Consider the following 56,422-nt stretch of genomic DNA (forward strand, 5'->3'; position numbering starts at 1 on the left):
TCTACGCCGGCGGCGCCGCCGCCAACATGACCGCAAGATTACCGGATTGTCATGTTCCGGTCAGACCGCGGTAGGGTGGCCCTGGCTACGCTTGGCAGGCAATCTACACGGACTGATGTGACATGCGACGCCATCCAAGCTCCGGCAGCCTGCTGCTGCCTCATTCGTTACCTGAAGCGCCCGACTTGCGCCGCCGCCGCTTCGTGCAGGGACTGGCCGCCGGCGGCGTGGTGGCCGGCCTTGCCGGGGGCCTTGGCTTCAGCGGCAGCGCCTGGGCGCAGCATGCGGGGCACGGCGGCGCGCGCGCCGGCCAGCCTGCACCGGCGGGGGGCGGTTCGGCGCCGGTGCTGCGCGGCACCGAGTTCGACCTGGAGATCGGCGAAGCGCTGGTCAACTACACCGGCACGCCCACCGTCGCCACCACCATCAACGGCATGCTGCCCGGCCCCACGCTGCGCTGGCGCGAGGGCGACACCGTCACCATCCGCGTGACCAACCGCCTGCGCGAGGCCACCTCGATCCACTGGCACGGCATCATCCTGCCGTTCCAGATGGACGGCGTGCCCGGTATCAGCTTTCCCGGCATTGCCCCCGGCGAGACCTTCACCTACCGCTTCAAGGTGGCGCAGACCGGCAGCTACTGGTATCACTCGCACTCCGGCTTCCAGGAGATGACCGGCGTGTACGGCGGCATCGTCATCGATCCGGCGTCGGGGCACGAGCGTGCGCATGCCGACCGCGACCATACCGTGCTGCTGTCGGACTGGACCGACGAAGACCCGATGCGGGTGCTGAACAAGCTCAAGATCCAGGGCGACTACTACAACTACAACCAACCCACGGTGGTCGACTTCTTCCGCGACGTGTCGCGCGACGGGCTGAAGCAGGCGCTGGACAAGCGCCGCATGTGGAACCAGATGCGGATGAGCCCGACCGACCTGGCGGACCTGTCCAGCGCCACGCTGACCCACCTCGCCAACGGCGTCACGCCGGCGGGCAACTGGACCGCACTGTTCCGACGCGGCGAGACCGTGCGCCTGCGCTTTATCAACGGCTCGGGCAATACCTTCTACGACGTGCGCATTCCCGGGCTCAAGCTGCGCGTGGTGCAGGTCGACGGCCAGGACATCGAGCCCGTCACCGTCGACGAATTCCGCTTCGGTCCGGGCGAGACCTGCGACGCCATCGTGACGCCGCGCGACGATGCCTACACGCTGTTCGCGCAGTCGATGGACCGCACCGGCTATGCGCGCGGCACGCTGGCGGTGCGCGAAGGCCTGTCGGCGCCGGTACCCGCGCTGGACCGGGCCGAATGGCTGACCATGACCGACATGATGGGCGCGATGACGGGCCACGGCGGGCAGGGAGGACATGGGGGCCATGGCGGCGATGCCGGACATGGTGCCATGCCGATGGCAGGCATGGACCACGCCGGCATGGACCACAGCCAGCACGCGATGGCGCCCGCCGATCCGCTGCGGGTGCCCAGCAAGACCGCACGGCATGCGCGCACCGAGTACGGCGCCAGCACCGACATGCGCGTCGACATGGCCCGCACCAACCTGGATGACCCCGGCATCGGCCTGCGCAACAACGGCAGGCGCGTGCTGACGCTGGACGACCAGCACACCATCGGCGGGGCCATGGATGCGCGCGGGCCGGGGCGCGAGGTCGAACTGCACCTGACCGGCAATATGGAGCGCTATACCTGGTCGTTCGACGGCGTCGAGTTCGGCAAGTCGACGCCGATCTACTTCAAGCACGGCGAACGGCTGCGCGTGATCCTGCACAACGACACCATGATGACCCACCCGATGCACCTGCACGGCATGTGGAGCGAACTGGAGGCGCCCGACGGCAGCTTCCAGGCGCGGCGCCACACCATCCCGGTGCAGCCGGCGCAACGCATCAGCTTCCTGGTCACCGCGGACGCCCTGGGACGCTGGGCCTGGCATTGCCACCTGATGCTGCATATGGATGCGGGCATGTTTCGCGAAGTGGTGGTGGCGTGATGATGCAACGTAAATATTCGATCCTGATGCACGGACCCAGGCAGACCCTGCTGGCGGCGGCACTGGCGCTGGGCGCCATGGGCGCCGCCTTTGCGCAAGACCCGCATGCCGGCCACGCGCACGGCCAGGCCCCACAGGCTGCGCCGGCGGCGCCCGCCACGATGCAAGGCATGGACCACGGCCAGATGCAGGGCATGGACCACAGCCAGATGCAGGGCATGGACCACAGCCAGATGCAAGGCATGGACCAGCAGGAGATCCAGACCATGGATGGCGCCAATGCGCCGCCGCAGGATGCGGCCCCACCCATGGACCATGGCGACATGAAGATGCAGGGCGGCAGCGCGCCGCCCGACGCGCGCGATCCGCATGCGTATTCCGGCGGCTACCAGCTGGGCGTCGGCCAGTACGCGCTGGGCGACAAGCGCCAGCTGGTGATGGCCGACGAACACCTGTTCGCCTCGGTGCTGGTCGACCGCCTCGAATGGGCCCATGCCAACGGCAACAATGCCGCCGCCTACGAGGCGCAGGCGTGGTTCGGCAACAGCTTCGACAAGCTGGTGATCAAGGCCGAGGGCGAGGCCGCCGGCGGCAAGCTGCACGAAGCCCGCACCGAACTGCTGTGGGGCCACGCGGTGGCCAGCTACTGGGACACCCAGCTGGGCCTGCGCAACGACACCGGCAGCGGGCGTCCGGGGCGCAACTGGCTGGCATTCGGCGTGCAGGGGCTGGCACCGTACTGGTTCGAGGTCGATGCCACCGCCTATGTCGGCACCAGCGGCCGCACCGCGCTGCGGCTGTCGGCGGAATATGAACTGCTGCTGACGCAGCGCCTGATCCTGCAGCCGCGCATCGAAGCCAACCTCTATGGCAAGAACGATCCGGAAGTGGGCATCGGCAGCGGCTTGTCCAACGGCACCGTCGGGCTGCGGCTGCGCTATGAATTCAGCCGGCAGTTCGCGCCGTATATCGGCGTGGAGCGCTACCAGACCTTCGGCAATACCGCGGACATGGTCCGCACCGCGGGCGGCAAGGCCGGAGAAACCCGCTTCGTCGCCGGCGTCCGCGTCTGGTTCTGACGCAATCGCCAACACCACGACCCCTTTCACATTCCCGAGCGGAGACCACCATGCATGCCCATCGCCCCCTGATCCACGCTCTGCTTGCGGCCACGGCCGCGCTGGCCAGCAGCCTTGCCTTCGCGCACCCGAAACTGGTGTCGTCGGCGCCCGCCGACAAGGCCGAGGTGCCGGCGCCGCAGAAGATCGAACTGCGCTTCTCCGAGACTCTGGTCACCCAGTTTTCCGGCGCCAACCTGGTGATGACCGGCATGCCGGGCATGGCCGACCATGCGCCGATGAAGATGGCCGTCAAGGTGTCAGGCAGCGACGACCCCAAGACCATGGTGATCACGCCCACGCAACCGCTGCCGCCCGGCAGCTACCGGGTGGACTGGCGCGCGGTCTCGTCCGACACCCATCCCGTCAATGGCAACCTCGCTTTCACGGTGAAGTAATTGGCGCAGCCGGAGTGGCTGGCCGCCGGCTTGCGCCTGGCGCTTTATCTCGACCTGGCCCTGGTGTTTGGGCTGCCGTTGTTCTGCCTCTATGCACTGCACCGGGACGAGCGCGCCGGCCGCTTCGCGCGGCGTTGCCGGGCTCTGGCGCTGGCTTGTGCCGGCGCTGGCATCGTGCTGTCGCTGGGTGCCCTGGCCGAGATGGCGCGCACCATGACCGGCGCGACCGACTATGCGGCGTTGCAGAGCCATGTCTTCGCGATGATCGTGACCGGGACGGACTTCGGCGTGGCCTGGACTGTGCGCGTGGCGGCCCTGCTGTTGTTCCTGCTGGCCGGCATCAACAAGCGCCGCCTCGGTGCACCTTTTGCCGTGCTGGCCACGTACGGCGGCGCGGCACTGGCCACGCTGGCCTGGAGCGGGCATGGCGCGATGCACGACGGGCCGGTGCGCTACCTGCACCTGGCCTCAGACGTGACGCACCTGCTGGCCGCAGGCGCATGGGTCGCGGCGCTGGCGGGGTTCCTGCTGCTGGCGGGGTCCGGCCCGGTGGCGCCCGGCGCGGCGCTCGCGCTGCTGAGCCGCGCGGTCGATGGCTTCGCGCGCATCGGCACCCGCATCGTTGCCTTGCTGGTGCTTACCGGCGCGCTCAACTACTGGCTCATCGTCGGGCCGGTCATGCCGGCATTGGCGCCGATGTCCTATGGCGGGCTGCTGGCCGCCAAGCTCGCGCTGTTTGCCGCCATGCTCGGGCTGGCGGCGGCGAACCGGTTTGCGCTGGCCCCGCGCCTGGCCGCCGCCGAGCGCGCGGGCGACCCGGGTCCCGCGCGGCAGGCGATACTGGCGCTGCGGCGCAGCCTGCTGCTGGAGGCCGGCGCTGCCGTGCTGGTGCTGGCACTGGTGGCGGTGCTGGGCATGCTGTCGCCGGCGTGACAGCGGGGCGGTGGGGGCGCCGACGCTCGCGCGGGGCCTCGGCCGCTGCGCCAGGTGAATGAAGGCGATGTCACGCGGGGCGCAGCCGCGCCTCGATCCGCAGCAAGCGCATGCGACCGTGCCGCAGCGCCGGCCGCTGCCTCAGCGCTGCGCGCGACAAGTATCGGCGCGCTGCACCAGCCGGCGCAGGCTGGGGCTCATGGGCTTGAGCGCGGCGCGCTCGGCCGTGAGCGCGAGCGCCAGGTTGCCGCTGCCCTTGCGCAGCGCCGCTTCAATCAGGGTCAGGCCGATCACGTCGCGCTGGGCGTGGCTGCCGCCGAAGCGGTGGGCAAGCAGGCGCACCGGCATCAGCAGTTCGATGGCCGTGGCGTAATCGCCCTGCGCGAAGGCGACCAGCGCATCGGCCACCGGCAACCCCACCTCGCGCGACATCATCGCGTTGGTGCCGTTGCCCAGCGCGGCACGCTCCAGCGCGGCGCGCACCTGGTCGGCCGCCGCGGGGCGCTGCGCGCCCAGGCTGGCCATGACTGCGTGCACGTCGTTGAAGGCGTAATAGCCCGCCGCGCCGCGGCCGAGCCAGTCGTCGGCCACCGCCTGCCAGCGCCGGCCCACGTCGACGCCGCGCAGGTGCAGCCGCCACAGCAGCGCGGAAGCGTCGACCAGGTCGAGCGCGATGGCGGGCGCGGGCCGGCTGATGGCGTTGTCATACAGCGCCAGCACCTCGTCGGTCCTGCCGTCTTCCAGCAGGAACAGCGCCAGGTGCCACCAGTTGTGCACGGCCAGCATGTTGTCTTCGGCCCAGTCCCGGCGCCGGCCTTCCAGCCAGGCAATGCCGTCGGCCAGCCGGCCCTGCATCTCCATCACATGCGCCACCGCGTGTACCGCCCAGGGGTCGCGCGGCTCGCATTCCAGCGCGCGCCGTCCGGCTGCCTCGGCGCGCTCGTAAAGCTGGGTCTCTTCCAGGCCGAAGGCATGCATGCCAAGCAGGTAGCCGTAGCCGGGCATGCCGGCATCCCAGTGCGGCAGCGCCTGCGCCACGCGGTCGCGCAGCATGGTCGACTGGCCGAGCAGGAAGTCGCCCAGGTGCGCGGTCTGGAGCGCCAGCAGGTCGCGTGGATAATCGATCACGATGTCGCCATAGCACCGCACGGCACGCTCGAAATCCCCGTCGAGCCAGGCGCGCGCCGCGGCGATGTGGCGGCGCTCGCGCTCGTTGGCGCGGGCGTGCAGGGCTTCGCCCGCTTCAACGCTCTGCCGCAGCATGGGCTCGGCGGTGCCATCGCCCGCGGTCAGCGCCAGCGCGGCGCGCAGGGCGTGGCCCATGGCGAAGCCGGGGTCATCGGCCAGCGCGGCGTCGATCACCGCGAGCGGGTCGCCGTAGTAGCCGTTCAGCAGGCGCAAGGCCGTCTCGTACTGCGCCACCGAGCGCGCGTTCTGGGTCGAGACCGCGAGGTCCCGGGAATCCGTCAGTGCCATGGCCGTCTCCATGCGCCCGCACGGCAGCGGGCTGTCACGAACCATCGTAGACGGCAAAACGCCCGGTGTAACGGGCGCGGCGCGGTGCGGCGCACCATGCCCGTGGCGCGTCCGCCGTTGCCGCGCGGCGCTGCCGGGTGCGCGATATGCCGCCGCCGCCATACCGGTGCCGTGCGTCGGTTAAACTGCCGCATCCCCAATCAGACCTCGAGACCAGGCCTTCCATGAAAACACTCGCGCTTTTCCTTGGCACCCTGACCCTTGCCGGTGCAGCCTGCGCTGCCGGGCCGGCCGCCTCGGCCCCTGCCGCCTCTGCCGCCGCTGCGGCGGCGCCGCAGACGCTGGCATCGGGCATGACCATCCAGCACCTGGTGAAGGGCAACGGCGCCTCGCCCAAGGCCACCGACACGGTACAGGTGCACTATCGCGGCACACTGGCGGACGGCACGGAATTCGACAGCTCGTACAAGCGCGGCCAGCCGATCTCGTTTCCGCTCAATCGTGTGATCCCGTGCTGGACCGAGGGCGTGCAGGCCATGCAGGTGGGAGGCAAGGCGCGCCTGACCTGCCCGCCCGGCACCGCCTACGGCGCGCGCGGCGTGCCGGGCACGATCCCGCCGAATGCCACGCTGACCTTCGAGGTGGTGCTGCTGGGCATTGGCGGCTGAGTGCCTCAGCGCGGCGCCTGCGGCTGCGCGGGCGCCGGCGTGCCGGCGGGTGTGGCGGGTGAGGTAGGTGCCGGCGGCGCGCCGGCGTCCTCGTCATCGCCATAGTCCGGCAACGCGGCGTTCTGGCCGAGCAGGTAGCGCCGCCGCTGCAGGTACGCGTCGCGCACGAACGCGTACCGGTCCAGCGCCGCCAGCTTGAGCAGGTCGGTCGCGCCCAGCAGGTTGGTGCGCACGTCGACCACGTTCATGCCGTACAGCGAGTTGCGCACCGCCGGCTCGGCATAGGTGGTGGGATCGAACCAGAAATTCACATACAGGCCAGCGCCGTCGCGAAACGAGCTGGGGCCGAACAGCGGCAGCACCAGGTAGGGCCCTGACGGCACGCCCCACGTGCCCAGCGTCAGCCCAAAGTCCTGCGAGTGCTTGGGCAGGCCGGCGGGCGTGGCAAGGTCGATCAGTCCGCCCAGTCCCAGCACGGAATTCATCGCCACCCGCATGAAGCTCTCGGCGGCCGCCACGCCCTTGCCCTGCAGCAGGTTGTTGGCAAAGTTGCCGATGTCCGCAAGGTTCGAATAGAAGTTGCTGACCGCCGTGCGCACCGGCGCCGGCGTTACCGCCTGGTAGCCCTTGGCCACCGGCACGGCGACATACTGGTCCAGCTTGTCGTTGACGGTGAAGATGGCGCGGTTCATCGGTTCCAGCGGATCGTCCGGACTGGCTTGCGGGCCGGTGGCGCACCCGGAGAGCATGGCGGTGGCGAGGGTAATCGTGGCGAGCGTCGTAAAGCGAAGCGGAACAGGCATCAAATCAGGCAGGATCGGTCGCGCGTGAAGAACGGTTCAGGGCCGGGCCGGCCGGTCCGGGCCGTGATGGCCGCCTTCGCGCGGGCGGCCCATCAGGATCGGCTGGAAGAACACGGCCCCCACCAGCGTGCAGGCCAGCGCTAGCGCCAGCAGCTTGCCCATGCTGGCGGTGCCGGGATGGTGCGACAGCCACAGGCTGCCGAAGGCGACCGCGGTGGTCGCCGCGCTGTACAGCACGGCGTGCGTCAGGCTGGATTGCAGCAACTGGGTCTTGCCGTGCCGCCACGCGATCACGTAGTAGATCTTGAAGGCGACGCCGACGCCGAGCAGCAGCGGCAGCGCGATCACGTTGGCAAAGTTCAGCGCAATGCCGGACACCACGCACAATTCCAGCGTGACAATGGCCGACACCAGCAGCGGGATCAGCGTGCGCAGCACGTCGCCGAAGCGGCGCAGCGTAATCCACAGCAGGATGGTGATCGACAGCACCGCCCAGGCGCCCGCCTGCGCAAACGCGGTCATGATGGTGTCGGCCGAGCCGCGGATGGCGATCGGTCCGCCGGTGGCGTCAGGCGCCACGCGCTGCACCGCGGCGATGAAGCGCGCCAGCGCGGCTTCGCGCTCTGCGCTGGCGGCCGGCGGCAGCCTGGGGCTGACATTGACCAGGGCGCGCCCGTCGGGCGCCACCCAGTCGCGCACCAGCTCGGGCGGCAGCGTCTGCGGGCTGACCGCTTGCGGGCTCAGCGCCAGCTTCAGCCTGGCCAGGGCCAATTGCAGCGGCACGGCGAGGGCGCGCTCGGCGCGGTCGCGCATGGGCGCATCCGCGCTGGCCAGCTGTTTCAGCGTGGCGGACAGGTGCGCGGCTTCGGCGGCGCCCGGCCCGGGGTGTTCGTCGGCGGCGATGGCCAGTTGCCGCGCGGCGTTGCGCAGCGCATTGACGCGCGCGCTGTCGGTGGCGGGCGTCGCGGTGGGCTGCGCCAGCGCCGGCATCAGCGCGGCCGAGGCCTGGCCGATGGCCTGCAGCTTGGGCGGCTGGTCGTCGGGAATAAAGCTTTGCAGCGTGACCGCGCGCGCGACCTCAGGCAGTGCCGCAAGCTGGCCGGCAAGCGCGTGCGCGGCCGGCAGCGACGGGGCCAGCACGGTGACATCGTCGGTGCCGGCCTGGGGGGCATCCTTGAGCGCCACCAGCGTGGCCATCGATTCGGACCGCGGATCCTTCAGGTGCAGCGGGTCGAAGTCGAAGCGCAGGTGCGGCAGCAGCGGCGCGCCGGCCAGGATCGCGAGCACTGCGACCAGCAGCACCGGCTTGCGGTAGCGGTCGAAAAAGCGGTCCGCGGGCGCCAGCCAGGCAAAGCCGGGTGACGCGGATTCGCCACCGGGCTTGAGCACGGCAATCAGCGCCGGCAGCAGCGTAAAGGTGGTGGCGAACGCCACCATCATGCCGACGCCGGCGATTAGGCCCAGTTCGGCCACGCCGCGGTAGTCGGTGGGCAGGAAGCAGAAGAACGCCGCCGCGGTGGCCGCGGCGGCCAGCGCCAGCGGCGCGCCGACAGCGCGGGCGGCCAGCCCCAGCGCATCGACGATATGGTCGCGGTCATGGCGCTCGGCGCGGTAGCGCACGCCGAACTGGATGCCGAAGTCCACGCCCAGCCCGACGAACAGCACCGCAAATGCCACCGAGATCATGTTCAGCGCGCCAACCATGGCCAGGCCCAGCGCGGCGGTCATCAGCAGCCCGGCGAACAGGCTCGCCAGCACCGCCACGATCAGCCGTGCCGAACGCAGCGCCAGCCACAGGATCAGCACCACCGCCAGCACGGTCAGCACGCCGTTGAGCACCGCGCCTTCGCTGACCGAGGCGAATTCATCGTCGGCCAGCGCCTGCGGGCCGGTCAGGCGCACCGTGGCCTGGTAGCGCTGCGCCAGCCGCAGTTCGGCCGCGGCCTGGCGGATCGCGTGCGAAGCCGCGGCGCCGGCTTTCAGGTCGCTGTAGTCGAGCACGGGGCTGAGCGCGACATAGCGGTAGACCAGGCCGTCCGGGCCGGGCCTGAGGCTGTCGTCGAGCAGCCCCGCCCACGACAGCGCGGCGGGTTTGCCGGCCAGCACCTGGTCCAGCGTGCGGGCGCTGCGGTCCAGCAGCCCGGCCATGTCGCCCAGCTTGACCTGCCCCATCTGCAGCGGCAGCGCCAGCGTGGTGGCGAGCACATCGGACAGGCCGCGCAGCGTCGGGTCGTGCGCGAGGGCATTGAGCAGCGGGCGCGCCTGCGTCAGCTGCTGCGTCAGCTGGCGGACTTCATCGGTGCCGGCAAAAAGCAGGCCGTTGCGCGCGAAAAAAGCGCCGCCCCCGGGCTGGCTGACCGCCGTGAAGCGCGCCGGCTGCTGGCGCAAGGCGCCGGCCAGCGCATCGGCGGCGGCATCGGCCAGTTCCGCCGCCGGCGCCTGCACCACGGCCAGGATCAACTGGCCGCGCTGGGGGAAGGCCTTGCCGATGGCCTCGTCGCGCACCGCCCACGGGGCGTCGGAGTCCAGCAGGCGGCCGATGTCGGTGTTGATGGCAAAGTTGCGGGCCACGTGGATGCCGCTGGCGGCCGTCAGCAATGCCGCCAGCACGATGACGCGCCACGGCCAGGCGGTGGCAAGCCGGACGATGCGTGTCAGCAGCGAGGTCAGCATGGACGGATCCGGAAGGAGCACGAACCGCGAGTATATCGGCTGGCGCCGTGCCGCATGCGCCATGCCGCGCTGGGGGCGGCCGTGATGCTTGCGGTTCCGCTATACACTGTCAGCCAGGTGCCGGCCGTTGGCGCGGCGCCGCCGCCTTAGCCTCGTCTGTTTTTCCCCCACTCTTGCATCCATGACGATTCACCGTTTGCTTTCCGTGGCGCCGCTTGCAGCGATGGCCATGGCATCTGTCGTACACGCCCAGGCCGTGCAGCCCGGCGACCTGCGCGCCAGCCCCGAGCGGCTGGTGCAGGCCGCGGTGGAGGGCGTGATCGGCACCATCCAGTCCCAGCCCGAGACCCGCGCCGGCGACCTCGGCAAGATCACCGCTGTGGTACAGAAGCAGTTTCTCCCCTACACCGATTTCCGGCGCACCACGCGGCTGGCGCTGGGCAGCGCCTGGCGCACGGCCACGGCGGAGCAGCAGCAACAGCTGTACGAGCAGTTCCAGACCCTGCTGGTGCGCAGCTATGCGGTATCGCTGGCGCAACTGCGCGAGCAGAACGTCAGGTTCCGCTACCAGCCGGCCAGCGCCGCCAGCGGCGCCACCGACGTGGTGGTGCAGACGCGCGTGATCAACAATGCCGACGAGATGCAGATCGACTACCGGCTGCAGCGCACCGCCGCGGGCTGGAAGATCTATGACATCAACATGATGGGCGCGTGGCTGATCGAGGTGTACCGCAAGCAGTTTGCCGACATCATCGCGCGCAGTGGCGTCGACGGCCTGGTGAAGTACCTGACCACGCACAACGCGCGCCAGGCCTCGGACATCTGAGCGCGCCTGTGCGGTGGAGGGCGCGCGCTAGTGCGCGGCGTGCCCGCTATCGTCACGGTTGCCGTCAGCGCCGCGATTGCCGCCGCGCCGCCAGCGGCGCAGCTCGACCCACTGCCATGACAGCAGCGCCGGCACCCCGAACAGGACCTCGCGCGCGCGCTTGACCAGGGCCAGCGCCAGCGCGACCTGCGCGTCCATCCCCAGCACCTGGCCCAGCAGCATCACCACGGCTTCCTGCACGCCCAGCCCGGCCGGCACGAAAAACGCCACGTTGCGCGCGGCCTGCGTCAGCGACTCGATTGCCAGCGCCTGCCAGAACGGCACCGGATGGCCCAGCAGCCACAGCGCCAGCCAGATCTCGAGCGTGCCGCTGAGCAGTCCGGCGAGTTGCCAGCCCAAGGCCTTGGCCAGTTCGCGGTGGCGCCGGTTGAGGGCGCGGATCTGCGCGTCCAGGCGCGCGCCGTCGATGATCGCGACGATGCGGTGGTCGGCGCCGAACAGCCGGCGCGCCGCGCCTTCCAGTTTCTCGAACAACGCAGCGTGGCGCAGCGACAGCGCGAACAGCACCGGCACCGGCAGCGACAGCAGCAGGCCGGCCAGGATGATCCACGCGCCGGCGCGTTGCTGCAGCGCGGCCACCAGCATCAGCACGCCGGTGGCCGCGAACAGGTACTGCGAGAACATCGTCACCATGACTTCGACCACCACGCTGGCGGTGACCGCGGTGGTGTCGTGGATGCGCAGCCGCGTCAGGCGGATGCCGACCAGTTCGCCACCCACGCCCGCGGTGGGCAGCAGGCGGCCCACCGCCTCGCGCACGGCGGCGACCCACCACAGGAAGTCGAGTCCGGCGCGTTCATCGGGATCGGCGGAAGTCAGCAGCACGCGCCAGCCCTGCGCGTCGAGCAGCAGCGGCAGCGCGTGCAGCGGCACCAGCAGCAACAGCGGCCAGCCGCCCCGGGCCATGACCGCGGCGATATCGCCGGCACCCTGGTGGACCACCAGCGCGGTCAGCGCGAGCAGCCCCAGCAGTCCGGTCAGGTAAGCCAGGCGTTTCATCGGCAAGGCGTCAGGAAAGCGCGCTGCCGCCGAGCACATCGGCAAAGCCGCCGCGCCGCCCGGCCGCGCGCTCCAGTGCCGCGCGCACGCGCGGCGACAGCAGCGCGGCCAGCTCGTCGGCATGGCGGTAGCCGCGCATCGACGGGGCGATGGCCGCGCCGGAGACCACCGCCGGGTGCAGGTAGATCTCGCCGACCCCCGCTGGCAGTTGCGCCAGCGCCTGCAGCAGCGCCGCCTCATCCATCTGGCCGCTGCGCGCGATGCCGACCACGTAGTCATTGTGCGCGATGCCGGCACGCTCCAGCCGGCGGCGCAGCAGCACCAGCCACGGGCGCAGCAGCCATGGCGCGCCCGCCTCGCGCGGCAACCGGATCGCGCGCAGGCCGTAGTCGCGCCCGATCGACAGGATCAGCGACAGCACCGTCGGATGCAGGTGGAAATGCTTGTGGGTATTGACGTGGTCCAGCGGCAGGCCGGTGGCGGCGAAGGCCTCGAACTGCGCGCGGATTTCCGCCGCGAGCTGGCGGCGCACCGCGGGCAGGAAGAAGAAGCGGCAGCCGTCCAGCGCCATGGCCGAGCCAAAGCGGCCGTGCGCATCGACCAGGTCGGGGATGCGCGCGCGCGGCAGCGTGGCCGGGCCATCGGCCAGCACCACGTGCAGCCCCACGCGCAACGCTGGCAGCCGGCGCGCGCGGGCGACCGCATCCGCCGCCGCGGGTGCGCCCACCATCAGGCTGGCGGCGTTGAGTACGCCGTCGCGGTGGGCCAGTTCCACCGCCTCGTTGACGGCCGGGTGCAGCCCGAAGTCGTCGGCGGTGACGATCAGCGCGCGTTGCGCCGCAAGGGGAAGCGCCCGGGCCAGGATCAGGCCTCGTGCGAGCGCAGGAAGCGGAAGAATTCCACCCCTTCGCGCAGGCGCCGCTTCATCATGTCCCAGCTGCCGAGCATCTCGCGCACGATTTCCCAGATCTTGCCGGGGCGGAAGTAGAAGCGCTTATAGAAGGTCTCGACGCCGTGGTAGATGTCTTCCTTCGACAAGTGTGGGTAGCTGATTGCCGCCAGCTGCACGCCCTGGTCGTTGACCAGGTTGATGACCTTGTTTTCCTCGAGCCAGCCGTTCTCCACCGCCTGGCGGTACAGCGTGGTGCCGGGGTAGGGCGCCGCCAGCGAAACCTGGATGGTATGCGGGTTGATTTCCTTGGCGTACTCGATGGTCTTCTCGATGGTCTCGCGCGTCTCGCCCGGCAGTCCGAGGATGAAGGTGCCGTGGATCTGGATGCCCAGCTTGCGGCAGTCTTCGGTGAAGCGGCGCGCGATGTCGGTGCGCAGGCCCTTCTTGATGTTCAGCAGGATCTGGTCGTCGCCGGATTCATAGCCCACCAGCAGCAGGCGCAGGCCGTTTTCCTTCATGATCTTGAGCGTGCTGTAAGGCACGTTGGCCTTGGCATTGCACGACCACGTCACGCCCAGCTGGCCCAGCCCGCGCGCGATCTCTTCCACGCGCGGCTTGAAGTCGGTGAAGGTGTCGTCGTCGAACATGATCTCCTTGACCTCGGGCATGTTCTCCTTGATCCATTTCACCTCGGCGATCACGCTCTCGGCCGAGCGCGTGCGGTAGCGGTGCCCGCCCACGGTCTGCGGCCACAGGCAGAAGGTGCAGCGCGAACGGCAGCCGCGGCCGGTGTAGATCGATACGTAGGGGTGCTTCAGGTAGCCGATGAAGTAGTTCTCGATCTTGAGGTCGCGCTGGTAGACCGGCGCCACGAACGGCAGCTCGTCCATGTTCTCGATCATCGGGCGCTGGCCGTTGTGTTCGAGCGATCCGTCCGGCAGCCGCCACGACAGCCCCAGGATGTCCTTGAGCGGCTTGCCGGCGGCCACGTCCTGGCAGGTGTAGTCGAATTCCTCGCGGCACACGAAATCGATGGCGTCACTCGCGCCCAGCGTGCCGCCCGGATCGACCGCGGGCTTGGCGCCGACCATGCCGATCATCACGCCGGGGTGGCGCTGCTTCAGTGCCTCGGCGAACTTGGCATCGGTGGGGAAGGATGGCGTGCTGGTGTGGATGATCACCAGTTCATAGTCCGCGGCAATCTCCAGCGTCTGCGCCACGCTCAGGCCGTCGGCCGGCGCATCGAGCACGCGGCTGCCGGGCACCAGCGCGGCCGGCTGTGCCAGCCAGGTGGGATACCAGAACGACTTGATCTCGCGCTTGGCCTGGTAGCGCGAGCCGGCGCCGCCGTCGAAGCCGTCGAAGGACGGGGCCTGCAGGAACAGGGTTTTTTTCATAGCGGCCTCTGGGTATGGATGCCGGTGAAGGGTGGGGTGTCGGGGGAGGACTTCGTGGCGGCGCTGGCCCTCTCCCCCAACCCCTCTCCCGCGCGCGGGAGAGGGGAGCGAACCATCGCGGATTCCGAGCCCGCTTGTTTTCTCCCCTCTCCCGCTTGCGGGAGAGGGGCGGGGGAGAGGGCGGGTGCTTGGCCGGAGTGCAGGGCATCACATACCGTAAGCGTTTGCTCCCGCCACTGCACGCGCCTGCCAACCAGCGCAAACACCCACCCCGCCAGCAACAACCCATCGCGCAGCGGCGCTCGCAGTGCCGCGGCGATGCTGCCGGCCAGCAGGCTGCGCGCCACCACGCCGAAGGCCGCCACGGCGAACACCAGCGGCAGCGGCGCCAGCCACGCCCCCAGCGCCAGCATCGGCCAGGTGAACGTGATGAAGGTAAAGGCAAAGCCAGCCGGATTCAGCGAGCGCACCGTGCGCAGCCAGCGCAATTCATGCCGCCACAGGTCGGTGAAGCGGTTTTCGGCGATATCGGTCGTCACCACCACATCGGACAACACCGTTCGCAATCCCTGCCGCCGCGTCAGTTCGCCCAGCCAGAAGTCGTCCGCCAGCCGGTCGCGCAAGGTTTCGAATCCGCCGATGGCCGCCAGCGCATCGCGGCGCAGCGCGATGGTCGCGCCAAAGGCAAAGCGCCGCGAGCCGCCCGCATGCGCGATGCGCACCGCGGGCGCGAACCAGTCGTCGATGAACTGCGCGCCGAGGCGTGACCAGAACCCGCCGATGGCGTGGCCGCGGTACAGGCAGGTGACCACGCCGACGCCGGCTTCGGCCAGCGGCGCGGTTACGCGCGCCAGGTAGTCCGGCGCCACCGCGACGTCGCTGTCGGCGAGGACCAGCGCATCGTGCCTGGCCGCGCCCGACAGGTTGATCAGGTTGCTGACCTTCGGGTTGCTGCCATGCACCTGCGGATCGATCACCAGCGCCATGTCGCAGGCCGGGAAGTCGCGGCGCAGCCGCTCGACAACGGCGATGGCGGGATCGTCCGCGGCGCGCACGCCAAACACCAGCTGGAATGATGGGTGCCGCTGCCGGCAGAACGTGCTCAGGTTGGCGTAAAGCCGGGGTTCGGCGCCGCACAGCGGCTTGAGCACGCTGACCGGCGCGGTGGCCATGCCGCCGCTTGCCGCGGGCGCGCGGCGCGACAGCCAGGCCGCGGCCAGCGCATAGCCCGCCGACACGCAGGTCAGTGCTACGCCGGGCAGGGTGGCGACCATTTCCGCGGCCATCGCAATGGGTTCAGTGCGTGACCGCGCTGGCTTGCGCCTTGGCCGGCCCTGGCTTGTTGGCGGGCGGTTTGGCGCGCTGGATTTCCTCGAGCTTGATCTCGACGTGGCGCGAGAACACGTATTCGGCCGGCCGCTGCCGGTCCAGCGCAATGTCGGGCGCCATCGGGCCGCTGGTGCGCACGCCGCGCAGGCTGACGCCGAGCGCCTTGAGCGGATGGGCGAAGGTGTCGGCCACGGCGGTGGCTTCGTAGCCGCTGTGCACCATGCAGTCGGCGCATTTCTCGTAGTTGCCGGTGCCGTAGGCGTCCCAGTCGGTTTCGTCCATGAGCTCGCGGAAGGTGGCGGCATAGCCTTCGCCCACCAGGTAGCACGGGCGCTGCCAGCCGAATACCGTGCGCGCGGGGTTGCCCCACGGGGTGCAGTGGTAGGTCTGGTTGCCGGCCAGGAAGTCCAGGAACAGCGTCGACTGGCTGAACGCCCAGTTCTTGCCCGCGCGGCCGCGGCTGAGGATGTCGCGGAACAGCTGGCGGGTCTTGCCGCGGTTCAGGAAGTGCTGCTGGTCCGGCGCGCGCTCATAGGCATAGCCCGGCGACACGGTGATGCCATCGACGCCCAGCGCCTTGACCGAGTCGAAGAACTTCGCCACGCGCTCGGGCTGCGCATCGTTGAACAGCGTGCAATTGATATTGACGCGGAAGCCGCGTGCCTTGGCCGCGCGGATCGCCTCGACGCAGCGGTCGTACACGCCTTCCTGGCACACCGAGCGGTCATGCATCTCGCGGTCGCCGTCCAGGTGCACCGACCAGATGAAATACGGGCTGGGCTGGTACTGGTCCAGCTTCTTTTCCATCAGCAGCGCATTGGTGCACAGGTAGACAAACTTGCGCCGGGCGATGATGCCTTGCACGATCTGCGGCATGTCCTTGTGCAGCAGTGGCTCGCCGCCGGCTATGGACACCACCGGGGCGCCGCATTCATCGACCGCCTCCAGGCACTGCTGCACCGACAGGCGCTGGTTCAGGATGGGATCGGGGTAGTCGATCTTGCCGCAGCCCGAGCACGCCAGGTTGCAGCGGAACAGCGGTTCGAGCATCAGCGCAAGCGGATAGCGCTTTTGCCGCGACAGGTGCTTGCCGACGATATAGGCGCCCACGCGGGCAACCTGCAGGAGCGGAATGGCCACGACAGCTTCCTCTGGTTGGTTCAGCCTGCAATGTTTTCGTTGGCGGGGGCCGGCGCGGCGTCCGTGCCGGGCTGGCGCGGTGCCGCAGGTGGCTTCACGTCGGCCAGCTCGGCTGGCAGCCGGAATTCGGCATGCTCCTCGCGCCCGGCCATGGTGCTGACCTCGACCGGGCCCAGCCGGCGCAGCGCCGCGATCACGTCTTCGACCATGGCCTCGGGGGCCGAGGCGCCCGCGGTGATGCCGACCACGTTGGCGCCGCGCACCCACGCCGGGTCCAGCTCGCTGCCTTCGGCGATCAGGTAGCTGGGCACGCCGCTTTCGGTGCCGATCTCGCGCAGGCGGTTGGAGTTGGAACTGTTGGTCGCGCCGATCACCAGGATCACCTCGGCCAGCTTGCACAGGTCGCGCACCGCGCTCTGGCGGTTCTGCGTGGCGTAGCAGATATCGCGCGTATCGGGGCCGACCAGGTTACTGAAGCGCCGTCCGAGCGCGGCGATGATATTGCGGGTGTCGTCCACGCTCAGCGTGGTCTGGGTGACGTAGGCGACCGGGGTGTCGTCGGGCAGGTCGAGCTTGCCGACGTCGGCCTCGTTCTGCACCAGAATCACCTTGCCGGGGATCTGGCCCATGGTGCCTTCGACCTCGGGGTGGCCGGCATGGCCGATCAGGATCACCGTGCGGCCGCTGGCGGCGTACTGGCGGCCCTGGGTGTGGACCTTGATCACCAGCGGGCAGGTGGCGTCAATGGCATGCAGCTGGCGCTGGCTGGCCTCGGCGACGACCTCGCGCGAAACTCCGTGCGCGCTGAAGATGGTCACGGCGCCGGCCGGCACTTGGTCGAGTTCCTCGACGAAACGCGCACCCTTGTCCTTCAGTCCCTCGACGACGTGCTTGTTATGCACGATCTCATGCCGCACGAACACCGGCGCTCCGTGCTTCACGAGGGCGCGGTCGACAATCTCGATCGCGCGCACCACGCCGGCACAGAAGCCCCGGGGCTGAGCAAGAATCACCTGCATGGACTAGGCCCCCGACCCATTTGCTACGGGTTTCAGTGTTTCGGATCGCGCAACGGAAAACGGTGCCGGTATCCAGCCAGACCCACCGGAGATCCACCACGGATCACATTTTCCTCGCACGGTGGTTACTATATACCCGACACGCCGGCTTTGTCTGGAGCCGCCATGATCGGCGCAGGGCCGGCCCCGGCGATGCCGCCTTACAGGACAACGGGCTGATGACCAAAAACGATGACGTGCTGGTGACCGGTGCAGCGGGCTTCCTGGGATCGGCGGTGGCGCGCCAGGCGCTGCTGCGCGGCTGGCGCGTGCGCGTGCTGGTGCGCCCGCAAAGCCCCCGCACCAATCTTGCCGGCCTGCCGGTGACCGTGGCGCAGGGCGACATGCGCGACGCCGCCGCCGTGGCCGCGGCGCTGCAGGGCGTGCGCTACGTGTTCCATGTGGCCGCCGACTACCGGCTGTGGGCGCGCGACCCGGAAGACATCGTGCGCACCAACGTCGACGGCACGCTGGCGGTGATGGAGGCGGCGCAGCGGGCCGGCGTGGAGCGCGTGGTCTACACCAGCAGCGTGGCGACGCTGCGCGTCGCCGGCGCGCAGGCGCCGGTGGACGAGACCGCGGCGCTGCGTCCGCACGAGGCCATCGGGGCCTACAAGCGCAGCAAGGTACTGGCCGAGCGGGTGGTCGAACAACGGGTGGCCGAGCACGGCCTGCCTGCGGTCATCGTCAACCCGTCCACGCCCATCGGCCCGCGCGACGTGCGGCCTACGCCGACCGGCCGCATCATCGTCGAGGCCGCCACCGGCAAGATCCCGGCCTTTGTCGATACCGGGCTCAACCTGGCCCATGTGGACGACGTCGCCAACGGGCATTTCCTGGCGCTGGAGCGCGGCCGCACCGGCGAGCGCTATATCCTGGGCGGGCAGGACGTGATGCTGCAGCAGATGCTGCGCGATATCGCGCAGTTGTGCGGCCGGCGCCCGCCAACCCTGCAGCTGCCGCGCTGGCCGCTGTATCCGCTGGCCTACGGGGCCGAAGCGGCGGCGCGGCTGACCGGCAAGGAGCCCTTCCTGACGGTCGACGGACTTAATATGTCGCGCTACCGGATGTTCTTCACCTCGGACAAGGCGCGCCAGGAACTGGGGTATCAGCCGCGGCCGTACCAGGAGGGCTTGCGCGACGCGCTGGCCTGGTTCCGCGCGCACGGATACCTGGGCCGAACCTGATCCGGCCGCACCGGGTCCGGCGGCGCGCTCAGGATCGCACCGGCGCCTGCGTCCGGCCCTTCCACTGCCCGCCGCGCCGCAGCCGGTAGCGCCGCGCCGAGTCGAGGGTTGCGCCCAGGTAGAACAGCGCCGTCACCGGCAGCAGCGGCGCCAGCCACCAGGGCTGCCGGTACTCGCGCAGCATCGGCAGGTAGGCCAGCGCCATCGCGGCCCACGCCAGCCAGGCCGGCCACAGCCGCCAGCCGAGCGCCAGCACCGGCGGCACCAGGTAGGTCAGCACCATGCCGGCGACCGCGCCCGCCAGCCACAGCGGCGAATAGCGCAGCTGCGTATAGGCGCTGCGCGCGATCATGTCCCACAGGCTGCGCCAGCTGTCATAGGGCCGCAGCGACACGCTGTCGTCGGCCAGATCCAGCCGGATCGCGCCGCCGGGCTTGATGCGCGCGGCCAGGCTGCAGTCGTCGATCAGCTCGCCACGGATCGCGGCAAAGCCGCCGATGCGCGCCAGCGCCGCGCGGCTGGCCAGCATGCAGCCCCCGGCCGCGGCGGCAACACGGCTGCGGGCATCGCGCACGCGGGCGAACGGGTAGAGCTTGGCGAAGAAAAAGACAAAGGCGGGCACGACCAGCCGTTCCCACGCCGATTCGCAGCGCAGCCGCACCATCAGCGAGACCAGGTCGCGCCGTTCCGCCTCGGCGCGCGCGACCAGCGCGGCCAGCACGCCGGGCCCGTGCCGGATATCGGCATCGGTCAGCCAGACATAGCGCGCCTGCGCTGCGAGGCGATCGGCGGCGCCCAGGCCTTCGGACTGGGCCCAGACCTTGCCGCTCCAGCCGGCCGGCAGTTCGCGCGCACCGATCACGGTGAGCGCGTGGGGGCGCGCGGTGGTGGCCGCGGCGGCGCGGGCGATATCGGCCGTGCCGTCCTCGCTGTGGTCGTCCACCACCACCAGCGCCAGCCGGCCGGGGTAGCGCTGGCCCAGCACCCCCGCGACCGCGCTGCCGATGACATCCGCCTCGTCGCGCGCGGGGATGATGGCGACCACCTCGGGCCAGTGCGCCGGCGCCGGCGCGGCCGGCGGCTTGCGCACGCGCCAGAATCCGGCGCGCCCGAACAGCAGCACGGCCCAGATTGCGAGCGACAGCAGCGACAGCGCCATGGCGATGCGCATGGATGGCCCCTATTTCACCAAGCGCCGCGCCAGCCGGGCCAGCCGCGGCACGGTAACGGGGCGCAGCAGGCGCGCGTCGTAGCCGGCCATGCGCCGGTCATTCTCGGCCAGGCACAGCCCGATCATCGCGCCCGGCGTCAGCGCTTCGCCCAGCGCCGCCGAACCGTTCAGGGTGAAGTTGGCATCTTGCGCCACGCCGTCGGCGTCGATGCCGCGGGCGATGCCGAGCCGTTCCCAGACCAGGAAAGCCCATGCCCGCGCTACCTTCAGCGCAAACAGCGGGCGGCGCCACCACGGCAGGTTGCGCCGGTACCACGCGGCCCAGTTGACGAAAAACAGGATATGCCGGCCTTCCTCCTGGATCACCGGCTCGAAGGTCTCGACCAGCTCGGCGGGGAAGAAGCCGGAGCGCCTGGCCGCGGCAAAGAGGCCGAAAGCGAAGAAGCTGTCGATGCACTCGCTGTAGCCCGTGACCAGCCAGCCCCATTCGGGATCGCGCGGCGGCGGGTAGTCCGGCTCCGGCGCCAGCGCGATGCCGTAGGCCTCGACCAGCTTGGACAGCACCACCTTGTGGCGCGCCTCTTCGGCGCCGTCCATTTCCAGCGCGCGGCGCAGCAGCGGGTCGCTGACGGTTTCGGCAAAGGTCTGGACCCGGATCGAGGCGCGCCCCTCGGTCTGCACGGCGATATCCCAGATCGGCAGCGAGGTGACGCGATGCAGCGCCTCCGGCGCCAGCGCCGGCCAGTCGATCACGGCGGGCTTGTAGGGGTTGTGGGTTTGCAGCAGCATGTTGCAGAACAGCTGCAGGTGCCGCGCAGAGCCGATGCGCACCGGCCCGGGGGTGGGGTCGGTCCAGTGGCGCATGGCGTGATCGGCCTGTTCGGCCTGTTCGGGGCTGAGGGCGGTCGCGGCGCAGGCCTGCGCGGCGCTGCCGCGCAACCGCGCCGCAGCCGGATCGGTGGTATCGGACGTCTCGGACATTCGGCCCCCTGGCGATGGATTGCCCGGGGGCCATTGTAGCGAGGCGCGCGGCGCGGCGCACGCCGCCTCGGCGCGCCACGTTGACGCCGGCTCAGGCGCGGTAGCTGACCGGCCCGCGCGAGCGCATGTCGAGCGCGTAATAGCACACCGTCAGCAGCACCAGCCAGCCCGGGCCCACGTACAGCGCCACGCGGGTATCGGGGAACCAGGCCATCAGCGCCACCACCAGCGCCAGGAAGGCCAGCGCGAGATACGAGCCATACGGCCAGAACGGCATGCGGAACGCCAGCGCCTTGCGCGCCGCCGGCGCCAGCCCGCGGCGGAACTGGATCTGGGTAACCAGGATGATGGCCCAGGTCCAGACCGCGCCGAAGGTGGAGATCGCGGTCACCCAGACGAACACCTTCTCCGGCACCAGGTAGTTGAGCAGCACGCCGGCCAGCAGCGCGGCGATCGACACCAGCAGCGCGCGGCGCGGCACGCCGTTGCGATCGACCCTGGCGAAAGCCGCCGGCGCCTGGCCCTGCTGCGCCAGGTTGTACAGCATGCGCCCCGTGCTGAAGATGCCGCCGTTGCACGACGACAGCGCGGCGGTCAGCACCACGAAATTGATGATGCCGGCGGCGGTCTTGATGCCCAGGCGCTCGAAGGTCAGCACGAACGGGCTGCCCTGCGCGCCAATCTCGTTCCACGGGTACAGCGCCAGGATCACGAACAGCGCGCCGACGTAGAAGATCAGGATGCGCCAGAACACGGAGTTGATCGCGTCCGGAATCGACTTCTTCGGATTGCGTGCCTCGCCGGCGGTCAGGCCGATCATCTCGACCCCAAGATAGGCGAACATCACCATCTGCAGCGACATCAGCACGCCCGAGGCGCCATTGGGCATGAAGCCGCCGTGCGCCCACAGGTTCGAGATACCGGTGGCAACGCCGCCGTTGCCGAAGCCGAACACGATCATCGCGCCGCCGCCGAACAGCATCAGCACGATCGTGACGATCTTGATCATCGCGAACCAGAACTCGAACTCGCCATAGGCCTTGACCGCCATCAGGTTGACCGAGCCCATCGCGGCCAGCGCGGCCAGCGCCCAGATCCAGCGCGGCACGTCGGGGAACCACATGCCCATGTAGATCGCCACGGCCGTAATTTCGGCGACGCAGGTCACCAGCCACAGGAACCAGTAGTTCCAGCCAGTCAGGTAGCCCGCCAGCGGGCCCATGTGGTCCTGCGCGTAGCGGCAGAACGAGCCGGCCACGGGGTTGTGCACGGCCATCTCGCCCAGCGCGCGCATGATCAGGAAAATCATCGCGCCGCCTATCAGGTAGGCCAGCATGATGGCGGGGCCGGCCATCTTGATGGCATTGCCCGCGCCCAGGAACAGGCCCACGCCGATGGCCGATCCCAGCGCCATCAGCCGGATATGCCGTTCGCCCAGGCCGCGTTGCAGATGTTCTGCGCTTGCACTCATGTGTCGTTGTCTCCGTGTCATCTGAATGGCCGCGCCGGCCCTTGTGAGGCTGGCGCGGGCTGCGGATTTTCACGTTTGCATGGGGCCGTGGGTGAGGCCGGATTGCGGACTGCGGCGAGCAATCCGCAAGGGCGCCGCTGACAGGCGTCGCGATCGATCGCCCGCCGGTTGGGCGCTGCAAACGGAAAATAGCGGGCAGGTTAATCAGATCGGAGGGACATTTGTTGCTGAATTCGATAGGGAATTCAGAAAAAAATGCTGGTTGCGCGCGCGGGTCTACGTGGCGCGCAATCTCCTGCCCGGCTGCGCGGCGATGCGTGGGGGTCGGGAACCCCCCGCTGGGGAGCTCCCCTTGCCGCGTCTAGCGTGCCGAAGGGCGCAACGCTCGCATGCCGGCCTTTACCACGCTGACCACAGCCAGCACCAGCGCGCCGGCGACGATGCCGGCCAGGCCATCAATCAGCACCGGGGCCAGCACCGCCAGCACGCCGCCGATGGCCGGCACCGCTGCCACGGCCAGGGCCGCGGCTTCGGTCAGGTGGTGCATGGCCGGGATGCCATGCATCAGGATGCCGCCGCCCACCAGGAACATCGCTGCCGTGCCGACAACCGACAGGGTTTTCATCAGCAACGGTGCCAGCCGAAGCAAGCCCCGGCCCAGCCAGCTGAGCGCGGCGGACGACCGCTGGCTGAGATAAAGCCCGGCGTCATCGAGCTTCACGATGCCAGCCACCAGGCCATAGACGCCGACGGTCATGATGACCGCGATCGCGCACAGGACCGCGAGCCGCTGGCCGAAGGGCGCGTTGGCGACGGTGCCCAGCGAGATCACGATGATTTCCGCCGAAAGAATGAAGTCGGTGCGGACCGCGCCCTTGATCTTCTCATTCTCGAAAGCTACCACGTCGACGACGGCGTCCGACATGGCCTGGATTTCACGGGCGTGATGGGCGGCGTCCTCGGCCTTGCTATGCAGGAACCGGTGGGCCAGTTTTTCAAAGCCTTCGTAGCAAAGGAACGCGCCCCCTACCATCAGCAACGGCACCACGGCCCAGGGCGCCCAGGCGCTGATCGCCAGCGCCGCCGGCACCAGGATCACCTTGTTGCGCATCGACCCCAGCGCGACCGCCCATACCACCGGCAGCTCGCGCTCCGCCCTGACGCCGCTGACCTGCTGCGCATTCAACGCCAGGTCGTCGCCGAGCACGCCCGCGGTCTTCTTGGCCGCCATTTTGCTCATCATGGCGACATCGTCCAGGATGGTGGCGATGTCGTCGATCAATACCAGCAAGCTTGAGCCGGCCATGTCAGGACCTCCGCGCGCGGCAAGGCTGCCGCTCATGCAGCGAATTTGTCATTCGGTGATGCTCCTCGATGCTAGCCGGCGAGATTGTAAAACAGGGCACCAGGTCCGCACCGGCAGGCCTCTCGGCCTGGATACCGCTTGCGTACGGCATGGCGCGGGCAGGCTGATCACGGTGCCCCCCAGGCGGCCTAACGATAGTCGCCCAGGACCGTGGCCCGCGTGAACTCCTCGATATTGTCCAGCAGCGCGTCGAGCGCAGCGCCGGCGCCGTCGACTTCGCCGCGCGCGATAGCCGAGGCCACGGCGGCGTGCAGCTTCGACATGGTGGGCAGGTCCGCGGCTTCCTTGTAGTGCAGGTACCAGAACCGGCGCGACAGGCCGTGCATCAGCCGCATGGCGCCGTCGGCGAATTCATTGCGCGCCGCCACCAGGCAGAGCTCGTTGAATTCACGATCGGCGCGGACGAACGCGACATCGTCGCCGTTGCGTGACGACTGTTCGAACTCCTTGGCCAGCCGCTTGAAGTGATTGCGCTGTTCGGGCGTGGCGCGCCGCGCGGCGCTGCGGCAGATCAGGCGTTCCACCTCGCGGCGGGTCTCCAGCAGGCGCAGCTGCTTGCCGACGTCGATCGGCGCGATCAGCAAGCCGCGCTGCGGCAGCACCATGATCAGGTGCTCGCGCGCCAGCCGCTGGATCGCTTCGCGAATCGGCGTGCGCCCGATCCCCGTCATTTCGCTCAGCTGCAGCTCGGATACCGAGCTGCCCGGCGCCAGCTGCAGCGTCACGATGGCTTCCTCGATCTGCTCGTAGGCCAGGTCGGTCAGCTTGCCGCGCTGGCTGGCAGGCTCTTCAGGCTCGGGTGCCGCCGTGGCGCGCGGGCGGGTGGCAGTTCTTGCGTTCATGGCCAAGGGTCTGGAAGCATGGAAAGTCCATTGTATATGAGCCGTACGCAGCTTTTGTACACAGCGCCTTGCAAGCTTGCGCACGCGCTGTTTTCTGCTACTATGCGACTAATATATTAGATGTGTGCCGGAGATGGGATGACGGACGATGATGTATTGATCACAGGGCGCGGGCCGGTGACAGTGGTCGCCATGCACGGCATCCAGGGTACGCGCGGCGCGTGGATGCCGTTGGCCGAGCTACTGGACGATCGGTGCACCTTCGTCCTGCCCAACCTGCCCGGGCGCGGCAAGGCGATGCCACCAGCCGACCCGCAGGCTTGCTCGCTCGAGGCCTGCGCCGAGGTGTTGCGCCGCACGCTTTGCACCTGCGTGCGCGGCCCGTTCGTGCTGGCCGGATGGAGCATGGGCGTTTCCGTGGCGCTGGCCTATCTTGCCGGTGTCCGCAAGCACCCCGGCCAGCCGGTGCCTGCAGAGCTGCTGCTGGTCTCGGGGACGCCGCAGCTGAACGCGGTGCAATGGTTCGCGCCCGCGCCACCCGGGGCGTTGCTGGCAGCCATTGCCATGCGTGAAAGGCGGCTGGGGCTGCGCGAGGCAGCGGACCATCGCACCGTGGCGTGGACCTGGCAATCGATCCGCCACACCGACCAGCGTGGCACGCTCGGGCAGGTGCGTTGCCGGACGCTCGTGATCCACGGCAGCGACGACCAGGATTGCCCGCTTGCCCACGGCGAGAGGCTGGCAAACGGCATTGCGGATGCCGAACTGCTGGTGCTCCACGGCGCGGGCCATGGCGTGCTGACGCAACGCACGCCGGAGATCGCCAGCCACCTGCGGGCGCGCTGGCGCGCGCAGCTGGCATAGCCGCGCACCCCCCATCCCCATCAGCCACCCCCCACAGGAGACAGCATGAGAGTGGAAGACCTCGTATATTTTTGCGCCCCGGCGCGGCTGGTCATGGGCGCGGGCTGCCGTGCCCAGCTTCCCGCGCTGCTGCGCCGGCTCGGCTATCGCCGCGGCCTGTTGGTGACGGACACGTTCTTCACCGGCGCCACGCCGTGGGTCGACGAACTCGTCGCTGGCGCCCGCGCGCATGACGTGGAGCTGCTGGTTTATGACGGCGGCATGCCCGATCCCACCACCACGTTGTGCGATTTGGCCACGGCGGCACTGCGCGAACGGCTGGGCGGCCAGCCGGTGGACCACGTCATCGCGCTCGGCGGCGGCAGCAATATCGACCTGGCCAAGGCGCTGTGCCTGACCCTGCCCGGCGGCAGGCCCGTGCACGCGTTCCTTGGCAGTATCGACGCCGGTACGCCCATGCTGCCGCTGATCGCCATGCCCACCACGGCCGGCACGGGCTCGGAGGCAACGCCCGGCGCGATCCTGCTCGATCCGGACAACGCCACCAAGGTGGCGGTCATGGACAACCGGCTGCGCCCCGCCGTGGCGCTGGTCGATCCCGAATTCACCTATACCTGTCCGCCGCGGGTCACTGCGGATGCGGGCATCGATGCGCTGACCCATGCGATCGAGTCCTACATGACACTCGATTCCGCGAGCTTCGATCGCGGCGGCGAACCAGACCCGGGCTACAGTGGCCGCAACGCGCTGACGATGCTGTTCGCGCACGAATCGATCCGCTTGTGCGGCCGATACCTGCTGCGCAGCTACCTGGAAGGCAGCGACCGCGAAGCGCGCATCGGCATGAGCTACGCCAGCACCTATGCGGCGCTGTCCTACGGCAGCGCGGGACTCAACGCCGTGCATGGCATTGCCTACGCCGTCGCCGGCCAGACGCACCTGTCGCATGGCACCACCAACGCGGTGATGCTGCCATATGTGCTCGATGCGCTGGGCGACGTGCGCCGCGACGAGTTGCTGGCCATTGCCCGCCTGCTGGACATCGCTGAGGCCGATCCCGATATCGCGGTGGCACGGGTGCCCGGGGCGCTGCGCGACCTGGTGGCGTCCGTCGGACTGCCCACCACCCTCCAGGCTTGCGGCATCGAACCGGGCGACCTCGACGCGCTGGTGCGCGATGCGCTGGCGGTCACGCGGCTGGCCAAAGCCTTCCCGGTGCGGGACGTTGCCGCGCGCTACGACGCCATTGTCCGCAATGCGTGGGCGGGCATGCTATCCGCTGAAGCGCGCGCACCGGGGCCACAGCGCCGGGTGGCTTAGGGCGCGGGCGGCGCGCATTCCCGGCGCGTTTGCCCTGGCCGCCACTTGGCCTGGCGGTAAACCATTACTTGAACATCAGCAATGTGCAACTAATATATTACTAAAGCGCGCCGCCACAGAGCGCGTCTCATTGACACAGGAGACAACCATGGATATGTCTGCAGGCGCCCTCAAGCTGGAAGCGGGTATCGCGGCGCGGCTGGAACGATTGCCGATGACCGGCTACCAGCGCTCGCTGTTCGGCATCATCGCCACGGCGTGGTTTTTCGATTCGATGGATCTGGGCCTGATGACCTTCGTGCTGGGCTCGATCAAGGCCGAATTCGGCCTGAGCGCGGCGCAGGCCGGCCTGCTGGCCAGCTCAAGCTTCCTCGGCATGTTCCTGGGCGCCGCGATCGCCGGCCTGCTGGCGGACCGCTTCGGCCGCAAGCCGGTGTTCCAGGTCAGCATGATCTTCTGGGGCGTGGGCAGCCTGATGTGCGGGCTGGCTGACAGCGTGACGTCGCTGATGATCTATCGCGTGCTGCTCGGCTTCGGCATGGGCATGGAGTTTCCGATCGGCCTGTCGATGGTATCGGAGATCGTGCCCGCGAAGAGCCGCGGCAGGTATGTCGCGATCCTGGAGGGCTTCTGGCCGATCGGCTTTATCGTGGCCGGCGCGCTGACCTACCTGCTGCTGCCGGTGATCGGCTGGCGCGGCATCTTTATCGCGCTGGCGGTGCCGGCGGTGTTCGTGTTCGTGGTGCGGCGCATGGTGCCCGAGTCGCCGCGCTGGCTGGAGGACGTCGGGCGCAAGTCCGAGGCCGACACGGTCATGGCCGGCATCGAGCAGCGCGTGGAACGCGCCTCGGGCCGTCCGCTGCCGGCGGTGTCCGCCACCTTCGGCGGCACCCAGGCGCCGAGCCGCAAGGCGCGCTTCATGGAACTGTGGAGCGGTCCCTATGCGCGCCGCACCGTCATGCTGTGGTCGGTCTGGTTCTTTGCGCTGCTGGGCTACTACGGGCTGACCACCTGGCTGGGTGCGCTGCTGCAGCAGGCCGGCTATGCCGTCACCAAGTCCGTGCTCTACACGGTCTATATCTCGCTGGCCGGCATCCCCGGGTTCATCTTCTCGGCATGGCTGCTGGAAAAGTGGGGCCGCAAGCCCACCTGCGCGCTGATGCTGGTCGGCAGCGCCGTGGCCGCGTATGCCTACGGCCAGGCGGCCGTGCACAGGTTGCCGGTGGAGCAGTTGATCGCCGCGGGCTTGTGCATGCAGTTTTTCCTGTTCGGCATGTGGTCCGTGCTCTATGCCTATACGCCGGAGCTGTACCCCACGCGTTCGCGCGCGACTGGCTCCGGCTTTGCCTCATCGGTCGGCCGCATCGGCTCGCTGGCCGGGCCCTACCTGGTCGGCGTGCTGCTGCCGGTGGCGGGACAGGGCGGCGTCTTCACGCTTGGCGCCTTGTCCTTTGCGGTGGCCGCGGCTGTGGTGCTGCTGCTGGGCGTCGAAACCCGCGGCAAGGCGCTGGAGGAAGTCTCGCATTGACGGTTTGATCGCGCGGCGTCCAGCCGCGCCTGCATTGGCGCCCCTGGCCCCAGGGGCATTTTTTGGGTCGACGCACTTTTATATCCAACTGATATGTTAGTGCGGCGCAAGTTTTCGGAGACGCAATCATGATGACGGAACGTCAACGCAAGTTCAGGGAGCAATACCAGGCGGATATCAGCCCGCTCTACAACGGCTTGCTGCATATCGCAGTGATCTACGGCGTCGGCACCGGCGCGCTGTGGTGGGCCATCCAGCGGCTGCACAACGTGACCTGGGAGTGGGCGCTGATCCTGCCGGTATTCCTGGCGGGCAATTTCGTGGAGTGGTTCCTGCACAGCTATGTCATGCACCGCCGCATCAACGTCTTTGCGCTGCGCGCGATCTATGAGCGCCACACGCGCCAGCACCACCAGTACTTCACCGACCAGGAGCCCACCATCGATACCACGCGCGAATTCCGCATCGTGTTCTTCCCGTGGCGCGTACTGGCGACGCTTGGCGTGGGCGGCGGCGGGCTGGGCTACCTGGCATCGCTGACCTTCAATGCCAACGCCGGCTACTTTGTCTTCATCACGATGGTGGCGCAGTACCTGATCTACGAGACCTTTCACTATTGCTGCCATGTGCACGACAACTGGTTCGTGCGCAACATGCCCTTCATCAACACGATCCGGCGCCACCACACCGCGCATCACAACATGGGCATCATGATGAAGTACAACATGAACCTCACGTTCCCGATCGCCGACTACATCATGGGGACTTCCGACCTGCGCCGCGGCCTGCTCGGGCACCTGTTCAACGGATACAGCGAAGCGCACGTCAAGGAAGAACTGAAGCCGATCATCCGGAAATTCCGCACCGACCATTCGCGCGTGACGCTGGATGGCCCCGTGCTCGATGAAGAGGAGCGCCGGGCGATGGCCGCCTAGCCGGGCGTGCGTTCCTGAGCGTGGCCTGCCGCGCTACTGCACCGAGTCGGCCACCTCGTCCTGCTCTTCACCCAGGAAGCCGCCACTCTGGTGTCGCCACAGCCGCGCATAGGTGCCGTTCTTCGCCAGCAATGCGGCGTGTGTCCCCTGTTCGATGATGCGCCCCTGGTCCATCACGATGAGGCGGTCCATGGCGGCAATGGTCGAAAGACGGTGGGCGATCGCGATCACGGTCTTGCCCTCCATCATTTCGTCGAGGCTTTCCTGGATGGCGGCCTCGACTTCGGAGTCCAGGGCACTGGTGGCTTCGTCCAGCAGCAGGATCGGCGCGTTCTTGAGCATGACGCGGGCAATCGCGATGCGCTGGCGCTGGCCGCCCGAGAGTTTGACGCCGCGTTCGCCGACCAGCGTGTCGTAGCCGGAGTGGCCATGCTGGTCGCTCAACTGGCGGATGAAGTCATCGGCCTGGGCATGCACGGCGGCGTGGCGGATCTGCGCGTCGGTGGCGGTGGGGCGGCCGTAGGCGATGTTGTCGCGGATCGAGCGATGGAGCAACGAGGTGTCCTGGGTGACCATGCCGATGGCGCTGCGCAGGCTGTCCTGCGTGACCCCGGCGATGTCCTGCCCGTCGATGCGGATCTGGCCGCTGTCCACGTCGTAGAAGCGCAGCAGCAGGTTGATCAGCGTGGACTTGCCCGCGCCGGAGCGGCCCACCAGCCCGATTTTCTCGCCGGGACGCACGGTCAGGCTGAGGCCGTCGAGGACCTGGCGTTCGCCGTTGTAGTTGAAGCAGACCTGGTCGAATTCCACTTCGCCGCGCTTGACCTGCAGCGCGGGCGCGCCCGGCGCGTCCTGCACCTTGGCCACGTGCGTCAGGGTGGCGATGCCGTCCTGCACCGTGCCGATATTCTCGAACAGCGAAGCCATCTGCCACATGATCCAGTGCGACATGCCATTGATGCGCAGGGCCATGGCGGTGACCGCGGCCACCGCGCCGGTGCCGATCTCGGCCCCATGCCACAGCCACAGCGCATAGCCGCCCGCCGCCAGGATCAATCCCGCCACCAGGGCCTGGTTGACGATCTCGAACTGGCTGACGAGGCGCATCTGCCGGAACCCCGTTTCCTTGAAATCCTCCATCGCCGCGCGCGCGAAGTGCGCCTCGCGCCGGGTATGCGAGAACAGCTTGACGGTGGTGATGTTGGTGTAGGCGTCGGTGACGCGTCCGGTCATCGACGAGCGCGCATGGGCCTGCTCCTGCCCGACCTGGCCCAGCCGCGGCACGAAATACAGCATGGCCAGGCCGAACAGCACGATCCAGCCGATGAAGGGCAGCATCAGCCGGCCATCGAAGCCGCCTGCCAGCGCGATGATGGTGATGAAGTACACGCCGATGGCGAGCACGATCTCGATGAAGGTGAACAGCACCTCGCGCACCGCCAGCGCGGTCTGCATGACCTTGGTGGTGACCCGCCCGGCGAACTCGTCGGAAAAGAAGGACAGGCTCTGCCTGAGCATGAGCCGGTGGAAGTCCCAGCGCAGCCGCAGCGGCAGGTTGATCGCCAGCACCTGGTGCTGCACCATGGTGCGCAGCGCCACTAGGCCGATGCTGGCCACCAGCACGATGCCGATGCCCCACAGCACGCGCCGTTCCTGTGCCGAAGCCTGCCGGCCAGCCTGCCAGGCCGAGAGCAAGTCCACCACTTGGCCGAGGAAGGCGAACAGCCACGCCTCGTAGATCGACACGCTGGCACTGAGCAGCGCCAGCGCGACGAAATAGCGGCGTGTGCCGCGGGTGCAGGCCCACAGGAAGGCCGCCAGGCCCTTGGGCGGTGGCGGCGCCTCGTCGGGTGGGAAGGGATCAAGCAGACGTTCGAACGCGCGCAGCAAGGGGACCTCCGAAACGACAGAAGGACCGCCACTGAGCCGGCATGCGGCGGACCTGACGGCCTTCTTCGGTGTGAGGCGCAGATTCTACCCCCGCAAGCGCGGCGGTGCAGGGCGCGGGCGCAGCGCCTATTCCGCGACGATCTTGCGTTCCACGGCGATGCGCTTCCACTGCGCAAGGTCCTGCTTCATGCGGGCGCCGAATTCCGCGGGCGTCGCGGCCAACGGACGCGACCCGTCCGGCTCCAGGATCGTGCGCACTTCCGCGGATGCGGCAATCTCCGCGATCTCGCGATTGAGCCGCTGCACCAGCGCGGCGGGCGCACCCGCCGGCGCCAGCACGCCGACCCAGATCTCGATGCCATAGCCCGGCACCGAGGCGGCCAATGGCGGCAAATCCGGAAACGCAGGATTCGGCGCAGCGGAGGTCACCGCCAGCGGTTTGACCTTGCCGGACTTGATCTGTGTGGCGATGGAACTGTAGTTCGACATCATCACGTCGATCTGCCCGGCGGCCAGGTCGATCAGCGCGTTGGCGGCGCCCTTGTAAGGCACGTGCATCATCTGGACCTTCGAGGTGTCGCACAGCAGTTCCGTGGCGAGCTGGCCGAGCGAACCCACCCCGGCCGAGCCATAGCTGATGGCTCCGGGCCTGGCCCGCGCCGCGGCAATCAGATCGGCCGGGGTGCGGATCGACCGGGATGCGGCGCTGGTCGACGACACCGCGAGCAGCAGCGGACCGTCGGCGACCAGCGCGACCGGTGCGAACGCGGTCAGCGGGTCATACGGCGAGCGCGCCTGCGTGGCCGCCGCGGTCAGCAGGGTCGACGACGTCAGCAGCAGCACGGAACCGTCGCGCGGCCCCTTGGCCACGTAGTCCGCGCCCAGCACGCCCGCGACACCGGGACGGTTCTCCACGATGACGGTGTTGCCCAGGCGCCTGGCCAGGGCCGGCGCGATCGCGCGGGCGATCACGTCGTTGCTGGCGCCCGCCGAAAACGGCACCACGATCCGCATCAGCGGCGGCACCGCGGCCGCATGCTCGGCCGGCGCAGCGGTTGCGGACAGTGGCGAGGCGGCCAGCACGGCCGCGGTCATCGCTGCGGGCAGGCGGCGTGCCAGCCGGCGCCAGGTACGCTTGAAAAGGGTCTTGTCCATACGTCTTCCCGAACTCGTCGTAGTGCAAGGCAGCGGGCAACGCTGCGGAAGCGGCTGGCGCGGCCCGGACCGATCCGGGCCACGCCAGGCCGCGCGGAGGCATCAGGCCGGGATTTCCAGCGTCAGCAGCGGCGCATACTGCTGCGCCCCGAAGATGTCGCCATCGCCCGCGCTGCCGCTGGGCTGCGCGCGGTACATGGTGAACTTGATGGCGAAGGCCGGCTCGTACTCGACGAAATCCGAGATGCGCGCCACCGGCACGCGGAACAACGCGGCCATGCTTTCGCGGGTCAGCACGCGGGACCGCTTGACCCGTTCATATTCGGCCTGCTCGCGGAAAATGATGTCGAACGTGATCTTGTTGACCCCGGCGTTCTTGCTGCGGATGGTCTTGGCGAGCGCGTGCAGCGGCTGCGTCGGCGCCGCGGCGGGAGAAGAGGAATTGGCAATGGTCATGGTGGTGTCCCTGGCAACGGGGCGCATCAAACGCCGGCTTCGACGATATGGGTGGGGAACAGCGCGAGCGGGTCGCGCAGGGCCATGGTGTGGTTCAGCGTCCAGCGATAGGCGGGGCTGGCGTGCAGCACCTCGTCCAGCGGGAACGACACCGAGCCGGCGGTGCCCTTCACATCCGGCAGCCGCGCGTAGAACATCTGGCGCAGGCCGATCATCGCGACTTCCTCGGCCATGGCGCGGGTGGGTGCCACGCCTTGCACCATCACGCAAAGTTCGTGGCCGGGGCGGTCGCGCAGCGGCTCCAGTTCGCCCATCACCCCGTCGCGCCCATAAACGTTGTAGTGCAGTGCATAGCCGGTGTCGCCGAAGCGCGCGCGCACCTGCTCGCGCGCCCACGCAATGACGCGGTCCACGTTGGCAATGGTGTACGGGTCGCGGATGCCGCACAGGCCGACGTAGCGCTCGCCGACCTTGCCCGAGCCCTCCAGCTTGACGCGCACCTGTGACGCGGGCTCGAAGCGGGCGCCGGTGATGCGCGTGGTGCGCGGATCGATCTGCTCGTAGCGGCACTGGCTCATGTCGAGCCTGCCGCCGGCGACGAATTCCTCGAACGGATTGGAGCGCTCGTACATGGCATGTCCGGCCACCGAGGCAATGGTGCAGCGCTGCTCGGGATGCATGGCAGTCACGCGGACGTCGCCATGCGTGATTTCGCCCAGCACGGTCTCCTTGCCGCCGTACGGCTCCGCGCAGAACGAAGCGCACTCCAGCACCTTGCCCAGGTAATAGGCATGATCGGCGGCAAAGCCGTGGTGCAGCGCCGGTGCGGCGAACACTGCGGCATCGGAGCTGCGGCCGCCGATGATGACGTCGACGCCTTGGCGCAGCAGTTCCAGGTACGGGTGCACGCCTGCCATGGCGACGATGCGGTCGGTGGCATCCAGTTCCGGCAGCGTCAGGTCGGCAAAGCCGTCGAGGCCGCGGATGGCTTCCCCGGCGCCCAGCTGTTCCCGCACCAGCGACTTCGGCACCTCGGAATAGAAATAACCGATGCGGAACCGCGGCAGGCCATGCCGTTGCGCGATGTCGCGCAGGATATCCACATAGAGGTCGACGCGACTGTTGGTGCCGGTATCGCCGGCCGAACCGATGATCATCGGCACGCCCAGCCGCCGCGACGCCAGCAGCATGTGCTCGAGGTCATGGCGCTGCCACGCTTCGGGACTGGTGGAGGTATCCGAGCCGAGCGGCACCGGGCCGACATCATCGCTGCCCGAATCGGCCGCGATGTAGTCCGGCGCAGCGGCCACGCCGATCTCGAAACTGCCCGTGCGCAGCGGGGCAAAGCCGAGATGGCCATTGGGGCAAATGATCTTCAGCGACTGCATTCAACATTCTCCGGTTAGGTGTCGCTTCGTTAAAGCGAGACACGCGACACCCAATACGCAGAAGCTGTGCCAGCCGGACGATGGCGAAATTTCCCTTGAGGATCAAGGGCTTGTGAAAACAGGAAGAGGCGCTGCGCGAATTTCACGCGTCAGGGCAGCGCGCATTTCACGCTCTTGCGCGAGATACGCGCGGCATCAGCCGGAAGGCAGTCCCAGCTTGCTCATCTGGTGCCGCAACGCATGGCGGCTGAGTCCGAGCCGGCGCGCGGCCTCGGCCAGATTGCCGCCGCAGGCCGACACCACCTGTTCGATCAATCCCGCCTGGAAGCGCGCCGTGGCGGTGTAGTAGTCCAGCGAGCCGACCGGCGCTTCGCTTGCTGGCGGCGCGGCAGCCATGGGGGCGGCGCTGGTCGGAGTCGCCGCGACGTCCGGTTCGCGCAGGATCCGCGCCGGCAGGTGTGCCGGCACCACGCAGTGGCCTGGCTCAAGCAGGCAGATGCGCTCCAGCAGGTTCTCCAGTTCCCGCACATTGCCGGGCCAGCGGTACGCACGGAAGATGCGTTCGACTTCGGGGTCGATCCGCTCCATCCGGCTGCCGTACTGGCGGTTGTAGCGCTGCAGCGCATGGTGCGCGAGCAGCAGGATGTCGTCGCCGCGCTCGCGCAAGGGCGGGATATTGATCGAGATGACCTGCAGCCGGTAGTACAGGTCCTCGCGGAACTTGCCGGCATTGACTTCGCTGAGCAGGATCTTGTTGGTGGCGGCGATAAAGCGCACGTCGACGCTGATCGGCCGGATCGCGCCCACGCGGCGAAAGCGCCGGGTATCCAGCAGCGTCAGCAGCTTGGACTGCATCACCAGATCCAGTTCGCGTACCTCATCCAGGAACACCGTGCCGCCATTGCCGGCCTCGATCAGCCCTTCCTTCTTGCCCACTGCACCGGTGAACGCACCGCGTTCATGGCCGAACAACTCGGACTCCAGCAACTGGCTTGGAATTGCCGCGCAATTGATGTCGATGAACTCTGCCGCCGCGCGGCTGGATTGCTGGTGCAGCATGCGCGCCACCAGGCTCTTGCCGGTGCCGGTTTCACCGTAAAGCAGGACGGTGCGGGCCTGGCTTCTTGCCACGCGTGCAACCAGGTCGCGCAAGGCGGCGACCGACGGATGGTTTCCGACGAGTTCCAGGGGGGCAGTCATTGCGAACGAGTGAACGACGATCAGGGGAGTGCGCGATCCATCAGAATCGCAACGCTTGCGCAAAATTCTAAACGAGCCGTCAGGGGTGGCCGCGTGGTGATGGCATGCGCCGGGCACGCTCTGCGCGCACGCAAACCGCGCAGGCACTGAATTCTGACATTAGCGTTTTTTAATCCGCGGCACGCTGCCACCGCGCTTTGCGGGGGCTGCACCGGCTTTTGTCCATGCACTGCTTACGAAATGCGCCAAATCCTCTATGCTGTAACCGGATGGTGGTGCGGACTTGCGCGCTCGGGCGCATCGGCATGACCACCCTGGATGGCTGGAGCCCGCGGCAGGATTGCGGGCGTCAGGGATTTCACCAGCATCTTCTGTACCGGTCAACTGCGTTTGGCCGCTCGTGTTCTTTCCCATGGTCATGGTGACCAAAGAAAAATAACGCCAGCCCAGAACGAAAGCATGACAACAGAACAGCCCCGTCGGTCCATCCGGTTGCTTGTGGTTGCGTACGTGCTGGTGGGATTGGCGTACCTCGCCTGGCGCGTCGACACGATCAATGTCTCGGCGCCGCTGCTCTCCATTCCGCTTTATGCGGCGGAAGTCTACGGCTATATCAGCGGCCTGCTCTTCGTGCTGATGACGTACCGGCTGTCGGTGCGGCAGGCGCCGCCCCCTGAACCAGGCCTGTCCGTCGATGTCTACGTGCCGACCTATAACGAGTCGGTCGAGCTGATTCGCCGTACGCTGCTGGCGGTGATACGCATGGATTATCCGCATGCCACCTGGCTGCTTGACGACGGCCGCCGGGAATCGATGCGGGCGCTCGCGCAGGAACTGGGTTGCCGCTATCTCGCGCGGGGCGACAACGCCCACGCCAAGGCCGGCAACCTGAACCACGCGCTGCAGCACAGCAGCGGCGAACTGATTGCCATCTTCGACGCCGACCACGCGCCGCGCAAGGATTTCCTGGTCAAGACGCTGGGTTATTTCCGCGACCAGCGGGTCGCATTCGTGCAGACGCCGCAGGACTTCTTCAATATCGATTCCTTCAACCACCGCCTGGGCAAGAAGCGGGTGTGGGATGAACAGGCGCTGTTCTTCAAGGTGATCCAGCGCGGCAAGGATGCGCTCAATGCCGCCTTCTTCTGCGGCAGCTGCGCCGTGATCCGGCGCGCCGCGGTGGCCCGGATCGGCGGCTTTGCGACGGAAACCGTGACCGAGGACGTGCACACCGCGATCCGCATGCACAAGCTCGGCTACCAGTCTGTGTACCATGCCGAGTCGCTGGCGTTCGGCCTGGCGCCGCACAGCATCGATACCTACCTGAAGCAGCGCATGCGCTGGGGCATGGGCTCGATGCAGGTGTTCCGGCGCGAGAACATCCTGTTCGGGCGCGGGCTTACGCTCGGGCAGCGCCTCAACTATCTGGCCTCGGCCCTGTTCTTCTTCGAAGGCTGGCAGAAGCTGATTTTCTTCCTGACGCCGCCCGTGGTGTTCCTGACCGGCGTGCTGCCGATCATCTCGCCGCTGAACACATTCCTGCTGCTGTTCTGTTTGTATTACCTGCTGTCGATCCTGGTCCACCTGGAACTCGGGCGGGGCTACAACTCGCTGTTCCTCAGCGAACAGTACGCCATGGCGCGGTTCTTTGCCTTCATGTCGACCAGTGTCGGCCTGTTCCGCAAGAATATCCCGTTTGTCGTCACCGACAAGCAGATGTCCGAGACCGGCAAGATGTGGCTATGGCTGTCGCCGTTGCTGGTCCTCTGCGCCGTGGCCGCCGCAAGCGTGCCGGTCGGCCTGTATCGGATTTACACCGGCAGCATCGCGCTCGGCGCCGGCCTGGTGACGCTGTTCTGGACGCTGATGACGCTGGGCTCCGCCGTCGCCGTGGCGTCCTATGCCCACAAGCACTCACGCAACCGCCGCACGGAATACCGCTTTCCGCTGCGCGTGCCGACCACGCTGACCGTCAACGACAAGACGTATCTCGGACTGACCGCGGACCTGTCACCGAACGGCGCGCTGTACCGGGGCGAAGCGATGCCGGACCTGGCGTTGGGCGACGTGGTCGGCGTTGCGGTGCATCTGCCCAACCTCATTGTCCGCGATACCGCTATCGCTACCTTCGTCAAGGCGTCCCGGCCCGGCGCTTCCTACGGCATGTCGGTCGGCCTGCGCTTCAACTGGACAGCGGATGGCAACACCGGCGCGCTGGAGACGTTCCTGTTCGGCAGCCGGCTCCAGCTCGAGATGGGTGCGCTGCGCGAGACCGAGACGCCGCCGCTGACGCGTCTTGCCGAGATCCTCAGGCGTGACGAGGGCCTGTCGTCGGCCGCGTATATCTGGGCAGCGGCGTTGTTGATGCAGCCGTTGCGCGTCGATATGCTGCCGGTTGCCATCGCTACCATCGAAGGCGCGGCGCCGCTGCTGTTCAGCAGCGTCGAACTGGACCTCAACGCCGGTGCGACCCTGCGCCAGCCGCAGGCCGCCCAGGCGGGCGCCGCGCATGAACAGGCTATCCGGCTCACGCCCACGGGGCGGGTGACCACGCCGACCGGCGACTTCCACCTGTACAACATTGCACCGCATAGCGCGGCTTAACCTGGGAATATTCATGATGGCGTACAGAGGCCATGGCGCAGCGTGCCGGCGGCTTGCAGCGACACTGCTCGGCGGCTTGTCGCTGCTGGCCTCGCTGCCGGCGGCCGCGGGCCCCTTTCTGTTCGGTGGCGCAAGCCTTGCCGGCGGCGGCGAGCGCAGCGAATACGCGGGCATCAGCGGCAATCTCACGCCTGTGCCATTCCTGACCCAGAAGTTCGTGGTCAGCGATTACCACTACAAGTATGGTGCGAACGGCACCACCGTGTCGGTGAACGGGCAGTCCGCCGAAGCGGCGCTTGGCGTGCAGAAGGGCTGGGAAAGCGGCTGGGCCGAGGCCTCGGTCGGCGCACGCTACCGCTACAACCGGGTCTCGCCCGAGGGCGCGGACAATCGGTCCGACGGCGGCGAATGGGGGCTCGCGCTGACCGTGCTGGGGCAACAGGAGTTCGCGCGGAACTGGGCCGTCAACGGCATCGCCAGCTACAACTTTGGACCCAAGGCCTACTGGGCCCGCGGCCGCCTGCTTTACAAGGTCTTTGGCGATGCCTGGGCCGGCGTGGAACTCATCAAGCACGGCGACCCGTTCTACCATGCCACGCAAGGTGGCCTGGTCCTGACCGGCATTGCCATCGGCAAGGGCGTGAACCTTGGCTTCTTCGGCGGCGCCAAGAAGACAGCGGGCCAGCCGCGTGCCTTCTATGGCGGGCTGGAGCTGAGCAAGGCGTTCTGAGCGCAGACCGGATGCGCCGGGGCGGATCCCGCCGGCTTGCAAGGGGCAACATCGGCAGCGGGCCTGCGCGGTTGGGCAAGGCGAGGACGATGCCGGACCCTCAGGACGCCATCTTCATCATCACGAGCCCGCTGACAATCAGCCCAGCCGCCAGGATTCTGGCTGCGCTGGCGGGTTCGCCCAGCACCAGCAGCCCCACCAGGAACGCGCCGACGGCGCCGATGCCGGTCCATATGGTGTAGGCCGTGCCGAGCGGCAGGCTTTTCATTGACAGGGATAGCAGGGCGAAGCTGGCAATCATGGCCACGATCGTGATGGCCGAGTAGCCAAGGCGTGAAAAGCCTTCAGACTGCTTCATGGAGTAGGCCCAAAGCACCTCGAGCACTCCGGCGATGACGAGAAATATCCAAGCCATGACGGCTCCTTGATCAAGAGCCGGGCCGTCCCGGACATTCATGCCCGGTGCGGGCGAGGTCGTCCTCGAAAGTGGGGGATTGTAGCGGATCGCATGGGCAGGCGTGCGCCGTGGCGAGGTGCAGCATGGTATCGTCGGCATGTCGCGGTCAGCCTTGTGCATCCACAAGTCGGGGGAAGAATGAAAATGAGGCTGGCGCTATGGTTCGCCGCGGTGGCAATGCTTTCGCCGCGGTTGGGCCTGGCCGACGAATTCGGCAGCAAGGGCGGGCCGGAGCCCGCCAACATCGAGCAGATCTCGGCACGTCTTCGCGAGGACCCTTATGCCCTCGAGTTGCTGATCAGCTTCGGGACGTCCAAAGGCGGATCCGCCGGCCATATCGCGCTGGCGCTGCGTGACGATGCGGCTGGCGACGAGGTGGTGTATTCGGCCAACTTCTATGCGGACCGGGACCCCGCGCACGCGAGCGGCCGCTACACCACGGACCTGATGATCGCCATACCCAAGTCGGAGTATCTGTTCAAGACCGTTTCCACGGTCGCCGAGAGCGCATCGTTCGGGCTCGACTTCGGCGAAATCTACAAGCGCTCGGTCATCGGCGTACGTGTCTACGGCGTGCCGGCCGCGGACAAGGCGGCGCTGGCTGCCTATTTCCGCCGCATCAACGACGACTATCACCAGCAACGCAGCAACACGGAGTATCACCGTGGCCCGATCCGGTACGACTACCTGCGCCTGAACTGCGCCAAGACCATTGGCGCCGCCTTCAAGTTCGGCGCTGGCTACCGCGATCTGGCGGTGACCAGCGCCAAGGTGCTTTCAGGAACGCGCGTGGTAGCGGCAGCCAGCGCGAATGTCCCGACCGAGATGGCGATGAAGTTGATCGGGGAATGGGGCCGGCGCAACTACGGCATGGATGTGGTGCTGTACAAGAAGTACCGCGGCTCGACCTATGTCGATCCGCAAGAGGAAGAGCAGGTGGCGTTCAAGGACCTGCCCGACCGCTTTCCCTCGGTGCTGTCGCTGGACTTCCGCCGCGAGGCCGGGGCTTACCAGGACTACGACAACCTGCTGGCGATGTACCTGCTGTTCAACCTTGGCAAGTACAGCGTGCGTGTCAACGATCAGACGCTGCGGCTCGAGATCGAGAAATCGAAGGATCCGATGCCCTATGCCGAGGCGCTGGCGCTTGCCACCCGCGATGCCCGGGCCGACAGCGAAAGGTACCAGCGCCATATCGAATTCCGCCCGAGCGGCGAGCGGATCGGCGAGGCGCCTGACAACACGCACCTTTACCACTTTACCGAGGATGCGCCAGGGAAGGTGGCGCGCTAGGGCAGCGGTTCCGTACCGCGCCCTGGCGCCGTCTTGGCCGGAGACTTGCCGCGCACTCAGCCCAGCGCAAGCCCGCCATGCGCCAGCAGCCGGCGAAATACCGCCAGGCGTGCATCGCCGGTTTGCGCCAGCCGCTCGCAGACATAGAGGTATCTGGACATATCGCTGTGTCCGCGCAGCGCATCCTTGCACTCGCGCTCCGAGATTTCGAGGTGGACGCCGGTCAGCAGCGCAAGGCCCTTGCCAACCCGGGCGCTGACGATGGCGGGCGGCGTGCCGGGGATGCCTGCATAGACGGCCAGGACCTGGGTCCCGGGGCCGGGGGCGTCGGCCAAGTCGAAGCGGCAGCCGCCATGGTAATGCGTGTAAAGCGACATCGGGGCCTCGGTCAGCCGGTCCGTGGTCAGGAGTTCCACCGCGGCCGTGGTGCGCGGCGTGCCGTCATAGCGCTTGCCGCCGGTCAGTTCAGGCAGCGAGCCGACCGCCACCGCGTCAACCAGGCGCAGTTCGCGCGGGCCGCAGATTGCGCCCCGGGTGCCGGCATGGAACGCCAGTTCGCGGCACGCGTAGTACGCCCCCGCGCAGATGCCGAGGTAGACGCCGCCGTCCTCGACAAATTGCCGGATGCGTGCGTTGGGGGCGCCGTTCAGCAACGCGCAATAGGGCAGGTCGGCGCCGCCCGGCATGACCAGCATCACGGCATGATCGAACAGCGCGGCGTCGTGCCGGATCTCGTGGGCCATCACCGCACGGATTTCGTAGGCGCCGGCAGCCAGCTGATGGCCGATGGTGCGCATCAGGCATGCGGTCCAGTCCGAAGCGCCGGCGTCGACATAGGTAAGGATCTGAGGCCTTGGCATCGCCGCATCCGTGGCTTGTAGTTTCCGACTCTAGCCGTTCGGTAGCGAGCGCGCCATGCCGGTGATGCCCGGGCGTCCCGGCACGCGCGCATCCATGCAAGGTTTGCCAATACCAATATGCCGCGGCTGAAGACGAGGCTGGTCGAACCGATCTGCGCGGGATCAGGCGGCCCTGCACCTGTTCGGGACGCGACCGACGCATCGCGCTCCAGGCTAAGCCCGGGACAGGCGACCATCCGCCAATTCGTCTGGGCCGCGCGCTGCCGCTCGCCACGCCCCCGGCGGCAGCCCGAAGCGGCGGGTGAAGCTGCGCGTGAACGTGGTCTGGTCCGGATAGCCGGACCTCAGCGCGATCTCGGCCAGCGGCAGCCGGGCGTTCGACAGCCACTGCAGCGCGCCGTCCAGCCGCAGGCGGGTCTGGTAGCGGTGCGGGGTATCGCCGAAGGCCTCGGCGAACAGCGTCTGGAAGCGCCGCGCGCTCCAGCCGAAGTGCCTGGCCAGTTCCGGCACGCGCAGCGGTTTGGCCAGGTTGGCGCGCAGGTAGGCGTCGACGGCCATCAGCGGAAACACCTCGCCGTCGGCGGGCATGCCGAGGCAGTCAGCCAGCGCCGCGGCGAGGGTGGCGGCGAGTTGCCAGTCGTGCTGCGGCCCGCGCGCCGCGGCCGCGGCGCGCCTCGCCGCCAGGGCGCGCACGCGGCTGCCGAAGGCCCCGTCGAGCGCGAAGGTGCGCGGGCGCGCCACCAGCCGTGCCGGCAGCGCCACCGACTGCGCCGGAAAGTCCGCCACCAGTTGCAGGTTGCCGTCGTGGCCCAGGTAGTCATGATGGCTGCCGGCCGGCACGATCAGGCCGGTGCGCTCGTCCACGCGGTAGCCATGGCCGTCGAGTTCCAGCTCGGTGGCGCCGGCCAGGCCGAACAGCAGCTGGTGATAGCCGTGCTGGTGGCCGTCGGCCTGCGGCCTGTAGCGCCGGTGCTCGACCAGCGGCGCCGCGCGGGACTCAGCGGGCGTGGGCATGCCGCATCCTGCCGGGGGTCTGGCACAGCCAGACGCCGGCCCCCGCCACCGCCATGCCCAGCGCCTGCACCCCGCCGAGGCGCTCGCCGAACAGGAGCCAGGCCTGCAACGCCGCCAGCGGCGGCGCCAGGAACATCAGCGCCGCGGCATTGGCGGCCTGGCCGCGCCGTACCAGGCTCACCAGCAGCCAGGTGCCGGCGCCGGACAGGCCGATGGCGGCCCAGGCCAGGCCGGCCCACAGCGCCGCCCCGCCGTGCCAGTGCAGCGGCGCGCCGGCGGCGTGGATCGCCACCATCGCGGCGGCGACCAGCATGGCGCCAAGGTTCTGCCACGCCGAGCTGGCGCGCAAGTCACAGGCGGCGATGGCGGTCTTCTGCAAGAGGGTTCCCATGGTGATGGAGACAATGGCCAGCACGCCCAGCAACACGATCCAGGGCGATACCGGCCGGGCCGCGCCGTGCAGGCCGGCCTGCATCGCGGGGGCGACCACCAGCGCGACGCCGAGCGCACCCAGCGCCAGCCCGTGCCAGGTCCGCCTGCAAGGTAGCTCTTTCAGCAGGGGGATGGCAAGCAGCGCGGTCAGCAGCGGCTGCAGCGCGCCCAGCAGGGCCATGATCGCCGGCGGCAGGCCCCGGGCCACGGCGCCGTAGCCGGCGCACAGGTAGATGCCCTGCATCAGCGCGCCGGCCAGCAGGTGGCGCGGCGCCTCGCGCAGCGGCGGCCATGCCGCGCGCGCGGCCAGCGACCATGCCACGAACATCAGCCCGGCCACGGCAAAGCGGCCCAGCAGGAACAGGCTGGTGTCGGCCAGCGGCACGATGGCCTTGCCGACGATAAAGCCGGTGGACCAGATCAGGACAAAGGCCACGGCGGGCAGCCAGGCGACAGTGGACAGGGGGCGCGACATGCAGGCAGCGTTTCCGCTCCGGGGCGGGAAGGGCAGGACAAAGCGCAAGGCTAGCGAGGCGCGGCGCCGCTGTCTTGGCAAATCCGGCAATCGCCCGCTGAAAGCATTGGTAACACTCGCGCGGCGACGTGGCGTCAACCGGCGCGCGCTTGCCACGTAACATGGTGATGGGGATCGAACCGGACGAGGTGAACCACATGGATCCAGCGCAGCATCCGAGACCACCCGCCCGCGGGCGCCTGGCCGCCTGGCGCGCCGCTGCGGCGCTGGCGCTGGCCGCGTGCCTGGCAGGCTGTGCCCAGTTGCCCGGCGCGGCGGGCACCGGCGACGGCCATGGCGCCACCGCCGCCGCCGACTTGCGCTGGCTCAATACCGTCACCTACGGCGCCGACCAGGCTTCGCTGGACGCGCTGCGCCGGCTGGGCCGCAAGGGCTTCCTCGCGCAGCAACTGGCGCTGCCCCTGGCCGATCCGCCCGAGCTGGCGGCCGCCATTGCGGCCTTGGCCAACCTGCGCGACGGTGCCGCGGCACAGGTCCAGGCCGCACGCGAGGCCCGCGAGCGCATCGACGCCCTGCCTGACGACGCCGGCAAGCAGCAGGCGCGCCAGGCGCTGAATGCGCAGGGCCGCGAGATCGTCGCCGATGCAAGCCGGCGCCACCTGCTGCGCGCGCTGTATTCGCCGGCGCAGCTGCGCGAGCAGATGACGTGGTTCTGGATGAACCATTTCAACGTCTATGCGGGCAAGGGCCAGGTCGGGCTGCTGCTGGCGGACTATGAGGAGCACGCCATCCGCCCGCACGCGCTGGGCCGTTTCCGCGACCTGCTGATGGCCACGGTGACCGCGCCGGCGATGCTGGTCTATCTTGACAACACCCAGAGCAGCGCCAACCGCGTCAATGAAAACTACGCGCGCGAACTGATGGAGCTGCATACCCTGGGCGTCTCCGGCGGGCCCAGCGGCTCGCGCTACACGCAGCAGGACGTGCAGGAGCTGGCGCGCGTGCTGACCGGCGTGGGCGTGAACCTGCGCGGCACCCCGCCGCCAAGGCTGGCGCCGGCGCGCGCGGGCCTGTACCGCAGTGATGGGCTGTTCGCGTTCAATCCCGCGCGCCACGACTTCGGCGCCAAGATGCTGCTGGGCCAACGCATCGAGCCGTCCGGCTTCGACGAAGTGGTGCGCGCGGTGTCGATGCTGGCGCGCGAGCCGGCCACGGCGCGCTTTGTCAGTGCCAGGCTGGCGGCCCACTTCATCGCCGACAACCCGCCGCCCGCGCTGGTCGAGCGCATGGCGCAGACCTTCACGCGCACCGATGGCGATATCGCCGCGGTGCTGCGCACCATGCTGCTGGCGCCCGAGCTGGACCGGCAAGCGGACCCGTTGCCGCGCAAGTTCAAGGACCCGATGGTCTATGTGGTGTCGTCGCTGCGGCTGGCGTATGAGGGCCGCCCGGTGGCCAACCTGCGCCCGGTGATGAACTGGCTGAACCAGCTGGGCGAGCCGCTGTATGGCCACGTGGCGCCCGACGGCTACCCGTCGGCGGAAGGCGCGTGGGCCAGTTCGGGGCAGATGGTGCGGCGCTTCGAAATCGCGCGCGCGATCGGCTCGGGGCCGGCGGGGTTGTTCGCCGGCGATGACACCACGCCGCGCGGCGCGCGCTTCCCGACGATCGGCAACAAGCTCTACTACGACGCCATCGAAGCCACCCTGAGTCCCGCCACGCGCGCCGCGCTGACCCAGGCGCAATCGCAGGCCGAATGGAACACCGTGCTGCTGGGCTCGCCCGAATGGATGCAGCGCTGAAGGCAAAAGGAGGGCATGCCATGCAACGCCGACAATGGCTCAGGACGATGGGGGGCGCCGCGCTGGGGCTGGCGCTGCCCGCCATCGCCGCGCGCGTCTATGCGCTGCCGGCGCAGGCCGATGCGCGCTTCCTGCTGGTATTCCTGCGCGGCGGCTATGACGGCGCCAGCGTGCTGGTGCCGGGCGGCAGCGATTTTTATTACGCCGCGCGCCCCAATATCGCCATCCGCCGCCCGCCCGCGCCAGGCGCCGACGTGGATCCCGATGCCGCGGTGGCGCTGGCAACCGCCTTTGGCGCCGACAGCGCCGTGCGCGGCATCGGCGACTGGGCCCTGCATCCGGCCCTGGCGCCGACCCTGCTGCCGCTGTGGCAACAGGGCCAGCTGGCCTTCGTGCCGTTCGCCGGCACGCACGACTTGTCGCGCAGCCACTTCGAGACCCAGGACGGCATCGAGGCCGGCCTGCCCGGCGACGGCACGGACCGCCAGGCCGTGGCCGCGCTGCGCGGCAGCGGCTTCCTCAACCGGCTGGCACAGGCGATGGGCGGCCAGGCCGCGCCGGTGGCGTTTACCGACGGGTTGCCGCTGGTGCTGTCCGGCTCGCGCGATGTGCCCAACGTCTCGCTGAAGGGCGCCGGCCGCGCACCGTTCGACGCTCGCCAGGCCAGGCTGCTGGCGCAGATGTACCGCGGCACGCGCTTCGAGTCACTGATCGACGAGGGCTTTGAGCTGCGCGAGACCGTCGCTCGCCAGGCGCAGGCCGAAGCGCCGCAGGGCGGCCCGGCCGGCGCTGCCCCGGCCCCGATGGCATCGCGCCAGCAGGAGATGCAGGCCGCCAGCCGCCGCGCGCTCAGCGCCCGCGGCTTTGAAGCCGAGGCCCGGCGCATGGCGGGCCTGATGCGCGAGCGCTTCAACCTGGGCTTTATCGACGTGGGCGGCTGGGACACCCATGTCAACCAGGGCGGCGCGCAGGGCCAGCTGGCCGGGCTGCTCGACAACCTGGGCCGCGGCCTGTCCGCCTTTGCCACGGCGATGGGCCCTGCATGGAGCAAGACCACCGTGGTGGTGGTATCCGAGTTCGGCCGCACCTTCCGCGAGAACGGCACGCGCGGCACCGACCACGGCCACGGCACGGTCTACTGGGTGCTGGGCGGCACCGTGCGTGGTGGCCGCATCGCCGGCGAGCAGGTCGCGGTAGAAGCGGCCACGCTCAACCAGAATCGCGACTGGCCGGTGCGCAACGAGTACCGCGCCATGCTGGGTGGGCTGTTCCGCCGGCTGTACGGGCTGGACGAGGCGCGGCTGGCGCAGGTGTTCCCCGGGGTGGCTGGGCGGGATATCGGGTTGGTGTGAAGCGCGCCCCGGCAGACGGAGCGCATGGTTCAGCGACTACCGTTGGCCGGCCGGGGTGATGATGGTGGGCGCCAGAGGCGTGATGGGTGCCGCGGGCGGTGAGGCCGGCGCCGAAGCCGGCGGCGCTGCCGGCGAGGGGGATGCGGGCGGAAGTGCGGGGGCAGGGGCCGGTTCATTTGCCGGAGGCAGGGCAGCCGGCACGCTGCCGTCGTTCATGTCCGGAGGAGGCACCGCCATCACCGTTTCTCCCCGGTCCAGCGCCAGGCTGGACTCATCGTGGTCGCTATCCGCCGCCACGGCCGAGGCCGCACTCGCCGGCGGCGGCAGTTCGGCTTCCTGCGCCGGCAACGCCGGGCGGCGTGGCGCCGGGCGCGGTGCCGGGGTCTCGCTGGCCTTGTCGCGCGTAAACAGCTGGCTGAACCAGCCGCGCAGCTGCGTGCCCAGCGACGCGAACAGATGCGTCTCCTCATGCTCGGCAAAGCGCGCGCGGCTGTCGATGACGCGGGCGCGCAGCGCGCGCTGGTAGAAGTCGCCCACCATCGGCAGCGCGCTGTGCGCGCCCTGGCCCCAGTAGTCACTGCGCAGGGTGATGCGGCTGTCGTTGAAGCCGACCCAGGCGCCCGCCACCAGCTCCGGATGCATCAGGATGAACCAGCCGTCGGCATTGTCCTGGGTGGTGCCGGTCTTGCCGGCCACGTCGGCGCGGATGCCGAAGCGCGAGCGGATGCTGGCGCCGGTGCCGCGGTCAATCACGTCGCGCATCACGTCGAGCAGGGTTTGGTTGGCCGCGGCGGGCAGCGCGTGCTCGGCGCGCGCGGGGCGGAACACCTGCAGCACATTGCCCTGGCGGTCTTCGATGCGCGTCACCATGGTCGGCGCAATGTAGTCGCCGGCATTGGCGATGGTGCCGTAGGCGGCCACCATTTCCTTGAGCGTGACCGGGCTGGTGCCCAGCGCCAGCGACGGCACCACGTCGAGCTGGCTGTCGCGCACGCCCATGTTGCGCGCCAGCCGCGCCACGCGCGCGGGGCCCACTTCCTGCATCAGCTGCGCGGTGATGGTGTTGCGCGAATAGACCAGGCCGTCGCGCAGCGTCATGGCGCGGCCGGTGGGGCGGCCTTCGTCGCTCGGGCGCCAGATCTCGCCGCCGGCCAGCTCGATTTCCACCGGCTGGTCCACCAGCGTATCGTCGGGCGTCTTGCCCTCGTCGAAGGCTGCGCCGTAGACAAAGGGCTTGAAGGTCGAGCCCGGCTGGCGGCGCGCCTGCTGCACGTGGTCGAAGGCGTCCTGGGTGTAGTCGCGGCTGCCGACCCAGGCGCGGATCTCGCCGTTGCGCGGGTCGATCGCCAGGAAGCCGGCCTGGATGCGGGTCTTGTTCTGGTGCAGCGCGCGCAGGAAGGCGCTGTTTGCCATCAGCTGGCGCAGCGCCTCGTCCGGGGCGGTGCCGGCGGCGACGGCGGCACGGTACTCCGGCGTCTCGCGCACGAAGGCCTGCACCAGCGGCTGGTTGGCGGCCCAGCCCGCGCGCGGCGCCCAGGCCGCGTTGGCGATCGCCTGCAGCCGGTTGCCCTGCTGCACCACCGCCTGCGCGGCCATGGCCTGCAGGCGCGCATCGATGGTGGTGCGCACCACCAGGCCGTCGGCGTAGATGTCGTAGCCGTTGCGGTCGGCCCAGCCGATCAGCCACTTGCGCAGTTGCTGCGCAAAGTGGGGCGCGGGGCCGGGCGGCTCGGTCTGCCGTTCAAAGTCGATGCGCAGCGGCCGCTGCTTCAGCTGCTCGAAGCGCGCCGCGTCGAGCTTGCCGTGCTTGACCATCTGCCCCAGCACGGTATTGCGCCGGTCCAGCGCGCGCTCCGGGTTGAGCACCGGGTTGTAGTAGCTGTTGCCCTTGAGCATGCCGATCAGCGTGGCGCTCTGCAGCACGTCGAGCGAGCGGGCCGGGCGGTCGAAGTAAGTGCGCGCCGCCATCTCGATGCCGAACGCGTTGTACAGGAACGGCACCGTGTTGAGGTAGGTCTCGAGGATCTCGTCCTTGGTGTAGAGCGCCTCGATCTTCAGCGCGGTGATCGCTTCCTTGAGCTTGCGCGTGAGCGTGGGCGCGCGGCCGATCTCGTCGGGATAGAGATTGCGCGCCAGCTGCTGGGTGATGGTGGAGCCGCCCTGGCGGTCGCCGGAAAACGTATGCAGCGCGGCCGAGGCGAGGCGGCGCCAGTCCAGGCCGTGGTGCTGGTAGAAGCGGTGGTCCTCGGTGGCGATCAGCGCCGCGACCACGTTGGGCGAGATCTGCTTGAGCGGCACCCAGTCGCGGTTGGCCCACTTGAACACCGCCAGTTCCTTGCCGTCGGCGGACAGCACCTGGGCCGGCTGCTCGGACTTGGCCTTGCGGATATCGCTGATGCCCGGCGTGAACGGGATCAGTACCAGCACATAAAGCAGCAGGGCCGCCGGGATGGCGGCCAGGCCGGCCAGCAGGCCGCGCCGGGTGGGCCGCAGCGTGCCGGGCCGGGTCAGGCCGGCGCGCGCGGTGCGCGCGGCCAGGTGTGACAGGCGTTGCTGAACGGGAACAGGCAGCGCAGCCCGTAACGAGGCAAGCAGCGGGGCAAGCCGGGTCTTGATCTCAGCCAGCCTCATGAGGCGAAGCGGTCGAGGCACAGGCGCGGGGCGGCACGGGACACTGGCATTACCGTCGTCGGAAAAGCCTGCATCCTACCAAAACGTTCCCGCTGGTTACAGGGAAAACCCCCATGCGCAAGCGATGCGCCACTTCCTGCTGCGAAGTATGGGTCACAAAGCTTTCATATTGCGCCGCCACAATGCGGTGGCCGCCAATCGTGCGGACGATGCGCCGTTGCCGGGTTGCCCGGCAGGGCCCGGTCGCCATGACCTGCCATGACTTGCCATGACGATCGGGGCCTTGGGTCCGGTGCGGTGTCGTGCCTCAAACAGAACACAGAGAAACTACAGTGAAGAAAGCTCTCCTTGCAATGACGGCAGCAGCGGCCGCGTCGGCCGCATCCGGGGTGGCTTCGGCCCAATCCACGTCCAACGTGACGCTCTACGGCATTGTCGATGCCGGCGTCGAAGTAATCAGCAACATGCCCGGCAGCGGAGGCGCCGAAGGCACCGCCGTGCGCCTGAACTCGGGCAACCTGTCCGGCTCGCGCTGGGGCCTGCGCGGCACCGAAGACCTCGGCGGCGGCCTGAAGGGCATCTTCGTGCTGGAGAGCGGCTTTGATGTCGACACCGGCACCTCGGGCCAGGGCAACCGCCTGTTCGGCCGCCAGGCCTATGTCGGCCTGCAGGGCGGCTGGGGCGCGGTCACGCTGGGCCGCCAGCAGAACGCGCTGTACGACCTGTTCGGCGCCTTCGACCCGATGGGCGTGGGCCCGCGCTACTCGCTGAACAGCGTCGACTCGGCCTTCAACGGCCGCGCCGACAACGCCATCAAGTACACCGGCAAGTTTGGCGGCCTGACCGCGACCGGCTTCTACAGCTTCGGCCGCGACAACAACGGCGAAGTCCCGGGCGAGGCCAAGGTGGCGCGCAACTTCGGCGGCGGCCTGTCGTATGCCGCGGGCGGCTTCTCGGTCGGCGCGGCCTATGACCAGTACCAGGGCGCCACGGTGGCGCTGCAGGACCGCGCCGCCAAGCGCGCGGCGGTGGGCGCGGCCTACGCCTTCGGCGGCGCCAAGGTGTTCGCGGGCTACCGCTGGCTGCTTGACGACGGCGTGTCCAGCGCCACCGCGGCCTCGACCCGCAGCAACGTCTACTGGGCGGGCGCGCAGTACCGCTTCACGCCGGCGTTCCAGCTGACCGGCGCGGCGTACTACAACGACACCCGCAACAGCGGCGCGGATCCGTGGATGTTCGTGCTGTCGGCGGACTACTCGCTGTCCAAGCGCACCGACGTGTACCTGAACCTGGGCTACTCGAAGAACAAGTCGGGCTCGGCGCTGGGCCTGAACGGGGTCGGCACCGTGGTCGCTGGCGAGAACCAGGCCGGTGCCACCATCGGCCTGCGCCATCGCTTCTGAGCCTCTGCCTGATGCCCGCCCGGCGGCTGCCAAGGCCGCACGGGCGGGTGCTTAACACTCATATCGACACCTGCGGCTGGTCTTGCGGGTCTCGTTGGGCCGGTTGCCTTGATCGGCCTCTTTTTGCTTTGGGCCGCGTGCCTCGCCACGCCTGGGGGCGCTATCCCTAGCGATACCCCGCCGCGCCGATGAACTGCCCGAAGCGCTCGCACCAGATCACTACCGCCGCATATTGGGACGGGTCCACCCCGGCCGGCAGCGCCACCGTGAAATTGCCGAAGGTCTTCAGTTCGCCGACCTGCACCGACCGCTCCTTGATTTTCAGAAAGGCCGCCTTGTTGTCGACGAATGCCGGCGCCAGGTACACCCGGTAATCCGGTCCCGGTGCGACGCTGCCTTCAAAGGCAAGCGCAGTTGCCGAAACATGGAGCCGCCCGCTGGCCCAGTGCAGCGCGTCGCTGCCAGCCAGGTCCTTGCGGAAGGTGCCGGCAAAGCGCGCCTGTTGCGCTACCGCCTGCACCTGCCCTGCGCTGGCCCCCGCCTGCGCCGTCAGGATCGGCAGCACATAGATGCCTGCGGCAAAGCCGACGGCCAGCATGGCGAGGTGGGTCAGGATGAGGATGGCGGGCCGGGCTGGCATGTCTGGCTCCAAAGGTCGGAAAGATGCCGGTAGGTCGGCGCTGGCGCTGGAACCTGACAGCGCCGTGGCACCTTGGCACATTCGCAACGGTTCGACCGACCTGTTTCACCAATCCCACACACGGAAGTGGTTATGATCTGGTAGTTGCCCTGTCGAGAAGCTGCCTATGACCCTCCACGTCACGATCCGCACGATCCGTACCGGCACGATGCAGAGCGCCCGCTACCAGGCGCGCGTCTACCTGACCACCGATGCCGAGGCCCTGCCGTTGCTGGCAACGGATTGGAGCGAGCGCGAGGCCGAAGCCTTCCGTACCGCACAGTTCTGGGCGCAGCGCCACGCTTATGTGGTGTCTAATCCACGCGCAGGAACGTTCTACGGCGTCTCGTGCCGGCGTTGAAGCCGGCCAGCGCATCCCTTATCTGACTGGCGTCCCGGACGCGGCAGGGACCTTGCCGGGCCCGGCGGGGGCTGGTGTGGTCTTGGCCTGACCCATGCTGTCGAGCACCTTGGCCGCCGCCAGATGCTGCGGAATCAACAGGCCCTGGCGCGCCGTCGCCACGGCGATCTGCCCGCCCTGAGCGCTGCCGCGCGCGACAAAGTCCCGCCCGTTGCGGTAGACCAGCCGCGTCAGCTCGGCCACTTCAGCGTCGGACAGGTCCGGACCGGTCACCAGGATGGCGGCGGTGGCGATGGTGCGTACCGGCGCGCTCAGCCCGGGATAAGTGCCCGGCGCAATCGCTGCGCGAAAATAGCCGGCTTTCTGGCCCACCAGTGCGGCGATGGCCTTTTCGTCCAGCGGCAGCATCCGCAGCGGCATTTCCGCCAGGGCATCGCGGATGCTGTCGGCAGGCACGCCGATCACCTGGATCACGGCGTCGACCTGGTTCTGGCGCAGCGCCACCAGGCCGGTGCCAAGCCCCACTTCCTCGGCCTTGAAGTCCTTGTCCGCCAGGCCATGCGCGGCCAGCACGCGCAGCGCCGTGCCGCGCGAAGCCGAGCCGCGCTCGCCCACCGCGATGCGCTTGCCACGCAGGTCCGACACCGAGCGCGCGGGATCGGCTTCGCGCACCAGCACCTGCACGGGTTCCGGATAGAGGCTGCCGATGGCGCGCAGCGAGGCCTGCGGGCCGTCCTCGGCGAAGGCGCCCTTGCCCTCGTAGGCGTCCAGCGCGGCATCGCCCTGCGCCAGCGCCACCGAGACCTTGCCCGCGCGCAGCAGGCGCAGGTTCTCGTCGCCGCCGTGCGTGACCAGCGGCATCGCGCGCACGCGCGTGCCGGCCACCAGCGCCTGCGCAAAGCGCAGGTACTGGCCGTGCTCGGCGCCGGCGGCAATGGCATAGCCTTCATTGACGCGCGCCAGCCGCGCACGGATATTGGCGTGCGCGGTGGTCAGTTCCTGCTCGATCACCGCGCGCTGCGCCGGCGAGGCATCCTTTTGCACGGAGTCGATCACCTTGCGCATCGCGTCCAGGATCGCCGCCGGCCCGCTCTGCACATTGGTAGCGACGGCCGGGGCCTCGGCCGGGCGGTAGCCGGCCGGCAGCACGCCGACCCAGCGCTCGCCGTCGCGCCGGTACAGCGCGGTGCCGTGGGCACGGATGATGTCGCCGGCCTTGTTGCCGCCGCTGGTGATGCCGGTGATGCCGCGCGGACCCGCGCCCAGCGCCGACACCAGCCCGGCCACGCCGGGTGAATCCCAGGCACCGAAGTCATAGTCGCGCAGCAGCTTGAGCTGCGCATCGAAATAGACGATGCGGCGCGTTTCGCCGGCCGGGGCCTTGGTATCGGCTTGCGAGCCGCGGCGCTCCAGCGCCACCACCTGCACCGTGCCCGGCGGCAGCGCCAGCGCCAGCCGTTCATCGACGCCGGTGCGGATGCCGTCGGCGGCTGGACCGCCGCCGCAGCCCGCCAGCCAGGCGCTGGCCAGCAGCGCGAACAGCAGAGTCAACAGGGCGCGGCTCATGTCAGCCCCCGATCAGCGGCAGCGCCAGCATCATGGTCAGCACGAACGCGTTCATCAGGTCGACGAAAAACGCGCCGGCCAGCGGCGTGATCAGGTAGCTGGTGGGCGCCGGCCCGTAGCGCGCGGTAATGGCGCGCATATTGGCCATGGCGGTGGCGGTCGAGCCCATGTTGAAGCCGATGAACGCGGCCGAGGTGACAGCGGCTTCATAGTCGCGCCCCATGAAGCGGAAGCACACCAGCACCACGTAGAGGATGATGAACACCACCTGCATGGCGATGATCAGCAGGAACGGACCGGCGGACAGCGCCACTTCGGCCAGGTCCAGCGCCATCATCGTCATCACCAGGAACAGCGACAGGCAGACATTGGTGATCAGGTCGCTGGCGCGGTCGTCAAAGCGCATGCCGGCAAAGGGCAGCAGGTTGCGCAGGGCGATGCCGAGCATCATGCACCAGAGGAAGCCGGGGATGGTGATGGCGCCGGTCGGCATCTGCGCTGCGATCCAGCGTCCGCCGAGCACCGCGGCCAGGATGCCGGCCAGCGATGCCAGCGCGCCCACGGTGGTGATGGGCGAGAGCGCGGCCGCTTCGTCCTCGGTGTCGCCGGCCTCGCGCGCGGTGGAGCGCAGCTGGTAGCGCGAGATCAGGTATTGCGCCACCGGCCCGCCGATGATGCCGCCCACGATCAGGCCGACGGTGGCCACCGTCATCGACAGGTCCATCACCGCCTGCAGGTTGTTGACCTCGGCAAAGCGCTCGGCATAGGCGGCCCCGGTGCCGTGCCCGCCCACCAGCGTGATGGAGCCGCTTACCAGGCCGAAGATGGGGTGCAGGTCCAGCACCGCGGCCATGGCCACGCCCACCACGTTCTGCACCACGATATAAGGCAGCAGGATGGCCACGAAGATCACCAGCGCCTTGCCGCCGCGCTTGAGCATGCGCAGGTCGGCGCAGAGGCCGACGCCACCGAAGAACATCAGCAGCAGTACCGGTTTCATGCCGGGATCGATCACCACGCGGACGTTCGCCACCGCCACCGCAATCGACGCGATGACCGCGAACAGCAGGCCGCCGGTGACGGGATCGGGAATGTTGTAGCGCGACAGCACGCCGACGCTGCGGTTGACCAGCGTACCGATCAGCAGCACTACCACGGCGGTCAGCAATGAGGCCAGCAAGTCAAGGTTCATCGGGGGGCGTCCTGACGAGTCGCATGCATCACTACGGGTTGTAGTCGGCGGTCGGGGAGAAGGCAAGGAAAGGATGCCCCACGCAATGGCCAAGGTTACTCGCTCTCCCCTCATGGGGAGAGGGGAGCAAACCGGCAGGAGTGCGCATCGTTCAACGCGCCCGCAGCGCGTCCACGATATTCATCCGCGCCGCCCGCACCGCCGGCAGGAATCCCCCCACCAGCCCCATCGCCATCGCGAACGCCAGCGTCTGCAGCGCAATAACCGGGGTCAGGATAAAGCGGAACGACAGGTCGGCGAAGGTCTGGAAGTTGGTGGTCGAGAACGAGGCGAACTGCATCAGCGCCGCGCAGGCCAGGCCCGCGGCGCCGCCGACCAGGCCCAGCAGCGCCGCTTCGGCCAGGAACGCGGCCAGCACGCTGGCGCGCTGGAAGCCCAGCGCGCGCAGCGTGCCGATCTCCGCCACCCGGTTCGCCACCGAGGCATACATGGTGATCATGGCGCCGATCATCGCCGCGATCGAGAAGATGGTGGACAGCGTGAAGCCCAGGATGTTGATAAAGCCGGACAGGGCCTTGGACTGGTCGCTGTAGAAGGCCTGCTCGCGCTTGGCTTCGTCGGCGAGCCGCGGATCGACGTCGATATCGGCGCGAAAGCGTTCGAACAGCGCGGAATCGGCCAGCCTGACCACCATCGACGAGTACGCGTTGCGCCGGAACGATTGCATCAGCTGGTCCACGTCGCCCCAGATCTCGGAATCGAAGCCGCTGCCGCCGGCGTCGAAGTGGCCGACCACGGTCCAGTCGCGCTGCGCAAAGCGCAGGTGCTCGCCGATCTGCACGCCGGCAAAGCCGCCGGCGATGCTGCTGCCGACGATGATCTCGGACGAGCCCGGCCGGAACATGCGCCCCGCCATCAGCCGCACCTGCGGGCGCAGGTCCATGCCCGCCGGCGAGATGCCGCGGATCACCACGTTGGACGGCTGGCCGGTGCTGGCCTTGGTCAGCGAGATCAGCACCACCGCCTCGCGCGACGCCAGCGGCCGGCCGGCGCCGCTCATGGCCACGGCCGGGTGCATCTCGATGATGCTGGCCTGGTCGCGGTTGACTGCGCTCTGGATCTCGGTCTCGGCGCCCTTGCGGATCACGACTACGTTGTCGTGCTCGCCGGTGGTGACCAGGGTCTTCTTCAGGCCGGCGTCGAGCATCAGCATGGTGGCGAAGACAAACACCACCAGCGCCAGCCCGGCCGCGGTGAGCGCGGTGGTCAGGCGCCGGGCCCACAGGTTGCGCGCGATATAGCTCAAGGGGATGGCCATGGCAGTCTCCTCGCGCTAGCCGATGGCCCGCAGGCCCTCGACGATGCGCACGCGCGCCGCCTGCACCGCCGGCACGATGCCGGCAAAGACCCCCACCGCCAGCGCGCACGCCGCCTGCAATTGCATGGTCTGCGGCGAGACCGTGAACACCGGGAACACGCCGCCCACCGCCTGCCTGAAGGCGCTGGCCATCGGCGGCGTGGCCAGCATGCCGAGCGCGCCGCCCACCACGCACAGGACCAGCGATTCGCCGAACACCAGCAGCGCGAGGAAGCCGGGGCCGAAGCCCAACGCCTTGAGCGTGGCGTATTCGACAGTGCGCTCGCGCGCGCTCATCGCCATGGCGTTGGCCATCACCGCCATGATGATCACGATCACCACATACGACACCACCCGGATCGCCGCGATGATCTGGTTGGACATGGCGACAAAGCCCAGCTGGAAGGCCTGCTCGGTTTCGGTCAGGGTTTCGGCCAGCGAATTGCGGAACACGCCGTCGACCTGGCGCGAGATCGCCGCGGTGTTGTCGGGGTTGTCCACGCCCACCACGTAGACGCCGACCTGGTCGGCCTGGCGCGGGGTGCGCTTGCGCACGGTCTCGTTCAGGTATTCCCAGTGGAACACCATCTGGCGCGTGATGGTGCTCTCGTCACGTCCCTCCATGATGCCGCGCACTACGAACTCCCATGTCCCCGGGTAGATGGTGCCCTTGATCGG

47 protein-coding genes (1 of these 47 cut by a window edge) are annotated in these 56,422 nt (G+C 68.8%); 18 read left to right on the forward strand and 29 right to left on the reverse strand.

The genetic code is table 11. The features are described 5' to 3' along the window. Window positions 1-122: 122 nt before the first annotated feature. From ACOCMH_RS05120 to copD, 4 genes are read left to right on the forward strand one after another with little or no spacing between them, the layout of a single operon-like run. Entirely contained in the window at window positions 123-2,012 is a 1,890-nt protein-coding gene (locus ACOCMH_RS05120) for a copper resistance system multicopper oxidase (protein ID WP_427308082.1), read from the forward strand. Next, window positions 2,012-3,091 (forward strand): copper resistance protein B, encoded by a 1,080-nt coding sequence (locus ACOCMH_RS05125; RefSeq protein ID WP_427308083.1) that lies wholly within the window; start codon window positions 2,012-2,014, stop codon window positions 3,089-3,091. The genes ACOCMH_RS05120 and ACOCMH_RS05125 overlap by 1 nt, the downstream gene beginning before the upstream one ends. Before the next feature lie 50 nt (window positions 3,092-3,141). Next, window positions 3,142-3,528, forward strand: a complete 387-nt coding sequence (gene copC / locus ACOCMH_RS05130) for a copper homeostasis periplasmic binding protein CopC (RefSeq protein ID WP_427308084.1) — start codon at window positions 3,142-3,144, stop codon at window positions 3,526-3,528. Continuing rightward, a complete protein-coding gene (gene copD, locus ACOCMH_RS05135) occupies window positions 3,529-4,461 on the forward strand; it encodes a copper homeostasis membrane protein CopD (protein ID WP_427308085.1) in 933 nt (310 codons plus the stop codon). Between the two features lie 141 nt (window positions 4,462-4,602). On the opposite strand, the gene ACOCMH_RS05140 is transcribed toward copD, so the two are convergent. After that, window positions 4,603-5,937 (reverse strand): tetratricopeptide repeat protein, encoded by a 1,335-nt coding sequence (locus tag ACOCMH_RS05140; RefSeq protein WP_427308086.1) that lies wholly within the window; start codon window positions 5,935-5,937, stop codon window positions 4,603-4,605. 224 nt (window positions 5,938-6,161) lie between these two features. On the opposite strand from ACOCMH_RS05140, the gene ACOCMH_RS05145 reads away from it, so the two are divergent. Then, window positions 6,162-6,605, forward strand: a complete 444-nt coding sequence (locus ACOCMH_RS05145) for an FKBP-type peptidyl-prolyl cis-trans isomerase (protein WP_427308087.1) — start codon at window positions 6,162-6,164, stop codon at window positions 6,603-6,605. A gap of 5 nt (window positions 6,606-6,610) precedes the next feature. Here the strand turns inward: ACOCMH_RS05145 and ACOCMH_RS05150 are convergent, their stop codons facing one another. Both ACOCMH_RS05150 and ACOCMH_RS05155 read right to left on the reverse strand, forming a co-directional pair. Continuing rightward, window positions 6,611-7,408, reverse strand: coding sequence for an MlaA family lipoprotein (locus tag ACOCMH_RS05150; protein WP_427308088.1), 798 nt, complete (start codon window positions 7,406-7,408; stop codon window positions 6,611-6,613). Window positions 7,409-7,444: 36 nt separating this feature from the next. Beyond that, window positions 7,445-10,081, reverse strand: a complete 2,637-nt coding sequence (locus ACOCMH_RS05155; RefSeq protein WP_427308089.1) for an MMPL family transporter — start codon at window positions 10,079-10,081, stop codon at window positions 7,445-7,447. A 181-nt stretch (window positions 10,082-10,262) separates the two neighbouring features. Here ACOCMH_RS05155 and ACOCMH_RS05160 point away from each other — a divergent pair, with 181 nt between their 5' ends. Then, on the forward strand, window positions 10,263-10,907 hold the full coding sequence (locus tag ACOCMH_RS05160) for an MlaC/ttg2D family ABC transporter substrate-binding protein (RefSeq protein ID WP_427308090.1): 645 nt from the start codon (window positions 10,263-10,265) through the stop codon (window positions 10,905-10,907). A 27-nt stretch (window positions 10,908-10,934) separates the two neighbouring features. On the opposite strand, the gene ACOCMH_RS05165 is transcribed toward ACOCMH_RS05160, so the two are convergent. The 6 genes from ACOCMH_RS05165 to ispH are packed head-to-tail and all read right to left on the reverse strand — an operon-like array spanning window position 10,935 to window position 17,743. Continuing rightward, complete coding sequence (locus tag ACOCMH_RS05165) at window positions 10,935-11,966, reverse strand: lysylphosphatidylglycerol synthase domain-containing protein (protein WP_427308091.1); 1,032 nt, start codon at window positions 11,964-11,966, stop codon at window positions 10,935-10,937. A gap of 10 nt (window positions 11,967-11,976) precedes the next feature. After that, complete coding sequence (gene hpnK, locus ACOCMH_RS05170) at window positions 11,977-12,792, reverse strand: hopanoid biosynthesis-associated protein HpnK (protein WP_427308366.1); 816 nt, start codon at window positions 12,790-12,792, stop codon at window positions 11,977-11,979. A gap of 38 nt (window positions 12,793-12,830) precedes the next feature. Further along, window positions 12,831-14,255 (reverse strand): hopanoid biosynthesis associated radical SAM protein HpnJ, encoded by a 1,425-nt coding sequence (gene hpnJ / locus ACOCMH_RS05175; RefSeq protein ID WP_427308092.1) that lies wholly within the window; start codon window positions 14,253-14,255, stop codon window positions 12,831-12,833. Continuing rightward, window positions 14,252-15,541, reverse strand: a complete 1,290-nt coding sequence (gene hpnI / locus ACOCMH_RS05180) for a bacteriohopanetetrol glucosamine biosynthesis glycosyltransferase HpnI (RefSeq protein ID WP_427308093.1) — start codon at window positions 15,539-15,541, stop codon at window positions 14,252-14,254. The genes hpnJ and hpnI overlap by 4 nt, the downstream gene beginning before the upstream one ends. A 10-nt stretch (window positions 15,542-15,551) precedes the next feature. Beyond that, window positions 15,552-16,724 carry an adenosyl-hopene transferase HpnH gene (gene hpnH / locus ACOCMH_RS05185; RefSeq protein ID WP_427308094.1) on the reverse strand — a complete coding sequence of 391 codons (1,173 nt, stop codon included), beginning with the start codon at window positions 16,722-16,724 and terminating at the stop codon, window positions 15,552-15,554. Window positions 16,725-16,744: 20 nt separating this feature from the next. Continuing rightward, a complete protein-coding gene (gene ispH, locus ACOCMH_RS05190; RefSeq protein ID WP_427308095.1) occupies window positions 16,745-17,743 on the reverse strand; it encodes a 4-hydroxy-3-methylbut-2-enyl diphosphate reductase in 999 nt (332 codons plus the stop codon). A gap of 218 nt (window positions 17,744-17,961) precedes the next feature. On the opposite strand from ispH, the gene hpnA reads away from it, so the two are divergent. Beyond that, the gene (hpnA, locus tag ACOCMH_RS05195; RefSeq protein WP_427308096.1) at window positions 17,962-18,969 is read left to right on the forward strand and encodes a hopanoid-associated sugar epimerase; all 1,008 of its coding nucleotides are present in this window, start codon (window positions 17,962-17,964) and stop codon (window positions 18,967-18,969) included. 28 nt (window positions 18,970-18,997) lie between these two features. On the opposite strand, the gene ACOCMH_RS05200 is transcribed toward hpnA, so the two are convergent. The 5 genes from ACOCMH_RS05200 to ACOCMH_RS05220 form a co-directional block, all read right to left on the reverse strand. After that, on the reverse strand, window positions 18,998-20,140 hold the full coding sequence (locus ACOCMH_RS05200) for a glycosyltransferase (RefSeq protein WP_427308097.1): 1,143 nt from the start codon (window positions 20,138-20,140) through the stop codon (window positions 18,998-19,000). Window positions 20,141-20,149: 9 nt separating this feature from the next. Then, entirely contained in the window at window positions 20,150-21,121 is a 972-nt protein-coding gene (locus ACOCMH_RS05205; protein ID WP_427308098.1) for a ferritin-like domain-containing protein, read from the reverse strand. 91 nt (window positions 21,122-21,212) lie between these two features. Beyond that, the gene (locus ACOCMH_RS05210; RefSeq protein WP_427308099.1) at window positions 21,213-22,592 is read right to left on the reverse strand and encodes an amino acid permease; all 1,380 of its coding nucleotides are present in this window, start codon (window positions 22,590-22,592) and stop codon (window positions 21,213-21,215) included. A 361-nt stretch (window positions 22,593-22,953) separates the two neighbouring features. After that, window positions 22,954-23,898 carry a DUF808 domain-containing protein gene (locus tag ACOCMH_RS05215; RefSeq protein ID WP_427308100.1) on the reverse strand — a complete coding sequence of 315 codons (945 nt, stop codon included), beginning with the start codon at window positions 23,896-23,898 and terminating at the stop codon, window positions 22,954-22,956. Window positions 23,899-24,086: 188 nt separating this feature from the next. Beyond that, on the reverse strand, window positions 24,087-24,800 hold the full coding sequence (locus ACOCMH_RS05220) for a GntR family transcriptional regulator (protein WP_427308101.1): 714 nt from the start codon (window positions 24,798-24,800) through the stop codon (window positions 24,087-24,089). Window positions 24,801-24,938: 138 nt separating this feature from the next. On the opposite strand from ACOCMH_RS05220, the gene ACOCMH_RS05225 reads away from it, so the two are divergent. The 4 genes from ACOCMH_RS05225 to ACOCMH_RS05240 all read left to right on the forward strand — a co-directional run bounded on the left by ACOCMH_RS05225 (window position 24,939) and on the right by ACOCMH_RS05240 (window position 29,447). Beyond that, window positions 24,939-25,664, forward strand: a complete 726-nt coding sequence (locus ACOCMH_RS05225; RefSeq protein WP_427308102.1) for an alpha/beta fold hydrolase — start codon at window positions 24,939-24,941, stop codon at window positions 25,662-25,664. Window positions 25,665-25,709: 45 nt separating this feature from the next. After that, complete coding sequence (locus tag ACOCMH_RS05230) at window positions 25,710-26,984, forward strand: iron-containing alcohol dehydrogenase (protein WP_427308103.1); 1,275 nt, start codon at window positions 25,710-25,712, stop codon at window positions 26,982-26,984. A gap of 148 nt (window positions 26,985-27,132) precedes the next feature. Continuing rightward, on the forward strand, window positions 27,133-28,512 hold the full coding sequence (locus tag ACOCMH_RS05235; RefSeq protein ID WP_427308104.1) for an MFS transporter: 1,380 nt from the start codon (window positions 27,133-27,135) through the stop codon (window positions 28,510-28,512). A gap of 128 nt (window positions 28,513-28,640) precedes the next feature. Further along, on the forward strand, window positions 28,641-29,447 hold the full coding sequence (locus ACOCMH_RS05240) for a fatty acid hydroxylase family protein (RefSeq protein ID WP_427308105.1): 807 nt from the start codon (window positions 28,641-28,643) through the stop codon (window positions 29,445-29,447). A gap of 33 nt (window positions 29,448-29,480) precedes the next feature. Here ACOCMH_RS05240 and ACOCMH_RS05245 read toward each other — a convergent pair whose 3' ends face one another. From ACOCMH_RS05245 to ACOCMH_RS05265, 5 genes are all read right to left on the reverse strand, one after another. Beyond that, window positions 29,481-31,337, reverse strand: coding sequence for an ABC transporter ATP-binding protein (locus ACOCMH_RS05245; protein ID WP_427308106.1), 1,857 nt, complete (start codon window positions 31,335-31,337; stop codon window positions 29,481-29,483). A 126-nt stretch (window positions 31,338-31,463) separates the two neighbouring features. After that, the gene (locus ACOCMH_RS05250; RefSeq protein ID WP_427308107.1) at window positions 31,464-32,492 is read right to left on the reverse strand and encodes a tripartite tricarboxylate transporter substrate-binding protein; all 1,029 of its coding nucleotides are present in this window, start codon (window positions 32,490-32,492) and stop codon (window positions 31,464-31,466) included. A 102-nt stretch (window positions 32,493-32,594) separates the two neighbouring features. Continuing rightward, window positions 32,595-32,948 (reverse strand): DUF4387 domain-containing protein, encoded by a 354-nt coding sequence (locus tag ACOCMH_RS05255; RefSeq protein ID WP_427308108.1) that lies wholly within the window; start codon window positions 32,946-32,948, stop codon window positions 32,595-32,597. A 26-nt stretch (window positions 32,949-32,974) separates the two neighbouring features. Next, entirely contained in the window at window positions 32,975-34,336 is a 1,362-nt protein-coding gene (locus ACOCMH_RS05260) for an acyclic terpene utilization AtuA family protein (protein ID WP_427308109.1), read from the reverse strand. A 195-nt stretch (window positions 34,337-34,531) separates the two neighbouring features. Continuing rightward, on the reverse strand, window positions 34,532-35,536 hold the full coding sequence (locus tag ACOCMH_RS05265; protein ID WP_427308110.1) for a sigma-54 interaction domain-containing protein: 1,005 nt from the start codon (window positions 35,534-35,536) through the stop codon (window positions 34,532-34,534). Window positions 35,537-35,995: 459 nt separating this feature from the next. On the opposite strand from ACOCMH_RS05265, the gene ACOCMH_RS05270 reads away from it, so the two are divergent. Both ACOCMH_RS05270 and bcsS read left to right on the forward strand, forming a co-directional pair. Continuing rightward, the gene (locus ACOCMH_RS05270; protein ID WP_427308111.1) at window positions 35,996-38,140 is read left to right on the forward strand and encodes a glycosyltransferase; all 2,145 of its coding nucleotides are present in this window, start codon (window positions 35,996-35,998) and stop codon (window positions 38,138-38,140) included. 16 nt (window positions 38,141-38,156) lie between these two features. Then, window positions 38,157-38,870 (forward strand): cellulose biosynthesis protein BcsS, encoded by a 714-nt coding sequence (gene bcsS / locus ACOCMH_RS05275; RefSeq protein ID WP_427308367.1) that lies wholly within the window; start codon window positions 38,157-38,159, stop codon window positions 38,868-38,870. A 100-nt stretch (window positions 38,871-38,970) separates the two neighbouring features. Here bcsS and ACOCMH_RS05280 read toward each other — a convergent pair whose 3' ends face one another. Continuing rightward, on the reverse strand, window positions 38,971-39,285 hold the full coding sequence (locus ACOCMH_RS05280) for a DMT family transporter (protein ID WP_171515239.1): 315 nt from the start codon (window positions 39,283-39,285) through the stop codon (window positions 38,971-38,973). A gap of 180 nt (window positions 39,286-39,465) precedes the next feature. On the opposite strand from ACOCMH_RS05280, the gene ACOCMH_RS05285 reads away from it, so the two are divergent. Beyond that, window positions 39,466-40,620 carry a hypothetical protein gene (locus ACOCMH_RS05285; RefSeq protein WP_427308112.1) on the forward strand — a complete coding sequence of 385 codons (1,155 nt, stop codon included), beginning with the start codon at window positions 39,466-39,468 and terminating at the stop codon, window positions 40,618-40,620. Between the two features lie 56 nt (window positions 40,621-40,676). On the opposite strand, the gene ACOCMH_RS05290 is transcribed toward ACOCMH_RS05285, so the two are convergent. The 3 genes from ACOCMH_RS05290 to ACOCMH_RS05300 form a co-directional block, all read right to left on the reverse strand. Then, the gene (locus tag ACOCMH_RS05290) at window positions 40,677-41,480 is read right to left on the reverse strand and encodes a BPL-N domain-containing protein (protein ID WP_427308113.1); all 804 of its coding nucleotides are present in this window, start codon (window positions 41,478-41,480) and stop codon (window positions 40,677-40,679) included. Window positions 41,481-41,693: 213 nt separating this feature from the next. Then, a complete protein-coding gene (locus ACOCMH_RS05295; RefSeq protein ID WP_427308114.1) occupies window positions 41,694-42,494 on the reverse strand; it encodes an AraC family transcriptional regulator in 801 nt (266 codons plus the stop codon). Then, window positions 42,478-43,401, reverse strand: coding sequence for a DMT family transporter (locus ACOCMH_RS05300; RefSeq protein WP_427308115.1), 924 nt, complete (start codon window positions 43,399-43,401; stop codon window positions 42,478-42,480). Before ACOCMH_RS05300 ends, ACOCMH_RS05295 begins: the two co-directional genes overlap by 17 nt. Window positions 43,402-43,598: 197 nt before the next feature. Between ACOCMH_RS05300 and ACOCMH_RS05305 the strand changes: the two genes are divergently transcribed. Together ACOCMH_RS05305 and ACOCMH_RS05310 are read left to right on the forward strand one after the other, a co-directional pair. Beyond that, on the forward strand, window positions 43,599-45,203 hold the full coding sequence (locus ACOCMH_RS05305; protein WP_427308116.1) for a DUF1800 domain-containing protein: 1,605 nt from the start codon (window positions 43,599-43,601) through the stop codon (window positions 45,201-45,203). 20 nt (window positions 45,204-45,223) lie between these two features. Beyond that, window positions 45,224-46,555, forward strand: a complete 1,332-nt coding sequence (locus tag ACOCMH_RS05310; protein ID WP_427308117.1) for a DUF1501 domain-containing protein — start codon at window positions 45,224-45,226, stop codon at window positions 46,553-46,555. Between the two features lie 36 nt (window positions 46,556-46,591). Here the strand turns inward: ACOCMH_RS05310 and ACOCMH_RS05315 are convergent, their stop codons facing one another. After that, entirely contained in the window at window positions 46,592-49,186 is a 2,595-nt protein-coding gene (locus ACOCMH_RS05315) for a penicillin-binding protein 1A (protein ID WP_427308118.1), read from the reverse strand. A gap of 332 nt (window positions 49,187-49,518) precedes the next feature. Here ACOCMH_RS05315 and ACOCMH_RS05320 point away from each other — a divergent pair, with 332 nt between their 5' ends. Continuing rightward, window positions 49,519-50,589: a porin gene (locus ACOCMH_RS05320; protein WP_427308119.1), complete on the forward strand. Its 1,071-nt coding sequence runs from the start codon at window positions 49,519-49,521 to the stop codon at window positions 50,587-50,589. 166 nt (window positions 50,590-50,755) lie between these two features. On the opposite strand, the gene ACOCMH_RS05325 is transcribed toward ACOCMH_RS05320, so the two are convergent. Continuing rightward, window positions 50,756-51,229 (reverse strand): DM13 domain-containing protein, encoded by a 474-nt coding sequence (locus tag ACOCMH_RS05325; protein WP_427308120.1) that lies wholly within the window; start codon window positions 51,227-51,229, stop codon window positions 50,756-50,758. 166 nt (window positions 51,230-51,395) lie between these two features. Between ACOCMH_RS05325 and ACOCMH_RS05330 the strand changes: the two genes are divergently transcribed. Continuing rightward, window positions 51,396-51,629 (forward strand): CDP-diacylglycerol pyrophosphatase, encoded by a 234-nt coding sequence (locus ACOCMH_RS05330; protein WP_116296844.1) that lies wholly within the window; start codon window positions 51,396-51,398, stop codon window positions 51,627-51,629. 18 nt (window positions 51,630-51,647) lie between these two features. Here the strand turns inward: ACOCMH_RS05330 and ACOCMH_RS05335 are convergent, their stop codons facing one another. The 4 genes from ACOCMH_RS05335 to ACOCMH_RS05350 form a co-directional block, all read right to left on the reverse strand. Next, window positions 51,648-53,195, reverse strand: coding sequence for a TAXI family TRAP transporter solute-binding subunit (locus ACOCMH_RS05335; RefSeq protein ID WP_427308121.1), 1,548 nt, complete (start codon window positions 53,193-53,195; stop codon window positions 51,648-51,650). A gap of 1 nt (window position 53,196) precedes the next feature. Then, a complete protein-coding gene (gene gltS / locus ACOCMH_RS05340) occupies window positions 53,197-54,387 on the reverse strand; it encodes a sodium/glutamate symporter (protein ID WP_427308122.1) in 1,191 nt (396 codons plus the stop codon). Window positions 54,388-54,538: 151 nt separating this feature from the next. After that, the gene (locus ACOCMH_RS05345; RefSeq protein WP_427308123.1) at window positions 54,539-55,705 is read right to left on the reverse strand and encodes an ABC transporter permease; all 1,167 of its coding nucleotides are present in this window, start codon (window positions 55,703-55,705) and stop codon (window positions 54,539-54,541) included. A 15-nt stretch (window positions 55,706-55,720) separates the two neighbouring features. Then, window positions 55,721-56,422, reverse strand: partial view of an ABC transporter permease gene (locus ACOCMH_RS05350; protein ID WP_427308124.1) — the 3' portion only. It continues 453 nt past the right edge of the window; only the last 702 of its 1,155 coding nucleotides appear in the window; its start codon lies off the right edge, out of view; the stop codon is at window positions 55,721-55,723.

Source organism: Cupriavidus sp. H39 (assembly GCF_050271075.1).
Classification (GTDB): domain Bacteria; phylum Pseudomonadota; class Gammaproteobacteria; order Burkholderiales; family Burkholderiaceae; genus Cupriavidus; species Cupriavidus necator_B.

What these genes read in the sequence shown, in the direction of transcription:
- ACOCMH_RS05285 (WP_427308112.1), top strand. Translation starts at nt 39,466, where the DNA reads ATGAAAATGAGGCTGGCGCTATGGTTCGCCGCGGTGGCAATGCTTTCG.
- ACOCMH_RS05260 (WP_427308109.1), bottom strand. Translation starts at nt 34,336, where the DNA reads ATGCAGTCGCTGAAGATCATTTGCCCCAATGGCCATCTCGGCTTTGCC.
- ACOCMH_RS05295 (WP_427308114.1), bottom strand. Translation starts at nt 42,494, where the DNA reads ATGCCCACGCCCGCTGAGTCCCGCGCGGCGCCGCTGGTCGAGCACCGG.
- ACOCMH_RS05335 (WP_427308121.1), bottom strand. Translation starts at nt 53,195, where the DNA reads ATGAGCCGCGCCCTGTTGACTCTGCTGTTCGCGCTGCTGGCCAGCGCC.
- hpnI (WP_427308093.1), bottom strand. Translation starts at nt 15,541, where the DNA reads ATGGCCGCGGAAATGGTCGCCACCCTGCCCGGCGTAGCACTGACCTGC.
- ACOCMH_RS05325 (WP_427308120.1), bottom strand. Translation starts at nt 51,229, where the DNA reads ATGCCAGCCCGGCCCGCCATCCTCATCCTGACCCACCTCGCCATGCTG.
- ACOCMH_RS05300 (WP_427308115.1), bottom strand. Translation starts at nt 43,401, where the DNA reads ATGTCGCGCCCCCTGTCCACTGTCGCCTGGCTGCCCGCCGTGGCCTTT.
- hpnJ (WP_427308092.1), bottom strand. Translation starts at nt 14,255, where the DNA reads ATGAAAAAAACCCTGTTCCTGCAGGCCCCGTCCTTCGACGGCTTCGAC.
- ACOCMH_RS05330 (WP_116296844.1), top strand. Translation starts at nt 51,396, where the DNA reads ATGACCCTCCACGTCACGATCCGCACGATCCGTACCGGCACGATGCAG.
- ACOCMH_RS05220 (WP_427308101.1), bottom strand. Translation starts at nt 24,800, where the DNA reads ATGAACGCAAGAACTGCCACCCGCCCGCGCGCCACGGCGGCACCCGAG.
- ACOCMH_RS05160 (WP_427308090.1), top strand. Translation starts at nt 10,263, where the DNA reads ATGACGATTCACCGTTTGCTTTCCGTGGCGCCGCTTGCAGCGATGGCC.
- ACOCMH_RS05235 (WP_427308104.1), top strand. Translation starts at nt 27,133, where the DNA reads ATGGATATGTCTGCAGGCGCCCTCAAGCTGGAAGCGGGTATCGCGGCG.
- ACOCMH_RS05270 (WP_427308111.1), top strand. Translation starts at nt 35,996, where the DNA reads ATGACAACAGAACAGCCCCGTCGGTCCATCCGGTTGCTTGTGGTTGCG.
- ACOCMH_RS05140 (WP_427308086.1), bottom strand. Translation starts at nt 5,937, where the DNA reads ATGGCACTGACGGATTCCCGGGACCTCGCGGTCTCGACCCAGAACGCG.
- ACOCMH_RS05345 (WP_427308123.1), bottom strand. Translation starts at nt 55,705, where the DNA reads ATGGCCATCCCCTTGAGCTATATCGCGCGCAACCTGTGGGCCCGGCGC.
- ACOCMH_RS05200 (WP_427308097.1), bottom strand. Translation starts at nt 20,140, where the DNA reads ATGCGCATCGCCATGGCGCTGTCGCTGCTGTCGCTCGCAATCTGGGCC.
- ispH (WP_427308095.1), bottom strand. Translation starts at nt 17,743, where the DNA reads ATGCAGGTGATTCTTGCTCAGCCCCGGGGCTTCTGTGCCGGCGTGGTG.
- copC (WP_427308084.1), top strand. Translation starts at nt 3,142, where the DNA reads ATGCATGCCCATCGCCCCCTGATCCACGCTCTGCTTGCGGCCACGGCC.
- ACOCMH_RS05290 (WP_427308113.1), bottom strand. Translation starts at nt 41,480, where the DNA reads ATGCCAAGGCCTCAGATCCTTACCTATGTCGACGCCGGCGCTTCGGAC.
- gltS (WP_427308122.1), bottom strand. Translation starts at nt 54,387, where the DNA reads ATGAACCTTGACTTGCTGGCCTCATTGCTGACCGCCGTGGTAGTGCTG.
- ACOCMH_RS05155 (WP_427308089.1), bottom strand. Translation starts at nt 10,081, where the DNA reads ATGCTGACCTCGCTGCTGACACGCATCGTCCGGCTTGCCACCGCCTGG.
- ACOCMH_RS05255 (WP_427308108.1), bottom strand. Translation starts at nt 32,948, where the DNA reads ATGACCATTGCCAATTCCTCTTCTCCCGCCGCGGCGCCGACGCAGCCG.
- ACOCMH_RS05120 (WP_427308082.1), top strand. Translation starts at nt 123, where the DNA reads ATGCGACGCCATCCAAGCTCCGGCAGCCTGCTGCTGCCTCATTCGTTA.
- ACOCMH_RS05145 (WP_427308087.1), top strand. Translation starts at nt 6,162, where the DNA reads ATGAAAACACTCGCGCTTTTCCTTGGCACCCTGACCCTTGCCGGTGCA.
- ACOCMH_RS05310 (WP_427308117.1), top strand. Translation starts at nt 45,224, where the DNA reads ATGCAACGCCGACAATGGCTCAGGACGATGGGGGGCGCCGCGCTGGGG.
- ACOCMH_RS05225 (WP_427308102.1), top strand. Translation starts at nt 24,939, where the DNA reads ATGACGGACGATGATGTATTGATCACAGGGCGCGGGCCGGTGACAGTG.
- ACOCMH_RS05265 (WP_427308110.1), bottom strand. Translation starts at nt 35,536, where the DNA reads ATGACTGCCCCCCTGGAACTCGTCGGAAACCATCCGTCGGTCGCCGCC.
- ACOCMH_RS05150 (WP_427308088.1), bottom strand. Translation starts at nt 7,408, where the DNA reads ATGCCTGTTCCGCTTCGCTTTACGACGCTCGCCACGATTACCCTCGCC.
- bcsS (WP_427308367.1), top strand. Translation starts at nt 38,157, where the DNA reads ATGGCGTACAGAGGCCATGGCGCAGCGTGCCGGCGGCTTGCAGCGACA.
- ACOCMH_RS05305 (WP_427308116.1), top strand. Translation starts at nt 43,599, where the DNA reads ATGGATCCAGCGCAGCATCCGAGACCACCCGCCCGCGGGCGCCTGGCC.
- ACOCMH_RS05205 (WP_427308098.1), bottom strand. Translation starts at nt 21,121, where the DNA reads ATGTCCGAGACGTCCGATACCACCGATCCGGCTGCGGCGCGGTTGCGC.
- ACOCMH_RS05215 (WP_427308100.1), bottom strand. Translation starts at nt 23,898, where the DNA reads ATGGCCGGCTCAAGCTTGCTGGTATTGATCGACGACATCGCCACCATC.
- ACOCMH_RS05250 (WP_427308107.1), bottom strand. Translation starts at nt 32,492, where the DNA reads ATGGACAAGACCCTTTTCAAGCGTACCTGGCGCCGGCTGGCACGCCGC.
- hpnA (WP_427308096.1), top strand. Translation starts at nt 17,962, where the DNA reads ATGACCAAAAACGATGACGTGCTGGTGACCGGTGCAGCGGGCTTCCTG.
- ACOCMH_RS05280 (WP_171515239.1), bottom strand. Translation starts at nt 39,285, where the DNA reads ATGGCTTGGATATTTCTCGTCATCGCCGGAGTGCTCGAGGTGCTTTGG.
- ACOCMH_RS05315 (WP_427308118.1), bottom strand. Translation starts at nt 49,186, where the DNA reads ATGAGGCTGGCTGAGATCAAGACCCGGCTTGCCCCGCTGCTTGCCTCG.
- ACOCMH_RS05230 (WP_427308103.1), top strand. Translation starts at nt 25,710, where the DNA reads ATGAGAGTGGAAGACCTCGTATATTTTTGCGCCCCGGCGCGGCTGGTC.
- ACOCMH_RS05240 (WP_427308105.1), top strand. Translation starts at nt 28,641, where the DNA reads ATGATGACGGAACGTCAACGCAAGTTCAGGGAGCAATACCAGGCGGAT.
- ACOCMH_RS05165 (WP_427308091.1), bottom strand. Translation starts at nt 11,966, where the DNA reads ATGAAACGCCTGGCTTACCTGACCGGACTGCTGGGGCTGCTCGCGCTG.
- ACOCMH_RS05210 (WP_427308099.1), bottom strand. Translation starts at nt 22,592, where the DNA reads ATGAGTGCAAGCGCAGAACATCTGCAACGCGGCCTGGGCGAACGGCAT.
- ACOCMH_RS05125 (WP_427308083.1), top strand. Translation starts at nt 2,012, where the DNA reads ATGATGCAACGTAAATATTCGATCCTGATGCACGGACCCAGGCAGACC.